This is a genomic window from Delftia deserti (assembly GCF_042653485.1).
Lineage (GTDB): Bacteria > Pseudomonadota > Gammaproteobacteria > Burkholderiales > Burkholderiaceae_C > Comamonas > Comamonas acidovorans.
Genome location: NZ_JBHSIH010000001.1, coordinates 5452074 through 5507194, shown reverse-complemented (window position 1 = coordinate 5507194; position 55121 = coordinate 5452074). Strand labels below are relative to the sequence as shown.

General features: G+C 65.6%; 57 protein-coding genes (1 of these 57 only partly in view). 22 read left to right on the top strand and 35 right to left on the bottom strand.

Features of this window, described 5'->3' with window-relative positions:
- The 5 genes from dnaB to rpsF form a co-directional block, all read right to left on the bottom strand.
- On the bottom strand, positions 1-1189 hold the 5' portion of the coding sequence (gene dnaB / locus ACFPFG_RS26050; protein WP_183019823.1) for a replicative DNA helicase. It extends 245 nt beyond the left edge of the window; only the first 1189 of its 1434 coding nucleotides appear in the window; the start codon lies at positions 1187-1189; its stop codon lies off the left edge, out of view.
- Between the two features lie 132 nt (positions 1190-1321).
- The gene (gene rplI / locus ACFPFG_RS26045; RefSeq protein ID WP_012207025.1) at positions 1322-1774 is read right to left on the bottom strand and encodes a 50S ribosomal protein L9; all 453 of its coding nucleotides are present in this window, start codon (positions 1772-1774) and stop codon (positions 1322-1324) included.
- Positions 1775-1785: 11 nt separating this feature from the next.
- A complete protein-coding gene (gene rpsR / locus ACFPFG_RS26040; protein WP_012207026.1) occupies positions 1786-2067 on the bottom strand; it encodes a 30S ribosomal protein S18 in 282 nt (93 codons plus the stop codon).
- A gap of 18 nt (positions 2068-2085) precedes the next feature.
- Positions 2086-2376: a primosomal replication protein N gene (gene priB, locus ACFPFG_RS26035; protein WP_012207027.1), complete on the bottom strand. Its 291-nt coding sequence runs from the start codon at positions 2374-2376 to the stop codon at positions 2086-2088.
- Positions 2377-2402: 26 nt separating this feature from the next.
- Positions 2403-2765, bottom strand: coding sequence for a 30S ribosomal protein S6 (rpsF, locus tag ACFPFG_RS26030; protein ID WP_183019824.1), 363 nt, complete (start codon positions 2763-2765; stop codon positions 2403-2405).
- Between the two features lie 308 nt (positions 2766-3073).
- Here rpsF and grpE point away from each other — a divergent pair, with 308 nt between their 5' ends.
- From grpE to dnaJ, 3 genes are all read left to right on the top strand, one after another.
- The gene (gene grpE, locus ACFPFG_RS26025; protein WP_197955425.1) at positions 3074-3619 is read left to right on the top strand and encodes a nucleotide exchange factor GrpE; all 546 of its coding nucleotides are present in this window, start codon (positions 3074-3076) and stop codon (positions 3617-3619) included.
- Positions 3620-3733: 114 nt separating this feature from the next.
- Positions 3734-5683 (top strand): molecular chaperone DnaK, encoded by a 1950-nt coding sequence (gene dnaK / locus ACFPFG_RS26020; RefSeq protein ID WP_034396649.1) that lies wholly within the window; start codon positions 3734-3736, stop codon positions 5681-5683.
- Between the two features lie 100 nt (positions 5684-5783).
- Positions 5784-6926, top strand: a complete 1143-nt coding sequence (gene dnaJ / locus ACFPFG_RS26015) for a molecular chaperone DnaJ (RefSeq protein WP_013801020.1) — start codon at positions 5784-5786, stop codon at positions 6924-6926.
- Positions 6927-6995: 69 nt separating this feature from the next.
- Here the strand turns inward: dnaJ and ACFPFG_RS26010 are convergent, their stop codons facing one another.
- Positions 6996-8258 (bottom strand): tetratricopeptide repeat protein, encoded by a 1263-nt coding sequence (locus tag ACFPFG_RS26010; RefSeq protein ID WP_380108828.1) that lies wholly within the window; start codon positions 8256-8258, stop codon positions 6996-6998.
- Positions 8259-8499: 241 nt separating this feature from the next.
- Between ACFPFG_RS26010 and ACFPFG_RS26005 the strand changes: the two genes are divergently transcribed.
- From ACFPFG_RS26005 to accD, 12 genes are all read left to right on the top strand, one after another.
- Positions 8500-9444 (top strand): LysR substrate-binding domain-containing protein, encoded by a 945-nt coding sequence (locus tag ACFPFG_RS26005; protein WP_012207033.1) that lies wholly within the window; start codon positions 8500-8502, stop codon positions 9442-9444.
- Positions 9445-9509: 65 nt separating this feature from the next.
- A complete protein-coding gene (leuC, locus tag ACFPFG_RS26000) occupies positions 9510-10931 on the top strand; it encodes a 3-isopropylmalate dehydratase large subunit (protein WP_183019827.1) in 1422 nt (473 codons plus the stop codon).
- 31 nt (positions 10932-10962) lie between these two features.
- Entirely contained in the window at positions 10963-11088 is a 126-nt protein-coding gene (locus tag ACFPFG_RS25995) for an entericidin A/B family lipoprotein (protein ID WP_380108826.1), read from the top strand.
- Positions 11089-11108: 20 nt separating this feature from the next.
- Positions 11109-11762, top strand: a complete 654-nt coding sequence (gene leuD, locus ACFPFG_RS25990; RefSeq protein ID WP_380108824.1) for a 3-isopropylmalate dehydratase small subunit — start codon at positions 11109-11111, stop codon at positions 11760-11762.
- A gap of 96 nt (positions 11763-11858) precedes the next feature.
- Positions 11859-12929 carry a 3-isopropylmalate dehydrogenase gene (leuB, locus tag ACFPFG_RS25985; RefSeq protein WP_012207037.1) on the top strand — a complete coding sequence of 357 codons (1071 nt, stop codon included), beginning with the start codon at positions 11859-11861 and terminating at the stop codon, positions 12927-12929.
- 388 nt (positions 12930-13317) lie between these two features.
- Positions 13318-14430 (top strand): aspartate-semialdehyde dehydrogenase, encoded by a 1113-nt coding sequence (gene asd / locus ACFPFG_RS25980; RefSeq protein WP_013801017.1) that lies wholly within the window; start codon positions 13318-13320, stop codon positions 14428-14430.
- 367 nt (positions 14431-14797) lie between these two features.
- Positions 14798-17707, top strand: coding sequence for a motility hub landmark protein FimV (locus ACFPFG_RS25975; RefSeq protein WP_386849680.1), 2910 nt, complete (start codon positions 14798-14800; stop codon positions 17705-17707).
- 113 nt (positions 17708-17820) lie between these two features.
- On the top strand, positions 17821-18669 hold the full coding sequence (truA, locus tag ACFPFG_RS25970) for a tRNA pseudouridine(38-40) synthase TruA (protein ID WP_312372905.1): 849 nt from the start codon (positions 17821-17823) through the stop codon (positions 18667-18669).
- A 32-nt stretch (positions 18670-18701) separates the two neighbouring features.
- On the top strand, positions 18702-19424 hold the full coding sequence (locus ACFPFG_RS25965; protein ID WP_013801014.1) for a phosphoribosylanthranilate isomerase: 723 nt from the start codon (positions 18702-18704) through the stop codon (positions 19422-19424).
- Entirely contained in the window at positions 19402-20658 is a 1257-nt protein-coding gene (gene trpB, locus ACFPFG_RS25960) for a tryptophan synthase subunit beta (RefSeq protein WP_183019830.1), read from the top strand. The genes ACFPFG_RS25965 and trpB overlap by 23 nt, the downstream gene beginning before the upstream one ends.
- Positions 20655-21464, top strand: coding sequence for a tryptophan synthase subunit alpha (trpA, locus tag ACFPFG_RS25955; protein WP_183019831.1), 810 nt, complete (start codon positions 20655-20657; stop codon positions 21462-21464). The genes trpB and trpA overlap by 4 nt, the downstream gene beginning before the upstream one ends.
- Before the next feature lie 65 nt (positions 21465-21529).
- A complete protein-coding gene (accD, locus tag ACFPFG_RS25950) occupies positions 21530-22405 on the top strand; it encodes an acetyl-CoA carboxylase, carboxyltransferase subunit beta (protein WP_013801012.1) in 876 nt (291 codons plus the stop codon).
- Positions 22406-22483: 78 nt separating this feature from the next.
- On the opposite strand, the gene ACFPFG_RS25945 is transcribed toward accD, so the two are convergent.
- Positions 22484-23041, bottom strand: coding sequence for a YggT family protein (locus ACFPFG_RS25945; RefSeq protein WP_013801011.1), 558 nt, complete (start codon positions 23039-23041; stop codon positions 22484-22486).
- A 90-nt stretch (positions 23042-23131) separates the two neighbouring features.
- Here ACFPFG_RS25945 and ACFPFG_RS25940 point away from each other — a divergent pair, with 90 nt between their 5' ends.
- The 5 genes from ACFPFG_RS25940 (at position 23132) to ACFPFG_RS25920 (ending at position 28695) form a co-directional block, all read left to right on the top strand.
- Complete coding sequence (locus tag ACFPFG_RS25940) at positions 23132-23806, top strand: LON peptidase substrate-binding domain-containing protein (protein ID WP_183019832.1); 675 nt, start codon at positions 23132-23134, stop codon at positions 23804-23806.
- 248 nt (positions 23807-24054) lie between these two features.
- A complete protein-coding gene (gene lysS / locus ACFPFG_RS25935) occupies positions 24055-25614 on the top strand; it encodes a lysine--tRNA ligase (RefSeq protein ID WP_012207047.1) in 1560 nt (519 codons plus the stop codon).
- Positions 25615-25706: 92 nt separating this feature from the next.
- On the top strand, positions 25707-26723 hold the full coding sequence (locus ACFPFG_RS25930) for a hypothetical protein (protein WP_183019833.1): 1017 nt from the start codon (positions 25707-25709) through the stop codon (positions 26721-26723).
- Between the two features lie 110 nt (positions 26724-26833).
- On the top strand, positions 26834-27916 hold the full coding sequence (locus ACFPFG_RS25925) for a GGDEF domain-containing response regulator (protein WP_183019834.1): 1083 nt from the start codon (positions 26834-26836) through the stop codon (positions 27914-27916).
- Between the two features lie 110 nt (positions 27917-28026).
- Positions 28027-28695 (top strand): mechanosensitive ion channel family protein, encoded by a 669-nt coding sequence (locus tag ACFPFG_RS25920; protein ID WP_183019835.1) that lies wholly within the window; start codon positions 28027-28029, stop codon positions 28693-28695.
- Positions 28696-28764: 69 nt separating this feature from the next.
- Here ACFPFG_RS25920 and purT read toward each other — a convergent pair whose 3' ends face one another.
- The 25 genes from purT to ACFPFG_RS25795 all read right to left on the bottom strand — a co-directional run bounded on the left by purT (position 28765) and on the right by ACFPFG_RS25795 (position 51433).
- The gene (gene purT, locus ACFPFG_RS25915) at positions 28765-29982 is read right to left on the bottom strand and encodes a formate-dependent phosphoribosylglycinamide formyltransferase (RefSeq protein WP_312372893.1); all 1218 of its coding nucleotides are present in this window, start codon (positions 29980-29982) and stop codon (positions 28765-28767) included.
- 110 nt (positions 29983-30092) lie between these two features.
- Complete coding sequence (locus ACFPFG_RS25910; RefSeq protein ID WP_380108816.1) at positions 30093-30755, bottom strand: HD domain-containing protein; 663 nt, start codon at positions 30753-30755, stop codon at positions 30093-30095.
- Positions 30756-30773: 18 nt separating this feature from the next.
- Positions 30774-31433 (bottom strand): DUF1294 domain-containing protein, encoded by a 660-nt coding sequence (locus tag ACFPFG_RS25905; RefSeq protein WP_197955412.1) that lies wholly within the window; start codon positions 31431-31433, stop codon positions 30774-30776.
- 7 nt (positions 31434-31440) lie between these two features.
- Complete coding sequence (locus ACFPFG_RS25900) at positions 31441-32544, bottom strand: 6-phosphofructokinase (RefSeq protein WP_183019839.1); 1104 nt, start codon at positions 32542-32544, stop codon at positions 31441-31443.
- A gap of 111 nt (positions 32545-32655) precedes the next feature.
- A complete protein-coding gene (nagZ, locus tag ACFPFG_RS25895) occupies positions 32656-33747 on the bottom strand; it encodes a beta-N-acetylhexosaminidase (RefSeq protein ID WP_197955410.1) in 1092 nt (363 codons plus the stop codon).
- Positions 33748-33806: 59 nt separating this feature from the next.
- Positions 33807-34202: a holo-ACP synthase gene (gene acpS / locus ACFPFG_RS25890; protein ID WP_013801000.1), complete on the bottom strand. Its 396-nt coding sequence runs from the start codon at positions 34200-34202 to the stop codon at positions 33807-33809.
- A 20-nt stretch (positions 34203-34222) separates the two neighbouring features.
- A complete protein-coding gene (locus tag ACFPFG_RS25885; RefSeq protein ID WP_183019841.1) occupies positions 34223-35002 on the bottom strand; it encodes a pyridoxine 5'-phosphate synthase in 780 nt (259 codons plus the stop codon).
- Complete coding sequence (recO, locus tag ACFPFG_RS25880) at positions 34999-35769, bottom strand: DNA repair protein RecO (protein WP_012207058.1); 771 nt, start codon at positions 35767-35769, stop codon at positions 34999-35001. The genes ACFPFG_RS25885 and recO overlap by 4 nt, the downstream gene beginning before the upstream one ends.
- A 27-nt stretch (positions 35770-35796) precedes the next feature.
- Positions 35797-36831: a GTPase Era gene (gene era / locus ACFPFG_RS25875; protein WP_183019842.1), complete on the bottom strand. Its 1035-nt coding sequence runs from the start codon at positions 36829-36831 to the stop codon at positions 35797-35799.
- Positions 36828-37511 carry a ribonuclease III gene (rnc, locus tag ACFPFG_RS25870; protein WP_012207060.1) on the bottom strand — a complete coding sequence of 228 codons (684 nt, stop codon included), beginning with the start codon at positions 37509-37511 and terminating at the stop codon, positions 36828-36830. Before rnc ends, era begins: the two co-directional genes overlap by 4 nt.
- Entirely contained in the window at positions 37512-37874 is a 363-nt protein-coding gene (locus ACFPFG_RS25865; RefSeq protein WP_197955408.1) for a DUF4845 domain-containing protein, read from the bottom strand. It lies immediately after the preceding gene.
- Between the two features lie 70 nt (positions 37875-37944).
- A complete protein-coding gene (gene lepB, locus ACFPFG_RS25860; RefSeq protein WP_183019844.1) occupies positions 37945-38922 on the bottom strand; it encodes a signal peptidase I in 978 nt (325 codons plus the stop codon).
- Positions 38922-40730: a translation elongation factor 4 gene (lepA, locus tag ACFPFG_RS25855; protein WP_183019845.1), complete on the bottom strand. Its 1809-nt coding sequence runs from the start codon at positions 40728-40730 to the stop codon at positions 38922-38924. The genes lepB and lepA overlap by 1 nt, the downstream gene beginning before the upstream one ends.
- A gap of 427 nt (positions 40731-41157) precedes the next feature.
- On the bottom strand, positions 41158-42630 hold the full coding sequence (locus tag ACFPFG_RS25850; RefSeq protein WP_183019846.1) for a DegQ family serine endoprotease: 1473 nt from the start codon (positions 42628-42630) through the stop codon (positions 41158-41160).
- Between the two features lie 304 nt (positions 42631-42934).
- The gene (locus tag ACFPFG_RS25845) at positions 42935-43651 is read right to left on the bottom strand and encodes a sigma-E factor negative regulatory protein (RefSeq protein ID WP_183019847.1); all 717 of its coding nucleotides are present in this window, start codon (positions 43649-43651) and stop codon (positions 42935-42937) included.
- 75 nt (positions 43652-43726) lie between these two features.
- Positions 43727-44356: an RNA polymerase sigma factor RpoE gene (gene rpoE, locus ACFPFG_RS25840; protein ID WP_043783676.1), complete on the bottom strand. Its 630-nt coding sequence runs from the start codon at positions 44354-44356 to the stop codon at positions 43727-43729.
- Between the two features lie 38 nt (positions 44357-44394).
- Positions 44395-44916, bottom strand: coding sequence for a hypothetical protein (locus ACFPFG_RS25835; protein ID WP_183019848.1), 522 nt, complete (start codon positions 44914-44916; stop codon positions 44395-44397).
- Between the two features lie 85 nt (positions 44917-45001).
- Complete coding sequence (gene fabF / locus ACFPFG_RS25830) at positions 45002-46246, bottom strand: beta-ketoacyl-ACP synthase II (protein ID WP_183019849.1); 1245 nt, start codon at positions 46244-46246, stop codon at positions 45002-45004.
- 39 nt (positions 46247-46285) lie between these two features.
- Positions 46286-46525, bottom strand: coding sequence for an acyl carrier protein (gene acpP / locus ACFPFG_RS25825; protein ID WP_003058049.1), 240 nt, complete (start codon positions 46523-46525; stop codon positions 46286-46288).
- Positions 46526-46674: 149 nt separating this feature from the next.
- Positions 46675-47421 carry a 3-oxoacyl-ACP reductase FabG gene (gene fabG / locus ACFPFG_RS25820; protein ID WP_013800993.1) on the bottom strand — a complete coding sequence of 249 codons (747 nt, stop codon included), beginning with the start codon at positions 47419-47421 and terminating at the stop codon, positions 46675-46677.
- Entirely contained in the window at positions 47418-48362 is a 945-nt protein-coding gene (fabD, locus tag ACFPFG_RS25815) for an ACP S-malonyltransferase (protein WP_380108809.1), read from the bottom strand. The genes fabG and fabD overlap by 4 nt, the downstream gene beginning before the upstream one ends.
- A gap of 56 nt (positions 48363-48418) precedes the next feature.
- Positions 48419-49396, bottom strand: a complete 978-nt coding sequence (locus ACFPFG_RS25810) for a beta-ketoacyl-ACP synthase III (protein ID WP_012207070.1) — start codon at positions 49394-49396, stop codon at positions 48419-48421.
- A 5-nt stretch (positions 49397-49401) separates the two neighbouring features.
- Positions 49402-50442, bottom strand: coding sequence for a phosphate acyltransferase PlsX (gene plsX / locus ACFPFG_RS25805; protein WP_380108806.1), 1041 nt, complete (start codon positions 50440-50442; stop codon positions 49402-49404).
- Between the two features lie 113 nt (positions 50443-50555).
- A complete protein-coding gene (gene rpmF / locus ACFPFG_RS25800; RefSeq protein ID WP_012207072.1) occupies positions 50556-50738 on the bottom strand; it encodes a 50S ribosomal protein L32 in 183 nt (60 codons plus the stop codon).
- Positions 50739-50875: 137 nt separating this feature from the next.
- Positions 50876-51433: a YceD family protein gene (locus tag ACFPFG_RS25795; protein WP_380108804.1), complete on the bottom strand. Its 558-nt coding sequence runs from the start codon at positions 51431-51433 to the stop codon at positions 50876-50878.
- Between the two features lie 25 nt (positions 51434-51458).
- On the opposite strand from ACFPFG_RS25795, the gene ACFPFG_RS25790 reads away from it, so the two are divergent.
- Together ACFPFG_RS25790 and ACFPFG_RS25785 are read left to right on the top strand one after the other, a co-directional pair.
- Positions 51459-52079, top strand: a complete 621-nt coding sequence (locus ACFPFG_RS25790) for a Maf family nucleotide pyrophosphatase (RefSeq protein ID WP_380108802.1) — start codon at positions 51459-51461, stop codon at positions 52077-52079.
- Complete coding sequence (locus ACFPFG_RS25785; RefSeq protein ID WP_380108800.1) at positions 52076-52867, top strand: SAM-dependent methyltransferase; 792 nt, start codon at positions 52076-52078, stop codon at positions 52865-52867. The genes ACFPFG_RS25790 and ACFPFG_RS25785 overlap by 4 nt, the downstream gene beginning before the upstream one ends.
- 85 nt (positions 52868-52952) lie before the next feature.
- On the opposite strand, the gene ACFPFG_RS25780 is transcribed toward ACFPFG_RS25785, so the two are convergent.
- From ACFPFG_RS25780 to ACFPFG_RS25770, 3 genes are read right to left on the bottom strand one after another with little or no spacing between them, the layout of a single operon-like run.
- Positions 52953-53999 (bottom strand): S49 family peptidase, encoded by a 1047-nt coding sequence (locus tag ACFPFG_RS25780; protein WP_183019854.1) that lies wholly within the window; start codon positions 53997-53999, stop codon positions 52953-52955.
- A gap of 1 nt (position 54000) precedes the next feature.
- Positions 54001-54369, bottom strand: a complete 369-nt coding sequence (locus tag ACFPFG_RS25775) for a Rieske (2Fe-2S) protein (RefSeq protein WP_183019855.1) — start codon at positions 54367-54369, stop codon at positions 54001-54003.
- A gap of 49 nt (positions 54370-54418) precedes the next feature.
- Complete coding sequence (locus ACFPFG_RS25770) at positions 54419-55105, bottom strand: HAD family hydrolase (protein ID WP_183019856.1); 687 nt, start codon at positions 55103-55105, stop codon at positions 54419-54421.
- Positions 55106-55121 lie beyond the last annotated feature (16 nt).

Below are 55121 nucleotides of genomic sequence, written 5' to 3'. Positions count from 1 at the left end.
TGCGTTGCTCCACCGAGCGGTTGAGCTGGGACAGGGCAATCACCGGGCACTGCAGTTCCTTGGCCAGCATTTTCAGGCCCCGCGAAATCTCGCCCAGCTCGGTCGCGCGGTTGTCGGAACTGGCGGCCGAGCCCGAGCCGCTCATCAGCTGCAGATAGTCCACCACGATCAGGCCCAGCTTGCCGCAGGTGCGCGCCAGGCGCCGCGCATTGGCGCGCAGTTCCGTGGGGGACAGGCCCGGCGTCTCGTCGATGTGCAGGGATACCGTGCGAAGCCGCTCGATGGCCTCCGTCAGGCGCGGCCACTCGTCGTCGTTGAGCTTGCCCGTGCGCAGATTGCCCTGGTTGACGCGACCGATGGAGCCGACGATACGAACCGCCAGCTGGGCCGCGCCCATTTCCATGGAGAAAATGGCGACCGGCAGGCCCTCGTTGAGCGCCACATGCTCGGCGATATTCACCGCAAACGAGGTCTTGCCCATGGAGGGGCGGGCAGCCAGCACCACCAGGTCACCGGCCTGCAGGCCGCTGGTCATGCGGTCCAGATCGACGAAACCCGTGGGCACGCCGGTCACGTCCATGGGGTTGTCGGCCATCTCCTGGACACGGTCCAGCAGATCCACCACCAGCGTATCTAGCGACTGGAAGCCCTGCTTGTTGCGCGCCCCCTCCTCGCCGATGGCCAGGATCTTCTGCTCGGCCTCGTCCAGGATGCGATCCACCGTCTTGCCCTGCGGATTGAAGGCATTGGTGGCGATGTCGTCGCTGGCGGTCACCAGTTTGCGCAGGATGGAGCGCTCGCGCACGATCTCCGCGTAGCGCCGGATGTTGGTGGCGCTGGGCACGTACTGCGCCAGCTGGTTCAGGTACAGCAGGCCGCCGATTTCCTCGGCCTTGCCCATGCCCTGCAAATGCTCGTAGACCGTGATCACGTCGGCCGGCTTGCTGGCATTGATCAGCTTGCCGATGGCCTCGTAGATCAGCTTGTGCTCGTGGCGATAGAAATCCCCGTCCACCAGCAAATCGCCCACGCGATCCCAGGCGTTGTTGTCCAGCAGCAGGCCGCCCAGCACGCTGGACTCGGACTCCATCGAATGCGGCGGCACGCGCAACTGGGCCACCTGCTGGTCGCCAGCGGGCAGCGGTGCGAACGCATCATCGAGATCGAGCGGGGGCATTACGGACGACATGGAATTCCTGGAGATAAGCCCGCCATCGTAGCGGCTGGCAAAAGGCCGCGCCACCCGGCGTCATCGCCCTGGCACGGCAAAGCAAAAAGCCGCCCTAAGGCGGCTTTTTGGTGATACGGGACAAGTCCCGGATCAGGAGTGGTCGCCGTAGACCGACACCGTCACTTCGACGCTGACGTCGGTGTGCAGTGCCACGACCACGGTGGCGTCGCCCACGGTCTTGATGGGACCGTTGACCAGGCGAACTTGCGACTTGGCGACGGCGAAGCCGGCCTTGGTCAGTTCTTCGGCGATGTCGGCGTTTGTCACCGAGCCGAACAGGCGGCCGTCAACGCCGGCCTTCTGGGTCAGCTTGACGTTTACGCCGTTGAGCTTTTCGCCCAGTTGCTGGGCAGCAGCCAGCTTTTCAGCCGCTTGCTTTTCCAGTTCGACGCGCTTGGCTTCGAACTCGGCCTTGGCGGAAGCCGTGGCGCGACGGGCAGCGCCCGTGGGGATCAGGAAGTTGCGGGCGTAGCCGTCCTTGACCTTGACGATATCGCCGAGGCCACCGAGGTTCACAACCTTGTCGAGCAGAATGACTTGCATGGTTGTATTCCTTAGATCTTGTGCTGGTCAGAGTAAGGAACCAGAGCCAGGAAGCGGGCACGCTTGATGGCCGTGTTCAGCTGACGCTGGTAGATGGCGCGCGTGCCGGTCAGGCGTGCGGGCACGATCTTGCCGTTTTCACCGATGAAGTCACGCAGGGTGTCCACATCCTTGTAGTCGATTTCTTCGACGCCGGCGACGGTGAAGCGGCAGAAGCGCTTGCGCTTGAACAGCAGCGACTGCGTGTTGCGCTTGGGGCGCTTGTCCTTGTTGAATTTCTTGAACGTGGCCATTTCTGGACCTCTTGAAAATTAGTTTTGTTGAATGTCCTGGATGTGGAAAACCAGCAATTTGCCGTTGCGGGGCGTTGCCAGGAAGCCTTGGAACTTCCACTGGCTGCCGAGCGCCTGGCGGGCCAGCTTTTCAGCCAGCGCGCCAAAGGCCACCGCCTTGACAGATGCCGTCACGCTGCGCTCGCTTCCTGCCTCTTTCTGCCGCGACGCATGCTCGAGTCGCAGTTCAAGGGCTGGCAGCCCTGCCGGCGTATAGCGCAGTGCTTGAAGCTCTGCGATAGCGGCCGTCAGTGCAACGTGGTTCTCCACTCCTTCAGGTTCTGAAAGGGCTGGGCTCAGGCCTGTTCGGTCTGGCTGGCCTTGCGGGCCTCTTCACGCTCGACGGTCTTCATCATCGAGGAAGGAGCTGTATCGGCCTTCTTCTTCTGAACCGTCAGGTGACGCAGCACGGCATCGTTGAACTTGAAGGCATGCTCCAGCTCAGCCATCACAGCCAGGTCGGCTTCGATGTTCAGGCACAGGTAGTGGGCCTTGGCGAGCTTGTTGATCATGTAGGCCAGTTGGCGACGACCCCAGTCTTCTTCGCGATGGACCTTGCCACCGCCAGCGGTGATCATGCCCTTGTAGCGTTCCAGCATGGCGGGAACCTGCTCGCTCTGATCCGGGTGGATCAACAAAACGATTTCGTAATGACGCATATCGACTCCTTTTGGGAAAACGCCGCCCACTGCGTCTTGTAGCGGTGCGGCAAGGCAAAGCATTGGATTCTAGCGCAGCCCTCTTCCATCTGTACACTGCGCACTGCCCGAGACCCCGGATTGGTGTGGGGGCTTTTGCCCCTTCGCCCGGCTTTTGCCCCCACCGTGTGCACCTGCAGTGCGCATGCACCGGCACAAAGCCCTTGAAAATACACCGATCCGCTCGCATCTCGATTCAAGATCGTGCAATCGCCAAGCCTGGCCTCCAGCACGGCGATCCTTTTGTTTTGTAGCTGAAGTCTCCAACCATGTCCGAACAAAACTCCAACCCCTTTCAAGACGCAGCCCCGGAAGAAATCGAAGCCGCCATGGCGGCCAACGCCGCCGACGAGCTGCAGCGCCTGCAGGCCGAGCTGGCCGAACTCAAGGCCAAAAGCGCCGAGCTGGCCGACCAGTTCCTGCGCGCCAAGGCCGAGGCAGAGAATGTGCGCCGCCGCGCGGACGATGAAGTCTCCAAGGCCCGCAAGTTCGGCATCGAGAGCTTTGCCGAAAGCCTGCTGCCCGTCTGCGACAGCCTGGATGCCGCACTGGCCATCCAGCAGGCCACGCCGGAGCAATTGCGCGAAGGCGCCGACGCCACGCTGCGCCAGCTGACCTCGGCCCTGGAGCGCAACAAGGTCGTGACCATCAACCCGGCAGCCGGCGAGAAATTCGACCCCAACCTGCACCAGGCCATCAGCATGGTGCCTGCGCAGCAGGAAGCCAACACCGTGGTGTCGGTGCTGCAAAAGGGCTACCTGATTGCCGACCGTATCCTGCGCCCGGCCCTCGTGACCGTAGCCCAGCCCCAGTAAGCATGCGCTCACGGCAGCGCTGACAAAAAAGGGGCAAAGCCCCTTGAAGCTGCGCGAGCCGGCCACAAGTTAGCAGTCATTCAAACATTTCACAGAACGCGGAGAGAACTCAAAATGGGAAAAATCATCGGTATTGACCTGGGCACCACCAACAGCTGCGTGGCCATCATGGACGGCAACACCACGCGCGTGATCGAGAACAGCGAAGGTGCACGCACCACGCCTTCGATCATTGCCTACCAGGAAGACGGCGAGATCCTCGTCGGCGCCTCGGCCAAGCGCCAGGCCGTCACCAACCCCCGCAACACCATCTACGCCGCCAAGCGCCTGATCGGCCGCAAGTTCGACGAGAAGGAAGTGCAAAAGGACATCGACCTGATGCCCTACACCATCTCGCGCGCCGACAACGGCGACGCCTGGGTGGAAGTGCGCGGCCAGAAGCTGGCCCCGCCGCAGATTTCCGCCGAAGTGCTGCGCAAGATGAAGAAGACCGCCGAGGACTACCTGGGCGAGCCCGTGACCGAGGCCGTGATCACCGTGCCCGCGTACTTCAACGACGCCCAGCGCCAGGCCACCAAGGATGCAGGCCGCATCGCCGGCCTGGAAGTCAAGCGCATCATCAACGAGCCCACGGCAGCTGCGCTGGCCTTCGGCCTGGACAAGATCGACAAGGGCGACCGCAAGATCGCGGTGTATGACCTGGGCGGCGGCACGTTTGACGTGTCCATCATCGAAATCGCCGACGTGGACGGCGAAAAGCAGTTCGAAGTGCTGTCCACCAACGGCGACACCTTCCTGGGCGGCGAAGACTTCGACCAGCGCATCATCGACTACATCATCACCGAGTTCAAGAAGGACCAAGGTGTTGATCTGGCCAAGGACGTGCTGGCCCTGCAGCGCCTGAAGGAAGCCGCCGAGAAGGCCAAGATCGAACTGTCCAACTCGGCCCAGACCGACATCAACCTGCCCTACATCACGGCCGATGCCTCGGGTCCCAAGCACCTGAACATCAAGCTGACCCGCTCCAAGCTGGAGAGCCTGGTCGAAGACCTGATCGAGCGCACCATTGCGCCCTGCCGCACGGCCATCAAGGACGCAGGCGTGTCCGTGTCCGACATCGATGACGTGATCCTGGTCGGCGGCATGTCCCGCATGCCCAAGGTGCAGGAGAAGGTCAAGGAATTCTTCGGCAAGGAACCCCGCAAGGACGTGAACCCTGACGAAGCCGTGGCCGTGGGCGCCGCCGTGCAGGGCCAGGTTCTGTCGGGTGACCGCAAGGACGTGCTGCTGCTGGACGTGACGCCGCTGTCGCTGGGCATCGAGACGCTGGGTGGCGTGATGACCAAGATGATCACCAAGAACACGACCATCCCGACGAAGTTCGCGCAGACCTTCTCGACGGCCGACGACAACCAGCCCGCCGTGACCATCAAGGTGTTCCAGGGTGAGCGCGAGATGGCTTCGGGCAACAAGATGCTGGGCGAGTTCAACCTCGAAGGCATTCCGCCCGCAGCGCGCGGCGTGCCGCAGATCGAAGTGGCCTTTGACATCGACGCCAACGGCATCCTGAACGTGTCCGCCAAGGACAAGGCCTCGGGCAAGGAAAACAAGATCACCATCAAGGCGAACTCGGGCCTGTCCGAGGACGAGATCCAGAAGATGGTGAAGGACGCCGAGCTGAACGCGGCCGACGACAAGAAGAAGCTGGAACTGGTCCAGGCCCGCAACCAGGGCGAAGCTGCCGTGCACAGCGTCAAGAAGAGCCTGGGCGAGCATGGCGACAAGCTCGACGCTGGCGAGAAGACCGCCATCGAGAGCGCCGTCAAGGACCTGGAAGAGGCCCTGAAGGGCGAGGACAAGGACGCCATCGACGCCAAGACCACGGCGCTGATGACGGCCAGCCAGAAGCTCGGCGAGAAGATGTACGCCGATGCGCAGGCAGCCGGCGGCCCCGAGGCAGCAGCAGCCGCCGCAGCGGCCGGTGCAGCAGGCGCCTCGGCCGGTGCAGCAGCCGCGGACGACAACGTCGTTGACGCCGAAGTCAAGGAAGTCAAGAAGGACTGAACCCAGCGCGTGGTCCCTTGACGACCGCTTGCCGCCGCGCTCGGCCCTGCCAAGGGGCTGACGCGGCGTTCCTGTTCTCACTGACTGGCTAGCAAACACCATGTCCAAACGCGATTTTTACGAGGTCCTGGGCGTTGCCAAGAACGCCTCGGACGACGACATCAAGAAGGCTTATCGCAAGCTGGCGATGAAGTACCACCCTGACCGCAACCAGGGGGATGCCGCAAGCGGGGCGGAAGAGAAATTCAAGGAGGCCAAGGAGGCCTACGAGATGCTCTCCGACAGCAACAAGCGCGCGGCCTACGACCAGTACGGCCATGCAGGCGTGGACCCCAACCGCGGCATGGGAGGCGGCGCCGAAGGCTTTGGTGGCTTTGCCGAAGCCTTTGGCGACATCTTTGGCGACATGTTCAACCAGGGTGGCGGCAGACGCGGCGGCGCCGGTGGCGGCCGCCAGGTCTACCGCGGCAACGATCTCAGCTACGCCATGGAGATCACGCTGGAGGAAGCCGCCCACGGCAAGGATGCGCAGATCCGCATCCCCAGCTGGGATGGCTGCGACACCTGCCACGGCAGCGGAGCCAAGCCCGGCACCAGCGCCAAGACCTGCACCACCTGCAACGGCATGGGCAGCGTGCAGATGCGCCAGGGCTTCTTCAGCGTGCAGCAGACCTGCCCGCATTGCCGGGGCACGGGCAAGATCATTCCCGAGCCCTGCACCAGCTGCGGCGGCCAGGGCAAGGTCAAGCGCCAGAAGACACTGGAAGTGAAGATTCCAGCCGGCATCGACGACGGCATGCGCATCCGCTCCTCCGGCAATGGCGAACCCGGCACGAATGGCGGACCTGCGGGCGATCTCTACATCGAGATCCGCATCAAGGACCACGACATCTTCGAGCGCGACGGCGACGACCTGCACTGCAACGTGCCCGTGAGCTTCATCACGGCGGCGCTCGGCGGCGAGATCGAGGTGCCCACCCTGTCGGGCAAGGCGGCCATCGACATCCCCGAAGGCACCCAGGCCGGCAAGCAGTTCCGCCTGCGCGGCAAGGGCATCAAGGGCGTGCGCTCCAGCTATCCCGGAGACCTGTACTGCCACATCGTGGTCGAGACGCCCGTCAAGCTGACCGAGTACCAGCGCAAGCTGCTACGCGAGCTGGAGGAATCGCTCAAGAAGGGTGGCGCCAAGCATTCGCCCAGCGGCGAGAGCTGGACCGACAGGCTCAAGAGCTTCTTCAGCTGATGCAGCACTGAGCCCCCAACAAAAACGCCTCTCACGAGGCGTTTTTCATTGGTGCGCGCACGACAGATCTCAGGGTGCGGGCTTGGCCTTCCAGGCCGCCGCCTGGCGCTCGGTACGCGCACGCTCGGCCGCACTCAGCGGCTGTGCCATGCTGTCACGCTTGGCGGCCAGAGAGCTGTCCCTGCCCGCCGCCAGCAGCATCCAGAAATAGGCCTGGGACGGGCTGCGCCCCACGCCCTTGCCCGAGGCATAAAGGCTGGCGAGATTGGACTGCGCCAGCGCATCGCCCTGCTGGGCGGCACGCTCCAGCCAGCGCGCGGCCTGCTCGTCGCTGGCGGGCACGCCCTGGCCATTGGCATACAGAACGCCCAGGTTGGACTGGGCTGCGGCATTGCCCTGCTCGGCCGCCTTCTCCAGCCAGCGGGCGGCCTGCACCATGTCGCGATCGACCACGCCACCCTCGGCATAGAGCATGCCGGCATTGAATTGCGCATCGACATGGCCCTGGCCTGCCGCCGCCACAAACCAGCGCAGCGCCTGCGCCACGTCCTCGGCCACGCCCCGCCCCGTGGCATACATCACGCCCAGGCTGTACTGGCCGGCCGCTTCACCTTGCTCGGCCGAGCGCTGGAACCACTGCACGGCCTGCGCGGGGTCCTTGGCAGCTCCGCGCCCCTCGGCCAGCATCAGGCCCAGGTTGTTCTGGGCCACGGCATCGCCCTGCTCGGCAGCCTTGCGATACCACTGCACGGCCTGGGCATCGTCGCGCGCCACGCCACGGCCATTCGCATACATCAACCCCAGGTCGGACTGGGCTGGCGCATAGCCCTGCTGCGCCGACTTCTCATACCACTGGGCCGCCGTCTCGGCACTCAGGGCAACGCCCTGGCCGCGCTTGTACAGCGAACCCAGCGCGTACTGGGCGCTGGCCTCGCCCTGCTCGGCATGCTGGTGCAGCGCTGCAAGCTCGGCCGCGCTCAGGCCGGGCTCGCCCTTGGGCGCATGGCCCACTACGGCTGCGGCAGTTCCGGCCGCAACGGCCCCTGCCGCCACGCCAGCGGCGGCGGCCTTGGCTGGCGCATTGCGGGTTGGAGAGGGCGCCGACTTGCCCCCGTTCTTGACGGCGGCCTTGCCCGCTGGCCTGGCTGCAGGTCTGGCTGCAGGTCTGGCTGCAGGTTTGGCCGGTGCCTTCGCACCGCTCCTGGCCGTGTTCTTCGCTGGGGGCTGCGGCTTGGCAGACGCCGGGACGGCCATGCAGGACAGGGCTGCGGCCAGCAGCAATGACAGCCCTGCAGGCAGGGCTCGCAGGCCCGTCGGATATCGATCGTTCATATGCTCTTATTTTTGCAGCAATCCATGCAGGCGACTGGCGCAAAGATTGACAAATTCTTTCAGCATGCAACCGGTGTTCCGGCGGGCATGACTGCCTGCAGCCATCGCCAGGGGGCATGACCCTCATCTCCATGGAATCGCACGACATCACCAAAGACATCGCGCTTGAAGATGACAGATCAATGCTTTGTGCGAGAAAATCCATCCAGCTTCTCCTAATGAGAAGCCTGAACCCCACCACATGAAGAATTCAGAGCGCAGTTTTGCACGGCGCATAGACCTTACCTCCCTGCAACTGTTCGTGGCTGTCTGCGAACTTGGCAGCATCGGCCGCGCGGCCGAGCGTGAGTTCATTGCAGCCTCGGCGGTGAGCAAGCGCCTGTCCGATCTCGAAGCCACGGTGGATACAGCCCTGCTGTACCGGCACAGCCGTGGCGTGACCTTGACGCCGGCCGGCGAAAGCCTGCTGCACCATGCCCGCAACGTGCTGTACGGCCTGGAGCGCATGCAGGGCGAGCTGTCCGAGTACGCCGACGGCGTGCGCGGCCATGTGCGCATCCACGCCAACATGTCGGCCATCGTGCAGTTCCTGCCGGAAGACCTGGGCGTGTTCGCGCGCAAGCACGGCCAGGTCAAGATCGACCTGCAGGAGCAGCTCAGCCCCGCCGTGCTGGCTGCCGTGCAGGAAGGCACGGCCGACATCGGCATCTGCTCCATGGCGTACATGCCGCTGGGCAATGGCCAGGCCACTCCCGTGCTGCAGCACCGCCCCTACCGCGAGGATCGCCTGGTCGTCGTGGTGCCCGAGCAGCACGCGCTGGCGCACAGCGACAGCGTGGCCTTTGCCGATGTGCTCGAATGGGACATCGTCAGCCTGCAGGCCGGCTCCTCCATCAGCCTGGCCATGCGTGCGGCCGCCGCACAGGCGGGGCATGCGCTGCACCAGCGCATCCAGGTCACCAGCCTGGATGCCATGTGCCGCATGATCGACAACGGACTGGGCGTGGGACTGATCCCCGACCGCGCCTTCGAGCTCATGCACGGCGTGGGCCATCTGCGCGCCCTGGAGCTCAGCGACGACTGGGCACGGCGCGAGCTGAGCATCGTGGCGCGTGACTTCGACGCGCTACCCGTCACGGCCCGCCTGCTGGTCGAGCACCTGAGCCCGCCGGCCAGCGCATCCTGAAGGCCACTTGGCCGCTGGATGCTCCCCCAAAGATTTCCCCACGACACCAACCATTCGAGAACGCCATGGGACGCACCCTCTACGACAAGATCTTCGACGAGCACGTCATCCACACCGAGGATGACGGCACCGCCGTCCTCTACATCGACCGCCACCTGGTGCACGAAGTCACCAGCCCCCAGGCCTTCGAAGGCCTGCGCATGGCCGGCCGCAAGCTGTGGCGCATCAGCTCCGTGGTGGCCACGGCCGACCACAACACGCCCACCGACGGCTGGGAGCGCGGCTATGACGGCATTGCCGACCCCATCAGCAAGGAACAGATCACCACGCTGAACACCAACATCGGCGAGTTCGGCTCTGCGGCCTTCTTCCCCTTCATGGACAAGGGTCAGGGCATCGTCCACGTCATGGGCCCCGAGCAGGGCGCCACCCTGCCCGGCATGACCGTGGTCTGCGGCGACAGCCACACCTCCACGCACGGCGCCTTCGGCGCACTGGCCCACGGCATCGGCACGTCCGAGGTCGAGCACGTGATGGCCACCCAGACGCTGCTGGCCAAGAAGGCCAGGAACATGCTGATCAATGTCATCGGCAAGGCGGCCCCCGGCATCACGGCCAAGGACATCGTGCTGGCCATCATCGGCAAGATAGGCACGGCCGGCGGCACCGGCTACACCATCGAGTTCGCCGGCGAAGCCATCCGCGACCTGAGCATGGAAGGCCGCATGACGGTCTGCAACATGGCCATCGAGGGCGGCGCACGCGCCGGCCTGGTGGCCGTGGACGACAAGACCATCCAATACGTCAAGGGCCGCCCGCTGTCCCCCACCGGCGCCGAATGGGATGCCGCCGTCGCCTACTGGAAGACGCTGCACTCCGATGCCGATGCGAAGTTCGACCGCGTGGTCGAGCTGCAGGCCAGCGAGATCGTGCCGCAGGTCACCTGGGGCACCTCGCCCGAGATGGTGCTGGGCGTGGATGGCCGCGTGCCGGACCCCGACAAGGAAAAGGATGCCAGCAAGCGCGGCGCCATCGAACGCGCGCTGACCTACATGGCGCTGGAGCCCGGCAAGGCCATCGACGACATCTTCGTGGACAAGGTCTTCATCGGCTCGTGCACCAACAGCCGCATCGAAGACATGCGCGAGGCCGCCGCCGTGGTCAAGAAGCTGGGCCAGAAGGTGGCGCGCAACATCAAGCTGGCCATGGTCGTGCCCGGCTCCGGCCTGGTCAAGGAACAGGCCGAGCGCGAAGGCCTGGACCAGATCTTCAAGGCGGCAGGCTTTGAATGGCGCGAGCCCGGCTGCTCCATGTGCCTGGCCATGAATGCCGACCGCCTGGAGCCCGGCGAGCGCTGCGCCTCCACCAGCAACCGCAACTTCGAAGGCCGCCAGGGCGCGGGCGGACGCACCCACCTGGTGAGTCCGGCCATGGCCGCGGCCGCCGCCATCCACGGCCACTTCGTGGACATCCGCAGGTTCTCCTGATCCGATCCCGCAACTGCCCCGCCTGCACACCATGAAGCCCTCCTTCTCGATCCTCCTGGTCGGCCTGGCCTTCACCCTGGCCGCCTGCAATACCGTCAAGGGCATTGGCCAGGACGTGCAAAGCGCGGGCAGCGCCATCGAGCGCGCCGCCCGCTGAACCCTGAATCCGATACAGCCATGCAACAATTCACCGTGCACAAGGGCCTTGTCGCCCCCATGGACCGCGAAAACGTCGATACCGACGCCATCATTCCCAAGCAGTTCCTCAAGTCGATCAGGAAGACCGGCTTCGGCGTGAACCTGTTCGACGAATGGCGCTACCTGGACCATGGCGAGCCTGGCCAGGACCCGGCCTCGCGCAAGCCCAACCCCGACTTCGTGCTCAACCATCCGCGCTATGCGGGCGCCTCCATCCTGGTCGCGCGCAAGAACTTCGGCTGTGGCTCCAGCCGCGAGCACGCGCCCTGGGCGCTGGACCAGTACGGCTTTCGCGCCATTCTGGCGCCCAGCTTTGCCGACATCTTCTTCAACAACTGCTTCAAGAACGGCCTGCTGCCCATCGTGCTGCCCGGGGCCACGATCGACACGCTGTTCAACGAGGTCGCGGCCTTCCCCGGCTACGAGCTGACCATTGATCTGGATCGCCAGGTGATCGTTCGCCCGCAGGGCGAGGAGATCCCTTTCGATGTCATCGCCTTTCGCAAGTACTGCCTGCTCAACGGCTTCGACGACATCGGCCTGACGCTGCGCCATTCCGACAAGATCCGCGCCTACGAGGCCGAGCGCCTGGCCACCAAGCCCTGGCTGGCACACACGCTGGTGCAGCGCTGATCGATCTCCACTTGCGCGCATCAATGGGCCGCAGGCGTTGCTGAACCAGCCGCCGGCGGCCTTCCACCATCCGAACAGTCTCTCAAAAGGAACACCATGAAAATCGCAGTCTTGCCCGGTGATGGCATCGGCCCCGAAATCGTCGCAGAAGCCGTGAAGGTGCTGGGCGCCCTGGGCCTGGACTTCGACATGCAGACGGCCCCCGTGGGCGGCGCTGCCTACGAAGCTGCCGGCCATCCGCTGCCCGAATCTACGCTGAAGCTGGCCATGGAGTCCGACGCCGTGCTGTTCGGCGCCGTGGGCGACTGGAAGTACGACACGCTGGACCGCCCGCTGCGCCCAGAGCAGGCCATCCTGGGCCTGCGCAAGCACATGGGCCTGTTCGCCAACTTCCGCCCGGCCATCTGCTATGCGGAACTGACCCACGCCTCCAGCCTCAAGCCCGAGCTGGTCGCGGGCCTGGACATCCTGATCATCCGCGAGCTGACCGGCGACATCTACTTCGGCCAGCCGCGCGGCCGCCGCGTGGCCACCGATGGCCACTTCCCCGGCGCCGAGGAAGCCTTCGACACCATGCGCTACTCCAAGCCCGAGATCGAGCGCATCGCCCATGTCGCCTTCCAGGCCGCGCAAAAGCGCAGCAAACGCGTGACCAGCGTGGACAAGGCCAACGTGCTGGAAACCTTCCAGTTCTGGAAGGACGTGGTCACCGAAGTGGGCCAGCAGTACCCCGATGTGCAACTGGACCACATGTACGTGGACAACGCCGCCATGCAGCTGGTCAAGGAACCCAAGCGCTTTGACGTGGTGGTCACGGGCAACATGTTCGGCGACATCCTGTCAGACGAAGCCTCCATGCTGACCGGCTCCATCGGCATGCTGCCCTCGGCATCGCTCAACTCCAGGGGCCAGGGCCTGTACGAGCCCAGCCACGGCTCGGCCCCCGACATCGCCGGCAAGGGCATTGCCAATCCGCTGGCCACCATCCTGTCGGCCGCGATGATGCTGCGCTTCTCGCTGAACCAGGAAGCCGCCGCACAGCGCATCGAAGCCGCCGTGCAAAAGGTGCTGGCCCAGGGCCTGCGCACGGCCGATATCTACAGCGAAGGCACGACCAAGGTCTCCACCCGCGAGATGGGCGATGCCGTGGTGGCCGCACTGGCCTGATGTCCATGACGGCCGCCAGCCTCCAGGCTTGCGGCCGTCCCTGTGGCGGGCAGGTGCTGCCCTGCTCTGCCACAACATGGCAAAACGTCAAAATAGACGTCTACTTTTCGCCGATTCGACGAATATATTCATCAAAACAGACATTCTCTTTCCTGGCGTATTCGCTAGAATGACGTCTCTTATGTTTGCCGCCCACCCGTTCCTCCTGCTGAACATTGCACCCGCCGCCCTGGCTGGTGCGGCTGCGCGCGCGATCACCTCCACAACCATTACGACAATCAAAGGCTGACCCAGCCCGGTTCGTCGTGCGCCCTCACCTGGCCCAGACGAGCCGGGCGACAACAGTCTTGATCAAGCACTGTTTTCACACTGAAAGGGCGTTTCAAAAATGAGCAAGCAATTGGTAGGCCTCGTCGGCTGGCGCGGCATGGTCGGCTCCGTGCTGATGGACCGCATGCAGGCAGAGGGCGACTTCGACCTGATCGAGCCCGTGTTCTTCTCCACCTCCAACGCCGGCGGCAAGGCCCCGGCCATGGCGAAGACCCACACCGAGCTGCGCAATGCCAACGACATTGCCGAGCTGTCCAAGTGCGACATCATCATCACCTGCCAGGGCGGCGACTACACCAAGGAAGTCTTCCCCCAGCTGCGCGCCTCGGGCTGGAACGGCCACTGGATCGATGCCGCGTCGTCGCTGCGCATGGAAGGCGATGCCGTCATCGTGCTCGACCCCGTCAATGAAGGCCTGATCCAGTCCAAGCTCGCCGCGGGCGGCAAGAACTGGATTGGCGGCAACTGCACCAACTCCATCCTGCTGATGGGCCTGGGCGGCCTGTTCAAGGCCGGTCTCGTGGAATGGGTCAGCTCCATGACCTACCAGGCAGCCTCCGGTGGCGGCGCCAACCACATGCGCGAACTGCTCAAGGGCATGGGCGTGGTGCACGCTGCCGTGGCCGACGAACTGGCCACGCCCGCATCCGCCATCCTGGACATCGACCGCAAGGTGGCCCAGACCATCCGCACCGACGTGCCCACCGAATTCTTCGGCGCACCGCTGGCCGGTGGCCTGATCCCCTGGATCGATGCGCAGCTGGACAACGGCCAGTCCAAGGAAGAGTGGAAGGGCCAGGCCGAGGTCAACAAGATCCTGGGCACCGAGCAGACCATCCCTGTCGACGGCCTGTGCGTGCGCATCGGCGCCATGCGCTGCCACAGCCTGGCGCTGACCCTCAAGCTCAAGAAGGACCTGCCCCTGGAAGAGCTGGAAGCCATCATCAAGTCCGGCAACCCCTGGGTGAAGTGGGTTCCCAACGACCGCGCCATCACGGTCAAGGAACTGACCCCCGCCGCCATCACCGGCGGCCTGGAAGTCGGCGTGGGCCGCGTGCGCAAGCTGAACATGGGCCCCGAATACCTGTCGGCCTTCGTGATCGGTGACCAACTGCTGTGGGGCGCCGCCGAGCCGCTGCGCCGCATGCTGCGCATCCTGCTCGCCGCCTGAGCATCGCCGGCTTGAGCCAGCACAAAAAGCGCCATGTCCCGGGCCGGGACATGGCGCTTTTTTCGGCTTTAAGCCCTGTGCAATTGGGCACAATGCCCAGGTCTCTTGTCCATTGGCTGTAGGTGGTTGCCTACAATCACCAAAGATACATTGTGTTTCTTCTCGTTGCCGTTCGACAACAACTATTGGCGTTCGCCGGCAACCAGACGCTTGCGATCCTATAGCGTGGCCGACAATGCGACCCAAGCACCTTGGTAGATGGCGTGCCATCTATCCCCGGGTAAATTTCAATTACATGTGCAAGCGCAGGCATTCCGACAATAACAATAGTGCCTGCCCAATTGCATCCACACAGGTTTGACGCTTTATGCATCGTTGGAAACTCTCTGTGCTGGCCACTGCGGCCGTCGTCTCGGTCGCACTGCCCGCCTCCGAGGCCTGGGCACTGGCTCTGGGCCGGGTGAACGTGCAATCGGCCCTGGGCGAGCCCCTGCGTGCCGAAGTCGAAATCCCCCAGATCACAGCCGCTGAAGCCGAAGGCCTGCGCGTGGGCGTGGCCTCTCCCGGCGTCTTCCGCACCCAGGGCATGGAGTACAACGCCACCGCCAGCCAGGTGCGCGTCAGCGTGCAGCGCCGCGCGGATGGCTCGGCCGTGCTGCGCCTCACAAGCACACAGCCCGTCAACGAACCCTTTGTCGATCTGGTGATCGACGCCAGCTGGGCTTCGGGCAACCTGCAGCGCAACTACACCCTGCTGCTGGACCCGCCCACCCTGCAAAAGCTCCCGCCTGCCGTGACGGCTGCAGCCCAGGCCTCGGCACCCGAGCCTGCCGCAGCGCCGCGCCGCGCAGTTCCCGCCCCATCGCAAGCTGCGTCGCAAGCCGCGGCGGGCAACACCGAGGAAAGCCGCCCTGCGCCAGCAGCCCAGCGCCGTGCCGCCCCGGCGGCCCGCGAGCGCGCCGCAGCGGCCCCCGCGCCATCCGAGGCCTCCGAAGTCCGCATCAAGACCGGGGACACGGCAGGCCGCATCGCCGCCGCCCACCTGCCAGCCGGCGTTTCGCTGGACCAGATGCTGGTGGCCATGCTGCGCACCAACCCCAAGGTCTTCATCAACGGCAATGTGAACCGCATGCGCTCCGGCGCCGTGCTCACCGTGCCGGACGAAGCCACGGCCCAGGCCACCTCGCCGCGTGAAGCGCGCCAGATCGTTGCCGCCCAGTCCCGCGATTTCAACCAGTTCCGCCGCCAGTTGGCCAGCGCCGCGCCGGCCGCGCCCGTGGCATCGGCCAATCGTGAAGCATCGGGCAGCGTTCAGGCCCAGGTCGAAGACCGCAAGCCGTCCACCGCAGCGCCCGACAAGCTCACCCTGTCCAAGGGCGCCGTCAAGGGCGTGGAGGCCGACGAGCGCCTGGCCAAGCAAAAGCAGTCCGACGACCAGGCATCGCGCACGGCCGAGTTGCAGCGCAACATGTCCGAGCTGAGCCAGATCGCCGCCGCCACCAAGCCCGCCGAAGGTGCTGCTGCAGCACCTGCCTCGGCAGCCAGCGGCACGGCAAACGGCGTCGCTGTGCCGGGCGCGCCGACCGTGCCTGCAGCGCCTGAAGCTGCAGCACCCCAGACAACTCCCGCGGCCCCGGCAGCGCCTGCCGATGCAGCTGCTGCGGCCGCTGCGCCCACCGCTGCTCCAGACGCCGCAGCCAATGCCGCCGGCTCGGCAGCGCCCACAGCAGAAACCGCGCCCGCCACACCCGCTCCAGCCGAGCCACCCAAGCCCAAGCCGGCACCCGCTCCCGCAGCACCGATCGCCGAGCCCAGCTTCATCGATACGCTGCTGGAAGATCCCGCCATCCCGCTGGCCGGTGCTGCCCTGCTGGCCCTGCTGCTGGGCTATGGCGGCTACCGCGTCATGCAGCGCCGCCGCGCCGCTGCCGCCTCCAGCGAAAGCGCCTTTGGCGACAGCCAGCTTGCAGCCGACTCCTTCTTTGGCGCCAGCGGCGGCCAACGCGTGGACACCGGCACATCGAGCCAGCTGTCAGGCACCTCCATGCATTACTCGCCCAGCCAGCTTGATGCGGGCGATGTGGACCCTGTGGCCGAAGCCGACGTCTACCTGGCCTATGGCCGCGACCTGCAGGCCGAGGAAATCCTCAAGGAAGCGCTGCGCACCGACCCCAACCGCACCGCTCTGCACCAGAAGCTGGCCGACATCTACGCCAAGCGCCACGACCGCAAGGCCTTCGAGGCCGTTGCGCAGACCCTGCATGGCCTGACCCAGGGCAAGGGCGTGGACTGGCAGCGCCTGGCCGACCAGGGCCGCATCCTGGACCCGGAAAACGCCCTCTACCAGCCTGCGGGCTCCGCGCCCCTGTCTGCTGCCGCCGTTGCCGGTGGCGCCACGGTGGCTGCTGCCGGACTGGCTGCCGCCTCGCTGGCCACCAGCCGCCCCCTGGACATGGATGTGCATCGCGAAGGCCCTGCCACCCTGCCCATGGACCTGGACATGGACCTCAACATGGACCTGCCTGGCGGCCTGGCCGATGCCAGCCTGCCGGCGCAGCACGCCAGCCCCCTGCCCGCACCGGCCCCCATGCCCAGCGAACAGGACTTCGCAGCGCTGGAGCCCACGCTGCGCGCGCCGCTGGAAGCCACGCCCTCCGCAAAGGACGACACACCTCGCATCGAGCCCCGCGTCGAGCCGCCCGTTGCATCGCTGGACATGCCCGGCTTCCAGCCCACGGCCCACGCCTCGCTGACGGACGCCCTGAACCACAGCAACGCCATGGACGACATGCGGCCGACCGAGATGCTGTCGCTGGACATGCCCGGCTCGCAGGCGACCGACAGCTTCCCGGCCACCGAGCCCTCGCCCCTGACCAGCTCCACCACGGACGACAGCCACGCCAAGACCGAGCTGCTGTCGCTGGACGCCATGGAGTTCAACCTGGAAGGGCTGAGCACGGCGACGCCTGCCCCAACACCGGCAACGCCACAGGCAGGCGGCGTGCTGGAGACGGCGGCCGAGGCCAAGCCCGAACCGGCCGAGTCGCTGGAATTCGACCTGGGCAGCCTGTCCCTGGACCTGGGCAACGACACCCCTGCCGTCGCAACCCCGCCATCGGCCCCTGAAGACCCGCTGGCCACCAAGCTCGCACTGGCCCAGGAGTTCAACGCCATCGGCGACAGTGACGGAGCCCGTACACTGATCGAGGAAGTGATCGCCGAGGCCCACGGCGATCTCAAGGCCAGGGCCCAGCGCCTGCTGGCCGAGATAGACTGAAGCCCGGCGGCGCCTGCCCAGGCGCCGCGCCGGTTTCGTGTGACAGCGTGGTGCAAGCCGCCATGGAAAACTGACAACTTGATGCACACCCAACACATGCCGGAGGCCTCGCCATGCGCGTAGCCCTCGGCGTCGCCTACAACGGCCAGCGCTACAGCGGCTGGCAAAGCCAGCTGTCTGGCAACACCATTCAAGACCATCTCGAAGCGGCCCTGGGCCGCTTTGCCGCTCAGGAGGTGCACACCCTCTGCGCGGGCCGCACCGATGCAGGCGTGCACGGTCTCATGCAGGTCGTCCACTTCGATACGCCGCTGGACAGGGCCCCGTTCTCCTGGGTCCGCGGCACCAACACTTTCCTGCCGCCGGACATTGCCGTGCAATGGGCCCAGCCCGTGCCCGATGCCTTCCATTCGCGCGCCTGCGCCACGGCAAGGCGCTATGCCTATGTGCTGCTGCAATCGCCCGTGCGTCCCAGCGTGGAGGCCGGGCGCGTGGGCTGGGTGTTCCATGCGCTCGATGGTGATGCCATGCAGGCCGCCGCCCGGCACCTGCTGGGCGAGCACGACTTCAGTTCGTTCCGCGCATCGGGCTGCCAGGCCAAATCCCCCGTCAAGACGCTGCACCGCCTGTCCATCACCCGCCGCATGGCAGACGATGGCGCCCAGATGGCCGCAGCCAGCTCCATGCGACCCGGCGACGCGGCCATGGAATGCTGCTACTGGCGCTTCGAGTTCGAAGGCAGCGCCTTCCTCCACCACATGGTGCGCAACATCATGGGCTGCCTGATCGCCATCGGCCAGGGCGCGTATGCGCCGCAGTGGATGCAGCAGGTACTGGACGCCCGTTCCCGCGATGCCGCCGCGCCCACCTTCTCGCCCGACGGCCTGTATTTTCTGGGCCCCGTATACGATCCTTCATGGGGCCTTCCTTCGCGCAGCCCGGCCTATGATTGGCTCCCGTGAACGGAGAAGACCTCCCCCATTCTTCAGCACCCATGCAGCGCACTCGAATCAAGATCTGCGGACTTACCCGCGAACAGGACGTGGACGCCGCCGTGGCTGCAGGCACCGATGCCGTGGGTTTTGTGCTCTACGCCCCCAGTCCGCGCGCCGTGACGGTGCAGCGCGCTGCAGAACTGGCGCGGCGCCTGCCGCCTTTCGTGACCCCGGTGCTGCTGTTCGTCAATGAAAGCGCCGCCAACGTGATGGCGGCCTGCGCCGCCATCCCGGGCGCCTGCGTGCAGTTCCACGGCGACGAGTCCCCCGAGGACTGCCTTGCCGCCACATCGGGCGGCACCCGTGCCTTCCTGCGCGCCGCACGCATTCCCCTTGGTCCCGATGCCGCGCGCTTCGACCTCGTAGAATATGCCCAGCGTTACTCGAAAGCCCAGGCCATACTGCTCGACGCCCATGTCGACGGCTATGGTGGTGGCGGAAAAGCATTCAATTGGTCACTCCTTCCACCAAACGTCGCCTCTCACCTCGTTTTGTCTGGTGGACTCACGCCTGCAAACGTGACCGATGGCATCTTGCAAGTGCGCCCGCGAGGACTCTCGCTGGCCGTTGATGTCAGTTCCGGCGTCGAGGCCGATGGTCCCGACGGCAAGCCCCTCAGGGGCATCAAGGACGCCGGCAAGATACACCGTTTCATCGCCGCCGTGCGCGCGGCCGATGACCAACTTTTGCAGACAAGCCATGTTCGAATACCAGTACCCTGACGCATCTGGCCACTTTGGCCGCTTCGGCGGCAGCTTTGCCAGCGAAACCCTGACACACGCTCTGACCGAGCTGCGCGACGCCTACGCCAAGTACCAGAACGACCCGGAATTCGTTGCCGAATTCCAGTCCGAGCTGGCCCACTTCGTCGGCCGCCCCTCGCCCGTCTACCACGCGGCACGCATGTCGCGCGAGATGGGCGGCGCGCAGATCTACCTCAAGCGCGAAGACCTCAACCACACGGGCGCGCACAAGATCAACAACGTGATCGGCCAGGCCATGCTCGCCCGGCGCATGGGCAAGCCGCGCATCATTGCCGAGACCGGCGCAGGCCAGCACGGCGTGGCCACGGCCACCATCTGCGCGCGCTACGGCCTCGAATGCATCGTCTACATGGGTGCCGAGGACGTGAAGCGCCAAAGCCCCAACGTCTACCGCATGCGCCTGCTGGGCGCCACCGTGGTACCGGTGGAGTCGGGCAGCCGCACGCTCAAGGACGCGCTCAACGAGGCCATGCGCGACTGGGTGGCCAACGTGGACAACACCTTCTACATCATCGGCACCGTGGCCGGCCCCCATCCCTACCCGGCGATGGTGCGCGACTTCCAGAAGGTCATCGGCGAGGAGTGCCTGACGCAGATGCCCGAATTCCTGGGCGTCGACCGCCAGCCCGATGCCGTGGTCGCCTGTGTGGGCGGCGGCAGCAATGCCATGGGCATCTTCCACCCCTACATCCCGTTCGAGAACACGCGCCTGATCGGCGTGGAGGCGGCCGGCGAAGGCCTGGACAGCGGCAAGCACTCGGCTTCGCTGCAGCGCGGCAGCAGCGGCGTGCTGCACGGCAACCGCACCTTCATCCTGCAGGACGAGAACGGCCAGATCACCGAGACGCACAGCATCAGCGCCGGCCTCGACTACCCCGGCGTCGGCCCCGAGCACGCCTGGCTGCAGGAACTGGGCCGGGCCCAGTACGTGGGCATCACCGACCAGGAGGCGCTGGACGCCTTCCACTACCTGTGCCGCACCGAAGGCATCATTCCCGCCCTGGAGTCCAGCCATGCCGTGGCCTATGCCATGCAACTGGCCAAGACCATGCGCGCCGACCAGTCCATCCTCGTGAACCTGTCCGGTCGCGGCGACAAGGACATCGGCACCGTGGCCGACCTCTCGGGCGCCGATTACTACGACCGCCCCTCCATGCGCGGGCTCACGGTCAAGGGAGGAGCAGCTCAATGAGCCGCATCACCACAACTTTCGCCAAACTCCAGGAAGACGGCCGCAAGGCCCTGATCCCGTACATCACCGCGGGCTTCCCGTTCGCGGCCATCACGCCGTCGCTGATGCACGGCATGGTGGAGGCCGGCGCCGACGTGATCGAGCTGGGCGTGCCCTTCTCGGACCCCATGGCCGACGGCCCCACCATCCAGAAGGCAGGCGACCGCGCCATCGCCAATGGCGTGGGCCTGGTGCAGGTGCTGGCCTATGTGCGCGAGTTCCGCCAGAAGAACCAGACCACGCCCGTGGTGCTGATGGGCTACGCCAACCCGGTGGAGCGCTACGACCAGATCCACGGCAAGGACCGCTTCGTGGACGATGCGGCCGAGGCCGGCGTCGACGGCCTGCTCATCGTGGACTACCCGCCCGAGGAATGCGAGGCATTCGCCGCGCAACTGCGTGCGCGCGACATGGACCTCATCTTCCTGCTGGCGCCCACCTCCACCACCGAGCGCATGCAGCAGGTGGCGCGCGTGGCCAGCGGCTATGTCTACTACGTCTCGCTCAAGGGCGTGACCGGGGCGGGCACGCTCGACACGGCGGCCGTGGAAGCCATGCTGCCGCGCATCCGCGAGCATGTGAGCATTCCCGTGGGCGTGGGCTTCGGCATCCGCGACGCAGCCACGGCCCAGGCCATTGGCCGGGTGGCCGACGCGGTGGTCATCGGCAGCCGCATCATCGAGATGCTGGACGGCCAGCCCCACGAAAAAATCGTCCCCCTGACCATCGACTTCCTGCGCGGCGTGCGCAAGGCACTCGACGCGTAGGTCGCATAATGCAGCCCTTGCATGCGGCCCGGTGCCGCATGCCCTGCGCCTGAAAAGGAAACACCATGTCCTGGCTTGAAAAACTCCTGCCTGCCAAAATCCAGCAAACCAACCCCACGGATCGCCACCAGCAGATCCCCGAGGGTCTGTGGATCAAGTGCCCGAGCTGCGAGACCGTGCTCTACAAGGCCGATCTGGAGAAAAACCAGAACGTCTGCCCCAGCTGCAGCCACCATCACCGCATCGGCGCCCGCGCCCGCCTGAACCATTTCCTGGATGCCGAAGGCCGCTATGAAATCGGCCAGGAAGTCATTCCCGTCGATGCCCTGAAGTTCAAGGACAGCCGCAAGTACCCCGAGCGCCTCAAGGAAGCGCTGGAGAACACCGGCGAGACCGATGCCCTGGTCGTCATGGGCGGCGCCATCAAGAGCGTCAACGTGGTCGCAGCCTGCTTCGAGTTCGAGTTCATGGGCGGCTCCATGGGCTCCGTGGTCGGCGAGCGCTTCGTGCGTGGTGTCGAGACCGCCATCGAGCAAAAGGTCCCCTTCATCTGCTTCACCGCCACGGGCGGTGCGCGCATGCAGGAAGGCCTGCTGAGCCTGATGCAGATGGCCAAGGCCAATGCCGCGCTCACGCGCCTGGCCAAGAAGGGCCTGCCCTACATCTCGGTACTGACCGATCCCACCTTCGGGGGTGTCTCCGCCAGCTTCGCCTTCGTGGGAGACATCGTCATTGCCGAGCCCAAGACCCTGGTCGGCTTCGCCGGCCCCCGCGTGATCGAGACCACCGTGCGCGTGAAGCTGCCCGAAGGCTTCCAGCGCGCCGAGTTCCTGCAGGACAAGGGCGCCGTGGACATGATCGTGGACCGCCGCGAGCTGCGCGACCGCATCGCCGCATCGCTTGCCATGCTGCAGCGCCTGCCGGCCGACGCGGTCCAGTAAAGCCTCGCGCAGACACAAAAAAAGCCGCCGCAGGTTGATGCCTGCGGCGGCTTTTTCACGTCCGGGAAACTGGGGAAATCAGGCCAGCAGCATCAGTCCCGAGCCCTGGATATAGCCCAGCACCATCAGCGCGATCTGCAGCAGCACCAGAGCCACCAGCGCCGACAGATCGATACCTCCGATCAGCGGAACAACACGGCGGATGGGCCGCAGCATGGGCTCGGACAGGCGCTGCAGCACGCCATACATCGGCGACTGCGGCTGCACCCACGACAAGATGGCATAGATCAGCAGCACGCCCACCATGCCCGACAGCGCCACGCGCGCCAGGCCGCACAGCGCCAGCCAGGGCAGGGCAACCACGGTGGACTGTCCTCCCATCAGCAGCCACAGCAGCACGAACTGCAGCATCTGCAGCAGGAAGGCGGCGATCAGGCTGGACATATCCCAGCGTCCGGCCGGCTTGATGATGCGGCGCAGCGGCATCACGATCCAGTCGGACAGCGCAAACACCAGTTGGCCGACCGGGTTGCCGAAGGGTACGCGCTGGGCCTGCATGTACATGCGCAGCAGGCAGACGCCGGTCAACAGGCCAACGACCACGTCGAGCAAAAAGGAAACGATCTGAAAAAGCATGGCGTTGTAGGACTGCGGGAGGAAGATCGGACCACGGCCATCCGGCCTTGGCACAGCATGGGATGATAGCTGCCGCATCCCGCCCATCACATGACCGTCCCTACCGCACTGCACTCCCTGCCGCTGTTCCCCCTGGGCAGCGTCCTCTTTCCCCAAGGCCTGCTGAGCCTTCGCGTCTTCGAGGTCCGCTACCTGGACATGATCCGCAAGTGCGAGCGCACGGGCGCTCCCTTCGGCGTGGTGGCGCTGCAGGCCGGCAGCGAAGTGCGCAAGGCCGGCGCGGCCGCCGAGCAATTGCACGCCGTGGGCACGCTGGCCCGCATCGTCCGGTTGCAGCAGCCCCAGCCCGGCCTGCTGCACCTGCAGTGCGAGGGCACGCAGCGCTTTCGCCTGCAGGAGCACCGCCAGCTGCCCCACGGCCTCTGGGTGGCCGATGTGCAGATGCTGCCTGCCGATGCCGCCGTGCCCATCCCCGGCCACCTGCTCGCCACCGCCCAGGCTCTGGCCCAGGTGCTGATGCAGCTGCATGCGCGCTCCACCGACGCCGACCATGCCCGACTGCCCAGCGCCGAACAGATGGGCGACTGCGGCTGGGTGGCCAATCGCTGGACCGAACTGCTGCCCATGCCGGTCTCCATCAAACAGCAGCTGATGGCGCTGGACAGCCCGCTGGTGCGGCTGGAGCTCGTGGCCGATGTGCTGGAGCGCAGCGGCATAGGCCATGCCCAGGGCCCGGCACCCGGCTCCTCGTCCGCCGGGCACTGACGAATTGGCAGGACTGCGGCGTCATACCGCAGCGGAGTCCGGCACATTGGCAGCACTGCGCACCGAAAGCGCGCCAAAAAACTTAAAATCGCCGATTCAGCCCGCCAGCTGCGGGGCTTGCCGGTGGCATTTGCTGCCGCCGCTGCACCGTCCAGCCCCTGCCTCCTGGCTTTTTTTCGGCTTCCCCCGGCTTTTTCCCCTCCGGCTTTTTTCCGGCCCCTCGGCGTTTTGCGCTGGTGCTCATTGTCATGACCGAACACAACACCCCTTCCGCAGCGGACCAGACCGCTCCCCAGGACGAAAACCAACTCATCGCCGAGCGCCGCGAAAAACTCAAGGCCCTGCGCGAACAGGTCCGTGAACAGGGCGGCGTGGCCTTCCCCAACGACTTCAAGCCCGCCGACCGCGCCGAGGCACTGCAGCAGGCCCATGCCGACAAGAGCGCCGAGCAGCTTGACGCCGAAGCCGTGCAGGTCAGCCTGGGCGGCCGCATGATGCTCAAGCGCGTCATGGGCAAGGCCAGCTTTGCCACCATCCAGGACGGATCGCTGGGCCCCACGCACGGCCGCATCCAGCTGTACATCACGCGCGACACCGTGGGCGAAGAGGTCTATGCGGCCTTCAAGCGCTGGGACCTGGGCGACATCCTGGGCGCCGAGGGCACGCTGATGAAGACCAAGACCGGCGAGCTGTCGGTCAAGGTTCAGACGCTGCGCCTGCTCACCAAGAGCCTGCGCCCCATGCCCGACAAGTTCCACGGCATGGCCGACCTGGAGCAGAAGGTGCGCCAGCGCTACGTGGACCTGATGATGGACGAGCAGGCCCGCCGCCGCTTCATCGCACGCAGCAAGGCTGTCTCGGGCATCCGCGAATTCATGGTGGAGCACGGCTTCCTGGAAGTGGAAACGCCCATGCTGCACCCCATTCCCGGCGGTGCGAACGCCAAGCCCTTCGTCACCCACCACAATGCGCTGGACCAGGAGATGTACCTGCGCATCGCGCCCGAGCTGTACCTCAAGCGCCTGGTGGTCGGCGGCTTCGAGCGTGTGTTCGAGATCAACCGCAACTTCCGCAACGAAGGCATCTCGGTGCGCCACAACCCCGAGTTCACCATGATGGAGTTCTACGCGGCCTACTGGAACTACCGCGACCTGATGGACTACACCGAGGCCCTGGTGCGCGACGCCGCGCAGAAGGCCGTGGGCACGCTGCAGCTGACCTATGGCGGCAAGCCCGTGGACCTGTCCCAGCCTTTCCAGCGCCTGACCATTCCCGAGGCCATCGTCAAGTTCACCGAAGCCGGGGACAAGGTGGCCGACCGCGAATGGCTGACCAATGCCCTGCGCAAGCTGGGCATGACGGAAGAAAAGGACCGCCTGTCCACCCGCACCCTGGCCAGCCTGCAGGTGCTGTACTTCGAGGAAGTGGTGGAAGAAAAGCTCTGGCAGCCCACCTTCATCATGGAGCACCCCACCGAGATCTCGCCGCTGGCACGTGCCAATGACGAGCGCCCCGAGGTCACCGAGCGCTTCGAGCTGTACATCACGGGTCGCGAATTCGGCAACGGTTTCTCCGAGCTCAACGACGCCGAGGACCAGGCGGCGCGCTTCAATGCCCAGGTCCAGGCCAAGGACGGTGGCGACGACGAGGCCATGTACTTCGACCACGACTTCGTGCGTGCCCTCGAGTACGGCATGCCCCCCACGGGCGGCTGCGGCATCGGCATCGACCGCCTGATGATGCTGCTGACCGACAGCGCCAGCATCCGCGACGTGATCCTGTTCCCCGCCCTGCGCCGCGAACAGTAAAGCCCACGGCGTCCAGCGCCCGTGCGCGTTGCCGGCTCAAGCCGCCTGCGTTCCCTTGGGAGCCCGGCGGCTTTTCCCTATACTGGCTCGCCATGCACATCCCCACCTACTGGGCGCAGGCGCGCCTGCGGCATGAAAGCCGCCCCACCCACGGCATCACCGTCCAGCGCTGGGGATGGTCCGACACCAGCCAGGAAGCCGCCCAGGCCCACGCCCAGGAGCGTGCCGCCAAGGCCCTGGAAGACGCCCGCAATGCGGCGCTGCCCCCTGGCGAGCCCCGCATGGAATGGAAGAACGAGTACGCGCTCGACGGCTTCACCACCCCCATCCGCGAAGAAGTCCTGCAGCGCCGCGACGGCACGGTGATGACGCGCAACAGCTACGGCGCCCACTGCCTGAACACCGAGCGCGTGGCCATCGCCGATATCGACCTGCCCGAGCCGCCGAGCGCCGTGCGCTTTCCCGTCGTGACCCTGTTGTTGCTGGCTTCGGCCGCCATCTGGCTGGCCCGGCTGGCACCGTACAAGAACAATTCGCGGATGGTGGCCACGGCCCTGGTCGTGCTGCTGCTGTTCCTGGCCATGCGGCGCGTGCAGCGCTGGTGGGAAGCACGCCAGGCGCGCCGGCGTGCGGCCACGGACTCGCCGGCCACGCGCGCCATGGAGCGCGTCCAGGCCTTCCACCAAACCCATCCCGACTGGGGACTGCGCGTCTACGAAACACCCAAGGGCCTGCGCGTCATCGTCACGCATGCCGAATTCTCATCGGACGATCCGGCCGTCGAGCAGTGGTTCGGCGCCTTGCAGGTGGACCCGCTCTACGCCCTGCTGTGCGAGCGCCAGCGATGCTTTCGTGCGCGTGTTTCGGGCAAGCCCTGGCGCATGGGGCTGACCGGCCTGTCCACTTCGCTGCGCAGCTGGCCCGTTCCAGAAGACCGGCAACAGGAGCGCCGCCAGTGGGCACTTGCCTATGACAGGAAAGCCCAGGGCTTTGCGGCCTGCAGGCTGCTGCAGCAACTGGGCAATCCCCGTATCTGCCCAGGCGCCCAGGCCTTTGTGCAGTGGCATGACGAAGCCAGCCACGCCGGCACGGATCTGCCGCTGGCCTGACAAAGGCCCCGCACACACAATCGCACACGGAAGCGACACCAGAATTACACTGGCGCCATCCCCACGCCGCGCACTGCGCGGCCCCTTGATCCATTCCTGGTTTCGCAGCCATGAAGGCCATGCCCCCCGCCCCACCACCCCTGCCCACCGACAGCGCCGACTCCCCCGCCATCGAGCCCAGCGGAGCGCGCTTCGCCAAGCCAACGGACGAGTCCGCGCCCTTTTGCGTGCTGGTCGTGGAGGACCAGGCCTCGGTGCGCACCAGCCTGGTCAGCGAGCTGCTGCACGCGGGCGTGACCCGCGTGCTGGAGGCTGCCGATGGCCCCAGCGCCCTGGAGCTGTTCCGCGAGCAGCGTCCTGACCTGGTGCTGCTGGACATACGCCTGCCCGGCGAGGATGGCTACTGGGTAGCCCGCCAGCTGCGCGAGGCCGAGCCCGGCGAATGGACGCCCGTGATCTTCCTGTCAGGCCTGGACAACGACCTGGACGTGTGGCGCGGCATCGAGGCCGGAGGCGACGACTACCTCGTCAAGCCCGTCAAGCCCATCGTGCTCGTGGCCAAGCTGCGCGCCATGCGCCGCTTGCTGGACATGCGCAGGCGCCTGGTATCGCTGTCGGCCGAGTTGCACGAGGCCAACCAGAAGCTCAATGAAATGGTCGAGCTTGACCAGCTCACGGGCCTGGTCAACCGCCGTGGCTTCGATCGCATCCTGCATGCCGAGATCGCCTCGGCCCGCCGTGAAGGCCAGCCGCTGACATTGATGCTCTGCGACCTGGACCATTTCAAGCGCTACAACGACACCTACGGCCACGTGCATGGCGACGAATGCCTGAAACAGATCGGACGCCTGCTGCGCGAGGTCTGCGTGCGCCCGCGCGATGTGGCGGCGCGCTATGGCGGCGAGGAATTCGCGCTCATCCTGCCGCGCACGCCGCGCTCGGGCGCCATGACGTTTGCGCGCGCCGTGGGCCAGATGCTGCGCGTGCTGCGCATACGCCACCCCGATTCGCCCCATGAATCGGGTCTCACGCTGTCGGGCGGCATCACCACCTGCGTGCCCGACGAATACACCAGCGCCGAAGCCATGCTCATGCGTGCCGACCAGGCCTTGTACGCCGCCAAGGCCCAGGGGCGCGACCGATTCTTCAGCTTCGAGATGCAGATGGACACGGTGGAGCAGCGCCGCACCTGACCGCCCGGGCTTGCGCCTGCGCTTACGATCGCACCTGTATGCCGGCGGCTCCCCCTGCGCAGCCGCCGGACCTTGCCTGCAGATCCCTGTTTTTCTGAATGCCCGAAGTTATGCGTCGTTTTCAAGCACACCTGCCCGCCTGGATGCAGGAATGGCTGGAGTTCCTCATCCCCGGTGCCCAGATCCTCCTGATCATCGGGGCAGCCTGGCTGCTCAACCGCCTCGTGCGCCGGCTGATCGCACGCGCAGGCCGCCACTACGGCCTGCCGCCGGAGCTGCTGGTGCCGCTGCGCGGCGTGTTCCGCTGGATTCTCATTGCCGCCACCGTGCCGCTGGTGCTGGAGCGCCTGGGCGTCTCGGCCACCGTGCTGTGGACGGCCTTCACCGGCTTTGCCACCGTGGGCGCCGTGGCCTTCTTCGCTGCCTGGAGCGTGCTGTCCAACCTGTTTTGCGCACTGCTCATCGTCATCGTCGGGCCCTTTCGCCTGGGCGACTACATCGAGGTGCTGGACACGGCCGAAAAGCCCGGTGCCAAGGGCCGCGTGATCGACATCAACATGCTCTACACCACCTTGCAGGACGCCCATGCGCCCGATGGCTCACCCAATCTGCTGCAGATCCCCAACTCGCTGATCTTCCAGCGCGTGGTCCGGCGCTGGAAGGGGGGCCTGGGCGCGGACGGCGAACATGCCAGCCATGGCGAGGAGGAGCGCGCCATCCGGCTGACCACGCCGCATGATGCCCAGCCCTCGCAACCTCCCATGCACACGACCAACTAAGGCCGGCACCGCATGAAAAAAGCCGCCGCCCGGCAAAGGGACGGCGGCTTCGCCATTGAGCAGCGCGCCTCAGGGCTTGCGCGGCCGGACCTTGCTGGCGGCCAGCTTGGCGTTGGTGCGCGCCTGCTCCACATCCTGGGCGCGCGCCAGGGCCACGCCCATGCGGCGCTTGACGAAGCTCTCGGGCTTGCCGAACAGGCGCAGGTCCGTGCCCGGCACGGCCAGGGCCTCGTCCACGCCGTCGAACACCAGGCCTTCGGCATCCTGCCCGCCATAGATCACGGCGCTGGCGCCGGGGTTGCGCAGCGAGGCATCCACGGGCAGGCCCAGGATGGCGCGCGCATGCAGCTCGAACTCGCTTTGCCACTGCGTGGCCAGCGTGACCAGCCCCGTGTCGTGCGGGCGCGGCGAGACCTCGCTGAACCAGACCTGCTCGCCCTTGACGAACAGCTCCACGCCAAACAGGCCCAGGCCGCCCAGGTCATCGGTCACCGCCTTGGCGATGTCGCGCGACTTCTGCAGCGCGGCAGGGTGCATGGGATGGGGCTGCCAGCTTTCCACATAGTCACCGGACTGCTGGATGTGGCCGATCGGATCGCAGAAATGCGTCTGCACCTGGCCGTCCGCACCCTTGGCGCGCACCGTGAGTTGGGTGATCTCGTAGTCGAAGTCGATGAAGCCTTCGACGATCACACGGCCATGGCTCACGCGGCCGCCGGCCATGGCGTAGTCCCAGGCCTTGGCCACGTCGTCCGGGCCGTCCAGCTTGCTCTGGCCCTTGCCCGAGCTGCTCATCACGGGCTTGACCACGCAAGGGAAGCCGATGGCGGGCTGGCCATCCGTGCCGTCGATGGCGGCCTGCAGCTCCTGCTGCGAATCACAGAAGCGATAAGGGCTGGTGGCCAGGCCCAGCGTCTCGGCGGCCAGGCGGCGAATGCCTTCGCGGTCCATGGTCAGGCGCGCGGCGCGGGCCGTGGGGATCACGGTGACCACGCCTGCCGCTTCCAGCTCTTCGAGCATGGGCGTGGCAATGGCCTCGATCTCGGGCACGACCAGGTCGGGTTTCTCGGCCCCGATCAAGGCCTTGAGCTGGGCCGGATCGCTCATGGTGATGGTGCGCGCGTGGTGGGCCACCTGCTGGCCGGGCGCGTTCTCGTAGCGGTCCACGGCGATCGTCTCCACGCCCAGGCGCTGCAGCGCGATCAGCACTTCCTTGCCGAGTTCGCCGCTGCCCAGCAGCATGACTTTGGTGGCATGGGGGGAGTAAGGGGTTCCAAGGGTGGTCATCTGCGCGTCCTGTGAGCCAGGCAGAGCCTGGGCAAGATAAGAAAGAGAGGGAGGCAGGCCTGCACGGCCCGCAGCAGCCCCCGATCATAGGACGCCGACGCAGGCGCCGCCTACAAACCCAGCGCCTGCGCGAGGTTGCGCCGCGCCCGTGCCTCCAGCCGTTGCCGGAACCAGTCGGTGCAGTAGATGGCCTCGCGCTGCATGAAGCCCTGCAGCACCTCGCGGCGCCTGGCGCGGTACAGCGGCAAGGGCACCCATTCGTATTCGGCCCGCACCTGCAGCTCGTATTCGGCAAACCGCAGGGGGTCAGCCGCCAGAATGCCCAGGTCGGCATCCACCAGCAGTCGGGCGTCGATTCCGGATGGCTGTGCAGCGTGGCAGGTCGCCATGATCAGACCGTGCACGCGCCCGGCTATATCGGCAGGCAGACCCTGCCCGCGCAGCACGGCGGCGGCCCAGTCGGCGCTGCGCGCCTCGTTGTCCTTGGCTTGCGTTTGGTAGACAGCGTCATGGAACCACAGCGCCAGAGCCACCTCGCCGGGGTGCTCGGCCAGGCCCAGCGCCGGTTGCAGCAGGCCCATGGCCTCGCCCAGATGCTGCAGCGTGTGGTAGTGGCGCTGAGGCTCGCTGTAGCTTTGCAGCAGCTCGGCCAGCACAGGCTGCGGAGCGCTGGCGCCCAGTGCGGACCAGGCACTCTGCCAAGATGCCTGCCAGGTCTGCAGCGACGCATCGTTTGCGGTGGGCATTTCGGGCCGTGGTCCAGCATGGGTCATCGCCAGTTCCTTCAATTTTCAGAAGATGCCGGGCGCCAGCGCCCGCAGCGGCGCACCTGCCGATGACAGCAGCCAGGCCAGCAGGCCGCAGTTGAGCACCACGGTGATCCAGAACACCAGTTGGAATGAAGCCTTGCTGGACTTGTGCCGCAGCAGCCCTTGCGCGAGCAGCGCGCCGGGCCAGCCGCACAGCAGTGCCAGCAGGTGCAGACGGCTTTCGCTGGTGCGCCAGCGGTCGTGCCTGGCGGCGGACTTGTCGAATCCATAGACCATGAAGGTCACAAAGCTTGCCGCCGCATACAGGCCGACCAGTGTCCAGGGCATGCGGCCGCTCCAGGCAACGGCCAGCAGCACGCAGAAGAAGGCAGCGGCCAGGCCCACCGCCACCGGGCCTCGCACAGGCGGCTGAGGCCGCGAAGGCATGCCGGCACGGCTTCGCCGCGCAGGCTGCGGGCGGCCGGTCCTTGACTCGCCAATGAAGGCCACATCCTGCGCGCGCCATTTTCCCTGGGCGTTGCGGCCGGGCACGTAGCTGACGCGCTCTCCTCCCTCGGGCCTGCGGCGACGATCGGTGAAGGACTTGATATGGACAAAGACCTGCGCTCCACCGCCATCGGGTTCGATGAAGCCAAAGCCCTGCTCGTCCTTCCAGCCTGTGATGCGCCCTTGCTGTCGCATGGCGGGCTCAATGGCTGCCGGCGGTGGCCGGCTGCGAAGGCGAAGCGGGCTTGCATGGCTCACCCAGGCAAATGCCTATGTCGCGCGCCATGGTGAGCAGGCCGTGGTCCAGGGGCACGGTGCGCTGGGTGTTGGCCACGCGGGAGATTTCCACGCTGCCGATCTCGCCCCCCTGCAGCGTGACCATGCGGCCGAAGCGCCCCGACAGCACCAGTTGCGCCGCATGGTGGCCGTACTGCGTGGCCAGCACGCGGTCAAAGGGCGTGGGGTCGCCACCGCGCTGTACATGGCCGAGGACCGTGGTGCGCACCTCGCTCCTGAGGTGGGGCTGCAGGCGCTCGCGCAGCACATGGCCGACACCACCCAGGCGGACCGGGTCGGGGCTTTGCTCGATGCGCTCGCGCACCGTGAGGCTGGCGCCGCTTTCCTTGGCGCCCTCGCCGATGCAGATGATGGTGTAGCGCTGGCGCTGCTCGCGGCCCCGGCAGAAGTCGACGATGGCCTGCAGGTCGTAATCGATCTCGGGCAGCAGGATGACGTCGGCCGCACCGGCAATGCCGGCCTCCAGCGCCAGCCATCCGGCATGGCGCCCCATGGTCTCGACGATCATCACGCGGTGGTGGCTGTTGGCCGTGCTCTCGATGCGGCGCAGCGCCTCGGTGGCCGTGGCCACGGCGGTGTCGAAGCCGAAGCTGCGCTCGCAATTGGCAATGTCGTTGTCTATGGTCTTGGGCACGCCCACGCAGGTCAGTCCCACCTGTTCGGCCAGGCCATGCGCCAGGCTCATGGTGCCGTCGCCGCCGATGGCCACCACCACGTCCAGGCCCAGCGCCCTGACATTGCGGCCCACATGCTCCAGCGTGGCCGCATCGCGCAGGGGGTTGGCGCTGTTGCTGGTGCCCAGGATGGTGCCGCCCACATGCAGGATGCCCGAGACCTCGTCCCAGCCCAGCGGCTTGACGCCGGGCGGGTCGAGCATCAGGCCCTCGAAGCCGTCGGCGATGCCCAGCACCTCGCACTGGCCGTGGTTGATCAGGGACTTGGTGACCGCACGGATCACCGCATTCAGGCCGGGGCAGTCGCCACCTCCGGTCAGCACGCCAACGCGCATGGGAAAACTCTCCTGTGAAACACCGGCCGACGCGCCCTTTACGACACGCTCATGCCTTTGCAAAGCCCGCCTTGGCCCTCGGAGCGGCCAGCGGCGGCGTCCTTTAATCCATCAAGGCAGCAGGTCCAGCGCCTGCAGATAGGCAGGCTGGCGCATGAGCTCGTCCCAGGGCTGGGGCACGGTCTCCGGCAGCAGGGCCACGCGGCGCGATTCGCTGTCGGCATCGGGCTGCCAGCGGCCGCTGCGCTGCGCGGCCTCCATGCCCGCCAGCAGCTCGTCCACATGCTCGCCCAGGCCCAGGCTCTGGTTGCACAGCAGCACCATGTCGCAGCCCGCCTCCAGCGCGGCCAGGGCCGCGTCGGTATAGCCGATGAGCTGGCCGTCGATGCGGCGCGCGCCCTCCATGCTCAAGTCGTCGCTGAAGATGGCGCCGTCGTAGCGCAGGCGGCTGCGCAGAATGTCCTTGAGCCACTTGGCGGAAAAACCTGCCGGGCGCTTGTCGACCTTGGGGTAGATCACATGGGCCGGCATCACGGCCGTGAGCACGCTGGACAACCAGGGGTAGGGCGCGGCGTCCTCGCCCAGGATGGCGGTGAGGCTGCGGCCATCGACCGGAATGTCCACATGCGAATCGGCCTTGACGAAGCCGTGGCCGGGAAAGTGCTTGCCGCAGTTGCCCATGCCGGCCTGCAGCAGGCCGTGCATGAGGCTGCGGGCCAGCGCGGCCACCACGCGCGGGTCGCGATGGAAGCTGCGGTCGCCGATGACGCTGCTGGCACCATAGTCAAGATCCAGCACCGGGGTGAAGCTGAAATCCACGCCGCAGGCACGCAGCTCGGTGCCCAGCACGTAGCCGGCCGCCGTGGCGGCATTCATGGCGGCCAGGGCGCCGCTGCCTTCACGGTGCTTGCCGCCCTTGCCGTCGTCCATCCACATCTGGCCGAAGGCGCGCATGGGCGGCAGGTGCGTGAAGCCGTCGGCGCGAAAACGCTGCACGCGCCCGCCCTCATGGTCCACGCAGATCAGCAAATCGGGCCTGACCGCCTTGATATCGGCGCACAGCTGCACCAGCTGATCGCGGCTTTCCCAGTTGCGGGCAAAGAGGATGATGCCGCCGACCAGCGGATGCGCCAGGCGCTGGCGATCCACATCGGTGAGTGCCTTGCCGGCGATGTCGATGATGAGGGGTGCGTGCTCGGTCATGCCGGGAGTTCCTATGAATCCTGTGGAGTCAAAAAAGCCAGCGTCACGCTGGCCGGGTGTCAGGCGCGGCGCTCTACCACGCAGAAGCTGGCGGCGTAGTCGCTCTCGTCGGTCACGGACAGGTGCACCTGCAGGTTGCGTGCCTCGAACCATTCCTTGAGCGCGCCATGCAGCACGATGGCAGGCTGGCCGCTGGGCAGTTTGACGACCTCGCAGCTGCGCCAGGTCATGGGCATGACCATGCCCATGCCTATGGCCTTGGAAAAGGCCTCCTTGGCGGAAAAGCGCGTGGCCACGAAGCGGATGCCGCGCTCGGGCCAGCGCGCGCGGCGGGCACGCCAGGTGGCCAGTTCGCCCTCGGCCAGCACCTTCTCGGCGAAACGGTCGCCATGGCGCTCCAGGCTGGCGCGGATGCGGCGCACGTCGCAGATGTCGGTACCGATGCCGTAGATCATGGATTCGCTCCGCGAAGGAATCAGGCGCCCCGGCGCGCCACCATGCCCTGGTCTATGCACTGCTGGTAGGCGCGCACGGTTTCGGCATAGCCCAGCTCCAATGCGTCGGCGATCAGCGCATGGCCGATGGAGACTTCGAGCAGGCCCGGCACGCGCGCGACGAAGGCGGCCAGGTTGTCGCGGCTGAGGTCGTGGCCGGCATTGATGCCCAGCCCGGCATCCAAAGCCGCCTGGGCCGCCGCCGCATAGGCCTGCAGCTGGGCTTCCTGGTCTGCCGTGCCCCACGCCGCCGCATAGGGCTCGGTGTACAGCTCGACCCGGTCGGCGCCCACGGCGCGCGCAGCGGCCATCTGCGCGGGCACGGGGTCCATGAACAGGCTGACGCGCACGCCCAGCTGGCGGCATTCGGCAATCAGCGGCTCCAGGCGCTCGGCGTCCTGCGGGAAGTTCCAGCCATGGTCGCTGGTGAACTGGTCCTCGCTGTCGGGCACGAAGGTGGCCTGGTGCGGGCGCGTGTCGCGGATGAAGTCCATGAGGTTCTGCGTCGGGTTGCCCTCGATGTTGAACTCCGCCTGCGGCCAGTGTTTCATCAGCGCATGCAGTTCATGGACATCCTCGCTGCGGATATGGCGCTGGTCGGGACGCGGATGGATGGTGATGCCCTGGGCACCGGCCTCCAGGCAGATGCGCGCGGCACGCGTCACGCTGGGAATGCCCAGGTGGCGCGTGTTGCGCAGCAGCGCAACCTTGTTGACATTGACCGACAGCGCCGTGCGCTGCGAAGCGTGGGAAAGATTCATAGCGATTGCAGATCCATCATCAGCTGGCGGGTGCGCAGCATGGGACTGCCGCAATGGTATTGCAGCAGGGCCCTCAGTTGGGGCTTGAGGGCCAGCGCCTGCTCGGGTTGGGCCACCACATGCAGCGTGGCATTGAAGGCCTGCCGGGCCTGCAGCGCACTTTCAATGGCCTGCCATTGCGCAGCGCCCAGCACGGCGCGCTCGCCCTGCAGCGCCGGGCGCAGGCCGCCTTCGGCCACCAGCGCATAGCGGCGGCCTTCGGCCAGCGGCGCCAGCGTGGCGCTTTCCTCATTCAAGGCGGGCAGATGGCCCAGTTCGCGCAGCAGCAGCAGCTCGAAGGTGCGCAGCACGGGCTCGATGGCATCACCGTGCTGGCCCGCCAGCACGCGCACCACGCCGGCATAGATGTCGAACAGCGCCGCATAGGGATCGTCTCGCGCCAGCAGGCGCATCAGCAGTTCGTTGAGGTACAGGCCCGACATCAGGGCGTCGCCCTGGGGCATGACATGGCCGCCCACCCACTCGGCACCCTTGAGGGTGTGGATCTCGGCATTGCCCTCGCCGCCCAGGCTGTAGCTCAGGCTCAGCGGCTGCAGCGGCAGCAGCACGGGGCGAAAGTTCGAGGTCGGTCGCTTGACGCCCTTGGCCGCCAGCGCCACGCGGCCCCGGTGCCGCGTGAAGACCTCGAGGATCAGGCTGGACTCGCTCCAGTCATAGCTGTGCAGCACATAGGCCGGCTCGTCCGAGACACGCTTGGCGCTAGCCATGGACAGAGGGCCTTGCGGGGAGGTTTCTCACTCGTAGCCGAAGGAGCGCACGCGGGCCTCGTCGTCGGCCCAGCCCGAGCGCACCTTGACCCAGACTTCGAGGAAGACCTTGGCATCCATGAGCTTTTCCAGCTCCTGGCGGGCCTCGGTGCTGATGCGCTTGAGGCGCTCGCCCTTCTCTCCGATGATCATGGCCTTGTGTCCGTCGCGCTCGACCACGATGGTCGCCGCCACGCGGATGAAGCGCTTGTGCTGCTTGCTGGCCTCTTCCTCGAACTTGTCGATGACCACCGTGGAGGTGTAGGGCAGCTCGTCGCCCGTGAAGCGGAACAGCTTCTCGCGCACGGTTTCCGAGGCGAGGAACTTCTCGCTGCGGTCGGTCAGCTCGTCGGGCGCATACATCCAGTCCTGCTCGGGCAGGTATTTCTCGCAGATGCCGAACAGGCGCTCGATGTCACCCTTGCTCTTGGCCGACATGGGCACGAACTCGGCAAACGGATGGCGCTCCTGCATGCTCTTGAGCCAGGGGGCGATCTCGGCACGGCGGCCCACGGTATCGAGCTTGTTGGCGATCAGCAGCGTGGGAATGCCGGGCTTGAACAGCGACAGCACCTTGGCATCGGCCAGCGTGAACTGGCCGGCTTCCACGACGAACAGGATCAGGTCCACGTCGCCGATGGCGCCCATCACGGTCTTGTTGAGCGACTTGTTCAGCGCCGTGCTGTGCTTGGTCTGGAAACCCGGTGTATCGACGAAGATGAACTGCGTCGCGGCGCGCGAGCGAATGCCCGTGATGCGGTGGCGCGTGGTCTGCGCCTTGCGCGAAGTGATGCTGATCTTCTGACCCACCAGCGCATTCATCAGCGTGGACTTGCCCACATTGGGCTTGCCGACGATGGCGATCAGGCCGCAGCGCTGCGGGCCTGTCGGCACCTCGGGCGCCTGGGCTTCCTCAGGGGTGGATGCCGTGCGCGCTGCGCCGGCGCCGGGCTTGGCCGCAGCCAGCAGGGCATCGAGTTCGGCGGCGGTCTGTGCCGGCGCCGGAGGTTTGTCTTGGTTCATGCGTGTCTTGCTTTCAATAGTTCCAGCATGGCTGTGGCAGCCGTCTGCTCTGCGGCTCTGCGCGAGGCACCCGTTCCCCGGGCCTGCAGCTGCAGCTCGGCAATCGCGCAAGCCACTTCAAAGGTCTGGCGGTGGGCGGCGCCCGTGGTGGCGACCACCTCGTACTGCGGCAGCTTCATGCGCCGTCCCTGCAGCCATTCCTGCAGGGCCGTCTTCGCATCCTTTTCGGCTGCACGCATGTGGGGGTTGATGTCCACGCCTTCGAAAAGATGGTGTACCACCTTCTCGCCCGCAGCGTAGCCGGCATCCAGATAGACCGCGCCGATCAGGGCCTCGACCGCATCGGCCAGGATGGAGGGGCGTTGCTTGCCGCCCGACTTGGATTCACCCTCGCCCAGGCGCAGCAGATCGGGCAACTGCAGCCTCAGCGCGATCTGGTGCAGCGTGCCTTCCTTGACCAGGTTGGCGCGCACGCGGGACAGATCGCCCTCGGGCATGGAACTGAGCCGCTGGTAGAGCAGGCTGGAAATGGCAAGGTTCAGCACCGAGTCGCCGAGGAATTCCAGGCGCTCGTTGTTGTCTGCCGAGAAGCTGCGGTGCGTGACGGCACGCTGCAGCAATGCAGGCTCGGCAAATTGATGCTGCAGCCTCAGCTGCAGCGCATTCAGTAAGGGAGGCACCTATTGGGTCTGCTTCTTAAAACGGTAAGTCAGGTAGGCGGGGCCCACGAGATGGATCTCGCGCGAATACTCGAACCCCACCACCACGCGGTCATTGATCTTGGTCACTTCGAGATCACCCCCCTTGACGGACGTGAAGTCATCGATAGCGGCGGAACGCTCGAAGTTGGCCCTCACCTCGGCCACGGAATTTCCCTCGCGGGCCGCCTTGTTGGTCGCCTTGACGATGGCCTGATACTCCAGGAAGACCGGCAAGGATTGTGCGCCCACGGCCACCACGCACACGCCCAGTGCCACCATAAACACCAGTCCCAGAAAGGACAGGCCACGCTGGCGCGAACGCCGGTTGTTCGATGTCAACATGCTTTTTCCTCCTCCGATGCGAATCCCTCGCACATGCCCGGTCCGATCCGGACCCCAGGCATGCACATGATCAATGGAAGCTGCCGATGCGCTTGAAATCCCCGAAGTTCATCCAGACGAAGAAAGCCCGGCCCACGATGTTCTTGTCGGGCACAAAGCCCCAGTAGCGGGAATCCAGCGAATTGTCGCGGTTGTCGCCCATCATGAAGTACTGGCCCTCCGGCACCTTGCAGGTGATGCCCTCGACGCTGTAGCGGCAGTTCTCGCGGAACTCGAAGCCGCTGGCGCCCTGGATGAAGGCGGGCACGTCCTGGTTCACGATCATGCGGTGCGGCTTGTCGCCCAGCGCCTCCTCGTACTGCTTGAAGTAGCGCATCGCATCCTTGTCGAAGAAGTCAGGCAGTGCATTGACCGGGACTTCCTTGCCATTGATCGTCAGCCGCTTGTTCAGGTAGGCGATCTCGTCGCCCGGCAGGCCCACCACCCGCTTGATGTAGTCAAGGCTGGGCTGGGGCGGGTAGCGGAACACCACCACATCGCCACGCTGCAGCGGCGTTCCCTGCGTGATCTTGGTGTTGATCACCGGCAGGCGCACGCCATAGGTGAACTTGTTCACCAGGATCAGGTCGCCCACGAGCAGCGTGGGGATCATGGAGCCCGACGGGATCTTGAACGGCTCGAACAGGAACGAGCGCAGCACGAAGACGATCGCGATCACCGGGAACAGGCCTGCCGTCCAGTCCAGCCACCAGGGCTGCATGAGGATGCGGCCCTTGGCCTCTTCCGACACCTCGATGTCGGTCTTGGCGATGCCCATGCGGTCGAGTTCTGCGCGGCGCGCCACGGCAGCCTCCTCGATGGCCACGGCAGCGCGGCGGCGGCGCGGCAGGAAGTACAACCGTTCCGCCACCCAGTACAGGCCCGTGACCACGGTGGCCAGGAACAGCAGCAGCGCGAAGTTGCCCTCGATGAAGCCTGTGTACCAGGCGCCGATATAGCCCACGAAGGCCGCGAGTACGACGGCCGTAATCCATTGCATGGCTTGCATCAATCCTCCACTTGCAGGATGGCCAGGAAGGCCTCCTGGGGCACTTCCACCGATCCGATCTGCTTCATGCGCTTCTTGCCGGCCTTTTGCTTTTCCAGCAGCTTGCGCTTGCGGGTGATGTCGCCGCCGTAGCACTTGGCCAGCACGTTCTTGCGCATGGCCTTGACGGTTTCCCGCGCGATGATGTTGGCACCGATGGCGGCCTGGATGGCCACATCGAACATCTGGCGGCTGATGATCTCGCGCATCTTGGCCACCACGGCCCGGCCGCGGTACGTGGCCTGCGAGCGGTGCACGATGATGGACAACGCATCGACCTTCTCGCCATTGAGCAGGATGTCCACCTTCACCACGTCGGAGGCGCGGTACTCCTTGAACTCATAGTCCATGGAGGCGTAGCCGCGCGACACCGACTTGAGCTTGTCGAAGAAGTCCAGCACGATTTCGCCCAGCGGCATCTCATAGGTGAGCATCACCTGGCGGCCGTGGTACTGCATGTTGATCTGCACGCCGCGCTTTTGGTTGGCCAGCGTCATCACCGGGCCCACATAGTCCTGGGGCATGTACAGGTGGACAGTGACGATGGGCTCGCGCACTTCCTCGATCCGGCCGGCATCGGGCATCTTGGACGGGTTCTCGACCTGGATGACCTCGCCATCGCCCTTGACCACTTCGTAGACCACGCTGGGCGCGGTGGTGATCAGGTCCTGGTCGAATTCGCGCTCCAGACGCTCCTGCACGATTTCCATGTGCAGCAGGCCCAGGAAGCCGCAGCGAAAGCCAAAGCCCAGCGCCTGCGAGACTTCAGGCTCGAACTGCAGGGACGAATCGTTGAGCTGCAGCTTCTCCAGCGCATCACGCAGCTGGTCGTACTCGCTGGCTTCGGTGGGATACAGGCCCGCGAACACCTGGGGCTTGATTTCCTTGAAGCCGGGCAGCGCCACGGTGGCGGGGCCCAGGTTGTTGGGAAGCTTCTTTTCCAGCGTGATGGTGTCGCCCACCTTGGCCGCCTTGAGCTCCTTGATACCGGCGATGATGTAGCCCACCTCGCCTGCGCGCAGCGCATCGCGCGGCACGTCGGCCGGGGTGAACACGCCCAGGTTGTTGGCTTCATAGGCAGCGCCCGAGGCCATCATCTTGAAGCGCTCGCCACGCTTGAGTTCACCATCGACCACGCGCACCAGCATCACGACGCCCACATAGGTGTCGAACCAGCTGTCGATGATCATGGCGCGCAGTTGGCCATTGGGATCGCCCTTGGGCGGCGGCACCTTGGCAACCACGGCCTCCAGGATCTCGTCGATGCCCATGCCGGTCTTGGCCGAGCAGGGAATGGCATCGCTGGCATCGATGCCGATGACATCCTCGATCTCGGCCTTGGCGTTGTCAGGATCGGCCTGCGGCAGATCCATCTTGTTGAGAACAGCCGTCACCTCCACGCCGAGCTCCAGCGCGGTATAGCAGTTGGCCACGGTCTGCGCCTCGACGCCCTGCGAGGCATCCACCACCAGCAGCGCTCCCTCGCAGGCCGACAGCGAACGCGAGACTTCGTACGAGAAGTCCACGTGGCCGGGCGTGTCGATGAGGTTGAGGTTGTAGACCTGGCCATCCTTGGCCTTGTACTGCAGGGCTGCGGTCTGCGCCTTGATGGTGATGCCGCGCTCTTTCTCGATATCCATCGAGTCCAGCACCTGGGCTTCCATGTCACGGTCAGCCAGGCCTCCGCAACGCTGGATGAGGCGGTCAGCCAGCGTCGACTTGCCATGGTCGATGTGCGCAATGATGGAAAAATTTCTGATGTGGTTCATCAACGAGAAGGACTGCTAGTGAAGGTGGAAAACGACAGGGCCGGCGCACAAGAAAAAAGGGCGCGTCCATGAACGACGCGCCCCGAACCAACAATCTCTGGCAACTGCGATAGTTGGGACTTTATTGTAGGCAAAAAGGGCTGAAAACCAAGCCCTGACAAGGCCTGCAAAGGTCCGGGCTTGATCTGTCACAATTATTTATCAACAGTTTATCAACAGAACCGCCGAGCCATTTCTCGCCCGTCGATCACCGGATAGTGCGGTGCTTTTGCACCGCAACAATCCCCTTTGAAAACAGGTTTCTGACGCCTTGAGCCGTCACGCTTTGGTAGGGCATTTTACCCAATGCCCCAAGGGGCATGGGCGGCTCCGGGTCAGGATTCCGAGGGTATTCCCCAGGAACCGGAAAACCGCCCTCCCCCGCAGCTCAGCGCGCCGGACGGATCAGCACGTACTGCGCCCATTCGCCACGGCGCACCAGCAGGTTCACCGGCTTGCTCTTGTCCACCTTGGCCAGCGTGGCCTCGAAGCTCTTGAGCCCCGTGATCTCGACATTGGCCAGCTGCAGGATCACGTCGCCTTCGCGCAGGCCCGCGCGTGCCGCGGCCTCGACAGCCGCCGTCACGCGCACGCCGCCCTTGATGCCCAGCTCCTTCTTCTGGGCATCCGTGAGCTCGGCCAGCGTCAGGCCCAGCGGCTGGGAAACCAGGGTGCTGCCCTTGCCGGAGGACTTTGCCTGCGGGGCGGCGCCGTCGGGCTCGACCTCGGCGATCACCATGGTCAGATCCTTGGCAGCACCGCGACGGAACACCGTGATGGTGCTGCGTGTTCCGGGCTTGGTATTGCCTACCAGGCGCGGCAGGTCGGCCACCTTGTCGATGGCCTTGCCGTCGAACTTGATGATCACGTCACCGGCCTCGACGCCCGCCTTGGCAGCGGGCGAATCCGACTCGACGGCCGAGACCAGCGCGCCCTGCGCCTTGCCCAGGCCGATGGATTCGGCAATATCCTTGGTGACCGGGCCGATCTGCACGCCAATGCGGCCTCGCGTGACCTTGCCGGTGGCGCGCAACTGGTCGCTGACACGCACGGCCTCATCGATCGGAATCGCGAAGCTGATGCCCATGAAGCCGCCGGAGCGCGAATAGATCTGGCTGTTGATGCCCACGACCTCACCGCGCATATTCAGCAACGGGCCGCCCGAGTTGCCGGGGTTGATGGCCACATCGGTCTGGATGAAGGGCAGATAGTCACCCGTGTCGCGCTGCTTGGCGCTGACAATGCCTGCAGTGACGGAGTTGTCGAGACCGAAGGGCGAACCGATGGCCATCACCCACTCGCCGACCTTGAGGCGGTTCACGTCGCCGATCTTCACGGCAGGCAGCCCAGTGGCGTCGATCTTGACCACGGCCACGTCGGTGCGCTTGTCGCTGCCGACGATCTTGGCCTTGAACTCGCGCTTGTCGGTCAGCGTGACGATGACTTCGTCAGCGCCTTCGACCACGTGGGCATTGGTCATCACAAAGCCATCGGCCGTCAGGATGAAGCCGGAGCCCACGCCGCGCGGCTGCTCCTCGTCAGGCTGCGAACGCGGCTGTGGACGCTGGCGCGGCACATTGGGCACGGGCAGGCCGAAGCGGCGGAAGAATTCGAGCATGTCCTCGTCCATGCCCAGCGCCTCGGCGGAGTTGGCCGACACCTTCTCCAGCGTGCGGATGTTGACCACGGAAGGGCCGACCTGCTCGACCAGATCGGTGAAGTCCGGCAGCCCCCGCACCACGGCGCCACTTTGCGCATGGGCGGCACTCACCGGCACCAGCATTCCTGCGCCGCCTGCAGCCAGCGCCAGAACGCCGGCCAGTGCGCAGGACTGCAGCGTCTTCCATCGAACAGTGGTCATGGTCATCCTTTCCATCTCAATCATTACGTTGCCCCGACGCCATCGCGCCAAGGCGGTTTGTTCGGACACATGGCAGCCGACTTGCTTTCGGACGAACGTCACATTCTGGCGCAGTCCTGGCGAGCATCGGCCAGACGATGGCTCAGAAGCCTGAAAGACACGGTTAGTTCCCGAATCGGCAGCATGCATGGGGCGCGAGCCGCCGTGCATGGAGCACAAATGACTGCACCCGCGTCCATTTCAATGCCGAAAGGCTGAACGCGGGTGCAAAAGAAGGCAGGAGAGCAATGCTCTCCTGTGAGATTCAGCGCTGGTTGGCGCGCGGTGCCGAGGCGAAGTTGGCGTTGCGCAGGAAGCTGGCGGGCATCTGCAACGTGGCCGGCCCACTGTATTGCGGATGCGAGGCCAGCAGCGCATCCAGGCGCGGATCGCGCAGCATCACGCTCTGCCCGTAGGGTCCGGCCACCGCCACGACCGAGGAAGACTGGGCCGTATCGCCAAGCGGGAAGTCCTGGGCATTGCCAGCCACCGCAACCGGCGCCGACGGAGCACCCGACTCAAGGGCAGCCAGGGCCCGGCCCGGCGCGGCGCCGGGTCCGGCAGGCGCGCCCAGCATCACGCTCCAACCAATGGCGGCCACGGCCGCCACGGAGGCAAAGCCCGCCGCCATCTTCCAGCGGAATACCGAAGCATTGGCCGCATCGCGCAGCGGCGCGCCATTGATCACAGCCCGGTCCTGCGCCGGATGCGCGATTTGCGCCAGCTCTTCAGTAGCCACCGAGACCAGGGGACGGCGAGGCTCGTTGGCCAGTTGGGCGCGGATTCCGGAGAGCACATCGTGCCGGCTGTGATGTGCCAATTCAGGGGAACGCAGCACATCGCCCACGAGGTGGTACATGCGCCACTCCTGCTGGCCTGCATCGCTTTCCGCATAGGCCAGCACGGCCTGCAACTCTGCGGCAGAGAGTTCACCATCAGCCAATGCCGACAATTGTTCGCGCTTCGTCAGATCGTCATTCATGATCAATCACCTGCTTGTCTGCTCTGAGACCCTGTACCCAAAAAATGCGCCACCGGCAGCCACGACCCATCACGACTACCAACGCTTGCCCGACTGGCGCTCCAGCAAAGGCTTGACCCTGGCTGAAATCGCTTCCCGTGCGCGAAAAATGCGTGAGCGCACGGTGCCGATGGGGCAACCCATGGCGTTCGAGATTTCCTCGTAGCTCAGACCTTCGATTTCCCGCAACGTGACAGCTTGTCGGAGATCCTCGGGCAAAGCCTCCATGGCGGCGTTGACTGCCTGGGCAATTTCCTGGGCCGCCAGGATCGTTTCGGGCGTTTCTTCGGTGGTTAGTTCCTGGCTGACCCGGGAAGTTTCATCATCGTCATCCCCGTTGTGTAACGCGCTTTCGGTGATCAACGGCGAGCGCTTCATGTCCAGCAGCGCCTTCTTGGCGGTATTCACGGCAATGCGGTACAGCCAGGTATAGAACTGGGCATCCCCCCGAAACTGGTGCAGGGCACGATAGGCGCGGATGAAGGTTTCCTGCGCAATGTCCGGCACCAGGTCCACGTCGCGCACCATGCGGCCGATGAGGCGCTCGATGCGGCGCTGGTACTTGATGACCAGTAGCTCGAAGGCCCGCATGTCTCCTGCGTTGGTGCGCTCGACCAGAGCCAGGTCGCTATCGGCAGAAGAAGGCGGGAATTCGGGAGGCGTCATGAAATCGGTGAAGACGGGCCGCAGCGGCCCTGGCGCAGTCATTGCGCCCGTTCTGTAGGTCTGGCCGGGGAATATACAGCACGCCGCAAATCACCCCAGGTTTCCGGACTCTGCCTGCACAACAGCAGCAGCCAGCGGGAGCCGCGCCAATGCGCGGGCCCCGCCGGCACCATGGAAACCATGGGACGGACCTGCACCCACAACCACGGCCCACCATCGGCCCGCACCTGCAGCCGCACCGGCTGCGCCGCCTGGCCCGGGTCCGCCGCGCCGATCGACCACTGCACGCCATCCCAGGCGATGAAACCTTGACCCAGGCTGTGCCATCCATGCCACATGCCTGCAGCACTGACCAGGCAAACCGCAACGGCCACGGCGGCAGGCCACCACCCTGACTGGAGATTCAAGACCCATGCCCGCAAAAGCATGGCGGCCAGCAGCCAAAGCGCAAAAAGACACGCTGCGACGGTGCGCGATGGCTTCAGCGGATGGCGAACTGCGGGCGGCGCATGGCGAGACGGCATGCCTGCAGTGTCGCAAAACCGCAGCATGGCCGGCATTTATCCCGCATTCACCTTGCACATGCGTGAAATAAAAAAGCCCGCCTCCTTGCGGGGCGGGCTTTTCATGTGCGTTGCGCAGGCCTCAGATTCGCTTGAACACCAGCGTACCGTTGGTGCCTCCGAAGCCGAAGTTGTTCTTCACCGCCACCTCGATAGTCGCGTCCCGTGCCGTATTGGCGCAGTAGTCGAGATCGCACTCCGGGTCCTGGTTGTCCAGGTTGATGGTCGGAGGAATCTTTTGCTCGTGCAGTGCCAGCACGGTGAAGACGCTCTCGATGCCACCGGCACCGCCCAGCAGGTGACCTGTCATGGACTTGGTCGAACTGACAACGATGTTCTTGGCGTGATCGCCCAGAGCCGCCTTGATGGCATTCGTCTCGTTGAGGTCGCCCAGCGGCGTGGAAGTGCCGTGCGCGTTCAAATAGTCGATCTGGTCGGCATTGATGCCGGCATTTCGCAAAGCTGCCAGCATGGCGCGGCGCGGGCCGTCCATGTTGGGTGCCGTCATGTGGCCGGCGTCGGCACTCATGCCGTAGCCGCACAGTTCGGCGTAGATCTTGGCACCGCGGGCCTTGGCATGCTCGTACTCTTCCAGCACCAGCACGCCCGCGCCTTCGCCCAGCACGAAGCCGTCGCGGTCCTTGTCCCAGGGGCGCGAAGCAGCCTTGGGATCATCATTGCGCGTGGACAGGGCGCGCATGGCGGCAAAGCCGCCGACGCCCAGGGGGGAGACCGTGGCTTCCGTGCCACCAGCCACCACCACATCGGCATCGCCGTATTCGATCATGCGTCCTGCCTCGCCTATGCAGTGCAGCCCGGTCGTGCAGGCAGTCACCACGGCAAGATTCGGCCCCTTGAAGCCGAAGCGCATGGACACATGGCCAGCCACCATGTTGATGATGGAGGCAGGCACGAAGAACGGCGTGATGCGGCGCGGTCCGCGCGCAGCCAGTTCCGCGTGGGTGTTCTCGATCAGCGGCAAGCCGCCGATGCCCGAACCGATCACACAGCCGATGCGCGTGGCCAGATCATCCGACAAGGCCTCGCCCGTGGGCAGACCTGAGTCCTGCACGGCTTGCGCCGCAGCAGCGATGCCGTAATGGATGAAGGTGTCCATGGAGCGCGCATCCTTGGCGCTCATGTACGACTCCACATCGAATCCCTTGACCTCACCCGCAATCTTGCAGGCAAAGTTCGAGGCATCGAACTTGGTGATGAGGTCAATGCCGGACTGGCCGGCCAAAAGATTGGCCCAGGCGTCGCCCACCGTGTTACCCACGGGGGAGATGCAACCCAGGCCGGTCACGACAACGCGACGACGGCTCATGCGTAAAACCTTCTGCTGATCGCTCGGGTCAGGGCCCTATCAGGCCTTCTGGTGGGTGTTGGCGTAGTCGATGGCGTTTTGCACCGTCGTGATCTTTTCCGCGTCTTCGTCGGGGATCTCGATGCCGAATTCATCTTCCAGGGCCATCACCAGCTCCACCGTGTCCAGGGAGTCAGCACCCAGATCAGCCACGAAGGCCTTTTCGTTGGTGACTTGAGACTCTTCAACGCCGAGTTGTTCGGCAATGATTTTTTTGACACGTGCTTCGATATCGCTCATGGTTTCCCTCTGGGGGTTGTGAATGAACCCGCGATTCTAGCTGCTTCGGGCCTCAGGCCCTCTTCAGCCGGCCGTCGCGAGGAAACGGCCTCTTCGGTTGCAAGCAACGCCGGCTTCTGGCAGGGGTCTGCCCGCAGCCGCCGCAGCACTTACATGTACATGCCGCCGTTGACGTGCAATTCCTGGCCGGTGACGTATCCCGCACCCGCAGATGCGAGGTAGGCCACGGCATGGGCGATGTCGCTGGGCTGGCCCAGATCGCCCATGGCGATCTGCGATTTGAGGGCGTTCTTCTGCTCTTCGGGCAGCTCCGCCGTCATGTCGGTGGCAATGAAGCCGGGCGCCACGCAGTTGACCGTGATGCCGCGGCTGCCCAGTTCACGGGCCAGCGCACGCGTCATGCCGGCAACGCCGGCCTTGGCGGCCGCATAGTTGGCCTGGCCGGGGTTGCCGGAGGCGCCGACGACGCTGGTGATGTTGATGATGCGGCCAAAACGCTGCTTCATCATGGGCCGAATGGCCGTACGGCTGACTCGGAAAACCGCCTTGAGATTGGTGTCAATCACCGCATCCCAGTCGTCGTCCTTCATGCGCATGGCCAGGGTGTCGCGTGTGATGCCGGCGTTGTTGACCAGCACATGCAGACCGCCGTCATTCTTGACGATGCTGTCGATCAGGGCATCGACGGCCGCCCCATCCGTGACATTGAGGTTCACGCCACGGCAGCCCTCATGGGCCGACAGGGCCTGGCCGATCTTTTCCGCGCCACCGTCGGTGGTGGCCGTGCCGATCACGCGGTAGCCGCGCGCTGCCAGCTCCTGGGCAATGGCAGCACCAATGCCACGCGAGGCACCCGTCACCAGGGCAACCTGGGGCTTGTTCTGGTTGTCAGTCATGCGAGGGATTCTTTCACGTCGGCCAGCGTGGCCGGATCATAGAGGGCAGCGGCCGTCAGGTCCGTGTCAATCCGCTTGGTCAGGCCCATCAGCACCTTGCCGGGACCGCACTCGACGAGATGCACGATGCCGCGCGCCTTCATGGCCTGCACGCATTCCACCCAGCGCACAGGGCCAAAGGCCTGGCGATAAAGCGCATCGCGGATGGCGTCGGCGTCTTGCTCGACCGCCACGTCGATATTGTTGAGCACGGGAATCTGCGGCGCAGCCAGCGCAGTGGCAGCCAGCGCCGCCTTGAGCTTTTCGGCCGCAGGCTTCATCAGGCTGGAATGGAACGGCGCCGACACGGGCAACGGCAGGGCGCGCTTGGCGCCTGCGGCCTTGAGGGCTTCGCAGGCCTTTTCGACAGCAGCCTTGCTGCCGGCGATCACGGTCTGCGAAGGATCGTTGAAGTTGACGGCTTCGACGACTTCGGCGCCACCCAGTGCGGCCGTGACCTCGGCGCAGCCTGCGCGCACCTTGTCGGCGTCCAGGCCCAGGATGGCCGCCATGGCGCCCGTGCCCACGGGCACGGCCTCCTGCATGGCTGCAGCACGCAGGCGCACCAGCGGGGCAGCCTGGGCCAGCGTCAGCACGCCCGAGGCGACCAGGGCGGAATACTCGCCCAGCGAATGACCTGCCACGGCATCGGGCAGCGCGCCGCCTTCGGCCTGCCACACGCGCCAGGCGGCCACACCGGCCACCAGCATCACGGGCTGGGTGTTGGTGGTGAGCGCCAGGGCTTCCTTCGGTCCTTGCTGGATCAGCTGGCCGATGTTTTCACCCAGCGCCTCGGAGGCTTCGGCCAGCGTCTGCGCCACCACAGGATGGTCACCCCATCCGTCAAGCATGCCTACCGATTGCGAACCCTGGCCGGGAAAGACGAATGCAAACTTCTTCATATTTTCAAAAATAAAAGCCGCGCCATGGGAGCCTGCCGACAGGCAGACATCCCGCATCACATCTTGAGAAGCACCGCACCCCAGGTGAAGCCACCGCCCACGCCTTCCAGCAGCACGGTCTGCCCGGGCTTGACCTGGCCATTGCGCACGCCGTGGTCCAGCGCCAGCGGGATCGAGGCGGCCGAGGTATTGCCATGCTGGTCCACGGTCACCACCACCTTGTCCATGGACAGCTTGAGCTTGCGCGCCGTGCTTTGCATGATGCGGATGTTGGCCTGGTGGGGGATCAGCCAGTCGATATCGGCATCGGTGAGCCCGGCCTTGTCCAGCGTCGCGCGGGCGGCCTTTTCCAGCACGCCGACCGCCAGCTTGAACACGGCCTGTCCATCCATCTTCAGCAGCGGATCGCCGAGCACCTGTCCGCCGGACACATTGCCCGGCACGCAGAGGATGCCCACATGCTTGCCATCGGCATGCAGGTCGGACGCCAGGATGCCAGGCTGCTCGGACGCCTCCAGCACCACCGCGCCGGCGCCGTCGCCGAACAGCACGCAGGTCGTGCGGTCGTTGAAATCAAGGATGCGGCTGAAGACTTCGGAACCCACCACCAGCGCGCGGCTTGCGGCGCCGGACTGGATCATGGCATCGGCCACCGTGAGAGCGTAGACAAAGCCGCTGCACACAGCCTGCACGTCAAAGGCCGCGCAGCCATTGGCTCCGAGCTTGTTCTGCAGGATGCAGGCCGTGGACGGGAAGACCATGTCGGGCGTCGAGGTGGCGACGATGATCAGGTCGATGTCCTGTGGCTGGCAGCCAGCGGCCTCCAGCGCCTTCTTCGACGCCTCCAGGGCCAGATCGCTGCTGGCCACGTCGGGCGCGGCAAAGTGGCGGGCATGGATGCCGGTGCGCTCGACGATCCACTCGTCCGAGGTCTCGATGCCACGCTGGGCCAGTTCGGCTGCCAGATCGTGATTGGTGAGTCGGCGGGGTGGCAGGTAGCTGCCCGTGCCGGTGATGCGTGCGTAGCGTCTCATCTGTATTAGGGCGCCGACGGTCCCGATTCCGACTGCGCAGCCAGCAAAAGAGGCAGGGCTGCGGAGATGCGGGTACGGACACGGTCGAGCAGGTTGTTGCGGGCCGCATCATACGCGCGGTTCAGCGCGTGCTCGAAAGCCAAGGCATCGGCCGACCCATGGCTTTTGAACACCAGCCCGCGAAGGCCCAGCAGCGCCGCACCGTTGTGACGCCGATGGTCCACGCGATTCATCAGCGCAGTTAGCACCGGATAGGCAACGATTGCCGCCATTTTGGTGAAGATGTTGCGCTTGAACTCCTGCTTGAGGGCATTGGAGATCATGGACGCCACCCCTTCGGAAGACTTGAGGGCCACGTTGCCCACAAAGCCGTCACAGACCACGACCTGGGTCGTGCCCTTGAAGATATCGTTGCCTTCGACGTTTCCGTAGAAGTTCAGGTGACCGGCCTTGCCGGCCGCGCGCAACAGTTCGCCCGCACGCTTGATGACTTCGCTGCCCTTGATCTGCTCTTCGCCGATATTGAGCAGGCCCACCGAAGGCGTCTCTTCGTTGTTCAGCGCGGACACCAGGGCCGAGCCCATGACGGCGAACTGCAGCAGATGCTCGGCCGAGCAATCCACGTTGGCACCCAGGTCCAGCACCGTGGTGGCACCACCCTTGGCATTGGGCAATTGGGGAGCGATGGCGGGGCGATCGATGCCATCCAGCGTCTTGAGCAGGTAGCGCGAGATGGCCATCAGCGCACCCGTATTTCCAGCAGACACGGCAGCAGCAGCCTGGCCATCCTTGACCTGCTGGATGGCGACGCGCATCGAGGAATCCTTCTTCCTGCGCAGCGCCACCTCGATCGGGTCATCCATGCCGACGACTTCCGAGGCCGGCACCACGCTGGCGCGCTCATGCGCAAAGCCAGCCAGCGCATCGGGCTGGCCGACCAGCAGCAGCCGGGCGTCGGAATGGGAATCGAGGAACTGGCGGCACGCCGCGAGCGTGACGCGGGGGCCGTGATCACCCCCCATGCAGTCAACGGCCAAAGTGATCATGAGCGACTGGCAAGCCTGTTGCAAGGCCTGGAAAGATAGGAACGGCCATCAGAAAAAACAAAAGCCCGCGCTACGAAAACTGTAGCCGCGGGCTCTGCGGGAACGGTCGAAGGTCAGGCTTCGGACTTGTTCTTCAGCACTTGACGACCGCGGTACACGCCGTTGGGGCTGATGTGGTGACGCAGGTGGGTTTCACCCGTGGTGGGTTCCACGGCGATGCCAGGCACATTCAGTGCATTGTGCGAACGGTGCATACCGCGCTTGGAGGGGGACTTCTTGTTCTGCTGAACAGCCATGATGGCTCCTGTGTATCTGAAAAGGGTTGGTAAAAAACGCGATCAGCCCATTAAAGACACGAGGGGGTTTCGCGCGAAGCCCTTGATTATAGCGCAATCGCTTTTCCCGGCCTCGACCTTTTTTCCGGGCATCTCGATCAGTCTGCGGATTTGCCCACATCCAGGCCGCGAAGCACGGAGAACGGATTGGGCTTGTCCTCGATGGCCTGCTCGAAGTCCGCGTCGCTGGACTGCATGCTCACAGACTCGGGGCAGGCATCGTGACGCGGCACCACGGGCAGTTCCATGAGCAACTCGTCCTCTATGAGTTCGAGCAGATTGAACTCGCGGCTGAGCACCAGCAGGTCCTCATCGCTTTCATCGTCCTCGGACTCGGCTGTGGCTTCATCCGCAACAAAGCGAAAAGACCGATCAACCTGCAGGGTGATGGGCGCCAGGGCCAGGCAGCGCTGGCACACCATGGGCACGACGGCATCGGCCTGCAGATGCAGCCACACCTGACCGGGGCCACCGGTCTGCTCGACCAGCTCGCCGTCCGCCTGCCAGTGCACCTGGCCGTGCGTGTCACCGGCATCCGGCTGCGCATCCTGGGCCAGACGCGGGAAGACTGACAGTGTTGTCTGGTCCTGGAGATGGCCCTGCGATTGCGCGAAAGCGCGAACATCGAGGCGGGCCGCAGAAAATTCCTTGCTCATGCGGGCAGTGTAAGAGAATCCGGGCATGCAAGCTCCCCACCCCGCCTTAGCCCAGGCTCCCGGCCTGGCGCGTCCCCTGATCCTTGGCTCCACCTCACGCTACCGCCGCGAACTCCTGGAGCGGCTGCGGCTGCCATTCCAGACCGTCTCCCCGGAAGTCGATGAAACACCTCTGGCCGGGGAGACACCGCACGCCCTTTCCCTGCGCCTGGCCCTGGCCAAGGCCCGAGCCGTGGCTGCGCTGCACCCGGGCGCCGTTGTCATCGGCTCCGACCAGGTGCCCGAGCTCGATGGCCTGCCGCTGTCCAAGCCCGGCAACCATGAACGCGCCACCGAACAGTTGCGCCAGATGAGCGGGCGCCAGATGAATTTCCACACTGCCGTGAGCGTGGTCTGCCGGGAAACCGGCTTCTCCGAGACCGACGTGGTGACGGTCCAGGTGCGCTTTCGCGATCTCAACGATGCGGAAATCGAGCGCTACCTGCGCGCCGAGCAGCCTTATGACTGCGCAGGCAGCGCCAAGAGCGAGGGCCTGGGCATTGCCCTGCTCGACGCCATCGTCAGCGACGATCCCACGGCACTGATCGGCCTTCCGCTGATCCGCACATGCCAGTTGCTGCGCGCCGCAGGAGCTGTGCTGCCATGAGCGATGCCATCACCAAGCCCCTGACAGGAACGCTCTACCTGGTGCCCGCGCCGCTGGACTTCGGCTGCGATGAGCAAACGCCGCTGACGCAGGTCCTGCCCGATGGGACACTGCGCACCGCTGCGCGGCTGACCCACTGGATCTGCGAAAACGCCAAGAGCACACGCGCCTATCTCAAGCGCATCGACGCGCTGCATGCACTGGCCCAGCCCTTGCAGGCCCAGCAGATCACGGAGCTGCCGCGCGAGGCCCACAAGAAGGGGGACCATGGCGACAAGGGTGCCGCGGTCTTTGACGCCAAGCCACTGCTCGCCCCCTTGCTGGCCGGACACGACATGGGACTGGTCAGCGAGGCCGGAATGCCCGCCGTGGCCGACCCCGGCAGCTCCATCGTGCGCGCCGCGCACGATTTGGGCATACATGTCGTGCCGCTGGTCGGACCCGTATCGCTGCTGCTGGCGCTGGCCGCCAGCGGGCTCAACGGACAGAACTATGCCTTTGTGGGCTACCTGCCCCAGGACGCTGGCGGGCGGGTGCAGCGCATCAAGGAGCTTGAAGCCCTGGCATTGCGCCAAGGCCAGACCCAGCAGTTCATAGAGACGCCCTACCGCAACGCCGCGCTGTGGCAGGCCTTGCTGCAGACGCTGCAACCCCATACCCGTTTGGCGTTGGCCTGCGGCCTGACACTGGAGAGCGCCCGCATCGAAAGCCGGCTGGTGCGCGAATGGCGCCAGCACAAGGAAGCGCCGGACAACCGCACGCCGGTGGTGTTCTCCATCGGCCGCTGAAGCCGCCCACCAGCGAAAAAGCCCGCCTTCTTGTCGAAGGCGGGCTTTTTCGTCTTGGCAGCCTGAGCGGGAACCCCCGCAAGAATCAGCGCAGAGCCGGAAGGCTGGAACGCAGTGCCTGCACCGCACCGCCGCCGAAAGCCGCGCCGAAACGCTTGGCCAGGCGCTCGGCCACGTTGTCGCGGCGTGTGTAATCCACCACCTCTTCCGCCTTGACCACTTCACGGGCCACGTAGTCAAGACTGCCCAGCTTGTCGGCCAGGCCCATCTCCACCGCCTGCTGGCCGGTCCAGAACAGGCCGCTGAAAGTCTCGGGCGTCTCATGCAGGCGGTCACCACGGCCAGCCTTGACCACGTTGATGAACTGCGAGTGGATCTGGCCCAGCATCTTGTGGGCATGTTCGCGCTGCCCTTCGGACATGGGGCTGAACGGGTCCAGGAAACCCTTGTTCTCGCCAGCCGTCAGCAGGCGGCGCTCCACGCCGAGCTTTTCCATGGCGCCGGTGAAGCCGAAGCCATCCATGAGCACGCCGATGCTGCCCACGATGCTGGCCTTGTCCACAAAGATCTCATCGGCAGCGGCGGCAATGTAGTAGGCAGCCGAGGCGCAGGTTTCTTCCACCACGGCATACAGGGGCTTGTCGTACTTGCCCTTGAGCCGCACGATTTCGTCATTGATGATGCCGGCCTGCACAGGGCTGCCGCCCGGCGAGTTGATCAGCAGCACCACGGCGCGCGAGCCCGAGTCCTCGAAGGCACTGCGCATGGCGGCCACCACGAATTCCGCGCTGGCGTCGGCACCTGCGGCGATCTCGCCCTTGACCTCGACCACGGCCGTGTGCGGGGAGGAACTGGTCGTGGTCGCCGTGTCCTTGGCAAACAGCACCCACAGCACCACGAGGATGAGCGCCGTCCACAGCAGGCGGCCGAAGAGGCGCCAGCGGCGCGAGGCACGCTGCTCGTTGATGGTGGCGAAGACCAGCTTTTCCAGCACATCCCGCTCCCAGCCGCTCGATGCCGCCGCGCGCGCATCGGCAGCCGCCGCGGCGGGCGTGGCCCGGGCCCACAGGTCCGCACCCGGGGATGGGTGCGATGCGGAGCCAGGATTTTCCGGAGGTATGGGGGAAGTCATGTCAGAACTCGACGGGTTTCAGGTTATCGGCAGTATGCCAGTGCACCAACCCCGCGCTTTCGCTCAGGGAGATTTTCACAAGGCCGCCACGGCAGGGCCCGCCGGCGCAGGCGCCGCTGTCGGGCGCGTAGGCCGCTCCATGGGTGGCGCACAGCAGCCAGCGCCCGGTGTCATCGAAAAAGCGGTCCGGCTGGTAGTCCATCTCCATGGCCACATGGGTGCAGCGATTCAGATAGGCATGCACCCGTCCCTCGAAGCGGATGGCGAATGCGCGGCAGGAATGACCCGCATAGACCACATCGAAGGGCACGGCATTCGCCCCCTCCTGCAGGGCCTCACTGGCGCACAGAACAATGCTCTCAACAGTCACCGGCGCACCTCACAAGCATGAATCCCCGCGCTGACGCGGGCATGACGATTCAGCCATGGGCCAGCAGCCACCGATGCAAATCCGCAACACTCTGCGCCACATGCAACGGCTCCAGCACGCCAAAGCCGCCGGTGGGATGCGCGCCATAGCCCACACCCACGCTGGCACAGCCGGCATTGCGCGCCAGCTCCAGGTCATGGGTGGTGTCGCCGATCATCAGCACGTGCGCGGGCTCCACCCCGAATTCGGCCATCAACTCCTGCAGCATCAGCGGATTCGGCTTGCCGGCGGTCTCGTCCGCCGTGCGCGAGCTGTCGAACATGCCGCGCAGCTGCGGGTCCTGCAGCGCATCGTTGAGACCACGCCGGCTCTTGCCCGTGGCCACGGCCAGCAGGTGCCCTCGCTCGCGCAGCGCCGCCAGCATGGGCAGCACGCCGGCGAACAGGCTGATGTCGTCCTGGTGCCTGATGAAGTGGTGGCGGTAGCGGTTGCCCAGCTCGGGGTATTTCTCGGGCGGCACATCGGGCGCTGCACGCGCCAATGCGGGCATCAGCGCCATGCCGATCACATAGGACGCCGCCTCATCGCTGGGAGGCGTGCCCCCCACATCGGCCACGGCCGCCTGAATGCACTTGACGATCACGGCCGTGGAGTCCGACAGCGTGCCATCCCAGTCGAAGGCAATGAGATCGAAGCGGCGCGCACGGTGCATCTCGGAAGAACCAGGATTTGTCATATCTACAAGGAGTCAG

Bases quoted from the DNA above. Each gene is read 5' to 3' on its own strand.
- rplI (WP_012207025.1), bottom strand. From the start codon at position 1,774: ATGCAAGTCATTCTGCTCGACAAGGTTGTGAACCTCGGTGGCCTCGGC.
- rpsR (WP_012207026.1), bottom strand. From the start codon at position 2,067: ATGGCCACGTTCAAGAAATTCAACAAGGACAAGCGCCCCAAGCGCAAC.
- rpsF (WP_183019824.1), bottom strand. From the start codon at position 2,765: ATGCGTCATTACGAAATCGTTTTGTTGATCCACCCGGATCAGAGCGAG.
- grpE (WP_197955425.1), top strand. From the start codon at position 3,074: ATGTCCGAACAAAACTCCAACCCCTTTCAAGACGCAGCCCCGGAAGAA.
- dnaK (WP_034396649.1), top strand. From the start codon at position 3,734: ATGGGAAAAATCATCGGTATTGACCTGGGCACCACCAACAGCTGCGTG.
- dnaJ (WP_013801020.1), top strand. From the start codon at position 5,784: ATGTCCAAACGCGATTTTTACGAGGTCCTGGGCGTTGCCAAGAACGCC.
- ACFPFG_RS26010 (WP_380108828.1), bottom strand. From the start codon at position 8,258: ATGAACGATCGATATCCGACGGGCCTGCGAGCCCTGCCTGCAGGGCTG.
- ACFPFG_RS26005 (WP_012207033.1), top strand. From the start codon at position 8,500: ATGAAGAATTCAGAGCGCAGTTTTGCACGGCGCATAGACCTTACCTCC.
- leuC (WP_183019827.1), top strand. From the start codon at position 9,510: ATGGGACGCACCCTCTACGACAAGATCTTCGACGAGCACGTCATCCAC.
- ACFPFG_RS25995 (WP_380108826.1), top strand. From the start codon at position 10,963: ATGAAGCCCTCCTTCTCGATCCTCCTGGTCGGCCTGGCCTTCACCCTG.
- leuD (WP_380108824.1), top strand. From the start codon at position 11,109: ATGCAACAATTCACCGTGCACAAGGGCCTTGTCGCCCCCATGGACCGC.
- leuB (WP_012207037.1), top strand. From the start codon at position 11,859: ATGAAAATCGCAGTCTTGCCCGGTGATGGCATCGGCCCCGAAATCGTC.
- asd (WP_013801017.1), top strand. From the start codon at position 13,318: ATGAGCAAGCAATTGGTAGGCCTCGTCGGCTGGCGCGGCATGGTCGGC.
- ACFPFG_RS25975 (WP_386849680.1), top strand. From the start codon at position 14,798: ATGCATCGTTGGAAACTCTCTGTGCTGGCCACTGCGGCCGTCGTCTCG.
- truA (WP_312372905.1), top strand. From the start codon at position 17,821: ATGCGCGTAGCCCTCGGCGTCGCCTACAACGGCCAGCGCTACAGCGGC.
- ACFPFG_RS25965 (WP_013801014.1), top strand. From the start codon at position 18,702: ATGCAGCGCACTCGAATCAAGATCTGCGGACTTACCCGCGAACAGGAC.
- trpB (WP_183019830.1), top strand. From the start codon at position 19,402: ATGTTCGAATACCAGTACCCTGACGCATCTGGCCACTTTGGCCGCTTC.
- trpA (WP_183019831.1), top strand. From the start codon at position 20,655: ATGAGCCGCATCACCACAACTTTCGCCAAACTCCAGGAAGACGGCCGC.
- accD (WP_013801012.1), top strand. From the start codon at position 21,530: ATGTCCTGGCTTGAAAAACTCCTGCCTGCCAAAATCCAGCAAACCAAC.
- ACFPFG_RS25945 (WP_013801011.1), bottom strand. From the start codon at position 23,041: ATGCTTTTTCAGATCGTTTCCTTTTTGCTCGACGTGGTCGTTGGCCTG.
- ACFPFG_RS25940 (WP_183019832.1), top strand. From the start codon at position 23,132: ATGACCGTCCCTACCGCACTGCACTCCCTGCCGCTGTTCCCCCTGGGC.
- lysS (WP_012207047.1), top strand. From the start codon at position 24,055: ATGACCGAACACAACACCCCTTCCGCAGCGGACCAGACCGCTCCCCAG.
- ACFPFG_RS25930 (WP_183019833.1), top strand. From the start codon at position 25,707: ATGCACATCCCCACCTACTGGGCGCAGGCGCGCCTGCGGCATGAAAGC.
- ACFPFG_RS25925 (WP_183019834.1), top strand. From the start codon at position 26,834: ATGAAGGCCATGCCCCCCGCCCCACCACCCCTGCCCACCGACAGCGCC.
- ACFPFG_RS25920 (WP_183019835.1), top strand. From the start codon at position 28,027: ATGCGTCGTTTTCAAGCACACCTGCCCGCCTGGATGCAGGAATGGCTG.
- purT (WP_312372893.1), bottom strand. From the start codon at position 29,982: ATGACCACCCTTGGAACCCCTTACTCCCCCCATGCCACCAAAGTCATG.
- ACFPFG_RS25910 (WP_380108816.1), bottom strand. From the start codon at position 30,755: ATGACCCATGCTGGACCACGGCCCGAAATGCCCACCGCAAACGATGCG.
- ACFPFG_RS25905 (WP_197955412.1), bottom strand. From the start codon at position 31,433: ATGCGACAGCAAGGGCGCATCACAGGCTGGAAGGACGAGCAGGGCTTT.
- ACFPFG_RS25900 (WP_183019839.1), bottom strand. From the start codon at position 32,544: ATGCGCGTTGGCGTGCTGACCGGAGGTGGCGACTGCCCCGGCCTGAAT.
- nagZ (WP_197955410.1), bottom strand. From the start codon at position 33,747: ATGACCGAGCACGCACCCCTCATCATCGACATCGCCGGCAAGGCACTC.
- acpS (WP_013801000.1), bottom strand. From the start codon at position 34,202: ATGATCTACGGCATCGGTACCGACATCTGCGACGTGCGCCGCATCCGC.
- ACFPFG_RS25885 (WP_183019841.1), bottom strand. From the start codon at position 35,002: ATGAATCTTTCCCACGCTTCGCAGCGCACGGCGCTGTCGGTCAATGTC.
- recO (WP_012207058.1), bottom strand. From the start codon at position 35,769: ATGGCTAGCGCCAAGCGTGTCTCGGACGAGCCGGCCTATGTGCTGCAC.
- era (WP_183019842.1), bottom strand. From the start codon at position 36,831: ATGAACCAAGACAAACCTCCGGCGCCGGCACAGACCGCCGCCGAACTC.
- ACFPFG_RS25865 (WP_197955408.1), bottom strand. From the start codon at position 37,874: ATGTTGACATCGAACAACCGGCGTTCGCGCCAGCGTGGCCTGTCCTTT.
- lepB (WP_183019844.1), bottom strand. From the start codon at position 38,922: ATGCAAGCCATGCAATGGATTACGGCCGTCGTACTCGCGGCCTTCGTG.
- lepA (WP_183019845.1), bottom strand. From the start codon at position 40,730: ATGAACCACATCAGAAATTTTTCCATCATTGCGCACATCGACCATGGC.
- ACFPFG_RS25850 (WP_183019846.1), bottom strand. From the start codon at position 42,630: ATGACCACTGTTCGATGGAAGACGCTGCAGTCCTGCGCACTGGCCGGC.
- ACFPFG_RS25845 (WP_183019847.1), bottom strand. From the start codon at position 43,651: ATGAATGACGATCTGACGAAGCGCGAACAATTGTCGGCATTGGCTGAT.
- rpoE (WP_043783676.1), bottom strand. From the start codon at position 44,356: ATGACGCCTCCCGAATTCCCGCCTTCTTCTGCCGATAGCGACCTGGCT.
- ACFPFG_RS25835 (WP_183019848.1), bottom strand. From the start codon at position 44,916: ATGCCGGCCATGCTGCGGTTTTGCGACACTGCAGGCATGCCGTCTCGC.
- fabF (WP_183019849.1), bottom strand. From the start codon at position 46,246: ATGAGCCGTCGTCGCGTTGTCGTGACCGGCCTGGGTTGCATCTCCCCC.
- acpP (WP_003058049.1), bottom strand. From the start codon at position 46,525: ATGAGCGATATCGAAGCACGTGTCAAAAAAATCATTGCCGAACAACTC.
- fabG (WP_013800993.1), bottom strand. From the start codon at position 47,421: ATGACTGACAACCAGAACAAGCCCCAGGTTGCCCTGGTGACGGGTGCC.
- fabD (WP_380108809.1), bottom strand. From the start codon at position 48,362: ATGAAGAAGTTTGCATTCGTCTTTCCCGGCCAGGGTTCGCAATCGGTA.
- ACFPFG_RS25810 (WP_012207070.1), bottom strand. From the start codon at position 49,396: ATGAGACGCTACGCACGCATCACCGGCACGGGCAGCTACCTGCCACCC.
- plsX (WP_380108806.1), bottom strand. From the start codon at position 50,442: ATGATCACTTTGGCCGTTGACTGCATGGGGGGTGATCACGGCCCCCGC.
- rpmF (WP_012207072.1), bottom strand. From the start codon at position 50,738: ATGGCTGTTCAGCAGAACAAGAAGTCCCCCTCCAAGCGCGGTATGCAC.
- ACFPFG_RS25795 (WP_380108804.1), bottom strand. From the start codon at position 51,433: ATGAGCAAGGAATTTTCTGCGGCCCGCCTCGATGTTCGCGCTTTCGCG.
- ACFPFG_RS25790 (WP_380108802.1), top strand. From the start codon at position 51,459: ATGCAAGCTCCCCACCCCGCCTTAGCCCAGGCTCCCGGCCTGGCGCGT.
- ACFPFG_RS25785 (WP_380108800.1), top strand. From the start codon at position 52,076: ATGAGCGATGCCATCACCAAGCCCCTGACAGGAACGCTCTACCTGGTG.
- ACFPFG_RS25780 (WP_183019854.1), bottom strand. From the start codon at position 53,999: ATGACTTCCCCCATACCTCCGGAAAATCCTGGCTCCGCATCGCACCCA.
- ACFPFG_RS25770 (WP_183019856.1), bottom strand. From the start codon at position 55,105: ATGACAAATCCTGGTTCTTCCGAGATGCACCGTGCGCGCCGCTTCGAT.